Here is a 57671-nt window from a genome sequence, read left to right on the forward strand (position 1 = left end):
GCTGCTGCCGGACCGTCCGGCAGACAGTTCTTCGTGACGGCCAGATCAGCCCGTCCGGTCGCCGAGGAGAAGGCGTCCAGAACGCCCGAACCGAAGGCGTTGTCAGGACCCGCGGCGGCTCGATCCGTGGCATTAGCATTCAGTACTGCGGTCAACGCCGATGGTGTCAGCGCGTTCGGCCCACCGGCCGCGTCCAGCACCAGAGCTGCGACACCTGCCGCGCTCGGGGTTGCCGCCGACGTACCGAAGAACCTGCAGTCGCCTTGAGTCGAGGCTGGGCAGCTGCCCGCGCCGAAGTCTCCGACGCCGCTGACCGACACGCCGTCGCCAGCCGTGTAGGTCGGAGCGATCGCCGTCCGTCCACCACCGCCGGCAACACTCTGGTTCGTGGTGCCCGGAGGAGCGACCGCGGGACACGGGTACGACGTCGAGCAGACCGTCGTGCTGACCAGCGAGACCGGGCCTTGGCCGCTGAAGGTCTCCAGCGGAACCGTGGCAGGGTTCTGGTCCACACCGGCGTTGACGGCGCCGGCCGAGGTCGCCAAGTCGGTGTAGTTGCTGTCAGGGTTGAGTGATCCGGCACTACCGGTTGCGTCGACGGCGCCGGCGCCACGCCAGCGGAGGTCGATCGTAGGCGTGCCCTTGGCGCCGGTCGAGCCCGTCACGTTGACCACCAGCTTGACGGTGGCCGCGGTGGTCGCGCTGGGGTTGGTCCAGGCGGCCTGCTCGATCGTGTCGCCGGTTCCGCCGCCTTGGGCGCCGGTGCTGTTGGCCAGGCAGTTCGTGCCGGCCGCGTTGAGGATGTAGAGGTCGAGGTTTGTGAAGCCACCCGCGCCCGCCGTCGGGAAGATCGCCCGCGGCTCACTCCACTGCAGGGTCGAACGGAGCGTGCCGCCCGCCCCGACGGTGACGTCGAAGGTGGTGTCGGCGCCGTTGAAGGCGACCGTGTTCGTGGGTGCCACACCGCAACCAGTGGGTGCTCCACCGTCGGGACCGTTACCGGTACCAGTGGCGGCGACCCGCGGAGCGTGCGTGCCGTTCAGGTTTCCGGCCGACGAGCTGACCCAGACACCCGAAGCGGCGAGGATCTCGCCGTTCACCGCGGCGATGCCCTTCTGGAAGGCCGGCTCGCTGTCGAACGGGATGTCCTCGGTCAGGATGTCGACGCCGGCGGTGGCCAGGTCGTTCTGGGCCGCCACGTGGTCGGTCACACCGTTGCCGGTGGCATGGAAGAACAGATCGGCGCCGGGCGCCATGTCGTGCACGATCTCCAGCATCGAGGTGCCCTCGTCGCCGGAACCGGTCTCCAGCACGGTGACGCCGGCGGGGAGATCCCCGAGGTCCTCGGCAGCGGCCAGGTTGCTGACGCCGTCCGAGATGACGCCGACGGAGATCCCGCCGCCGTCGAAGCCGATGTTCTGGGCGGCGTCCGCGCGATGCAGCGCGACGCCTTCGCTGAGGAAGCTGCCCGCGTCGGGCGGCAGGCTCTCGGTCGGCCGGATCGCGGCGACCCAACCGAGGGCGGCGACGTCGTCCACCCGGTCGTAGGGCACCAGCGCGCGGAAGACACCGGCGTTGAGGAGCGCCTTGACCCGTTGGGGTTTGACCCACTGGTCGGAGCCGTTGAGAATCCGCGCTCCCAGCCGCTGCAGCTCGGCCCGCTCCTTGCCGGCCACCCGGCCGAGGGCGTGTACTTCGAGATCGAGGTTCGCCGCCGTGTCCACGGCCAGCAGCGGATCGCTGAGCTTGGCGCGCTGGCCCGCGTCGAGCCGGTGAGTCGCTCCGGCGGCCTTGCCGACAGCGGCGATGCGCTGGCTGACGAGTGACGGGATCTTTGACGCGGGAGCGGCCGCAGTACCGGCCGCTGGACCGGCGGCCGCGGTGACGGCCGCGGGTTTGGCCTGCGCGATGCCTGATCCCATGATCATGAAAGCGACGAGCCCGGCCGAGGCCACTGCTCGCCGCGTTCGGGCATGACTGTAGTAACTCATCGGTGGTGCCCCCTGTGTCGATCGCCCCTGTGCTTCCCCAAGCACCTGCTACTCCGGCCCCCCAGGCGCAGAATGATTTCGACGGTGCTCGCACTCGCCCCGGGTGTCAAGATCTGGGGCGACCACAATAGGGACCCAAGGCAACCAATCTGCCCTTTCGGGCATCCTCGCGCGCTGCGATCAGAGTTGCGCGCTGGCGATGACGTGCGCCGGCTGGCTCTGCCACCACGCGGCGCCCGCGCGCACCGCGGCCGGAGTATCCGGATCGGAACGCAGCCGCCGCAGCGGCCCGCGGTTTCCGTTGACCCCGGCGCTGTAGGCCAGGCCGCGGAGGGCCGCCACGCTGGTCTGACTCTTGGTCCGCTGCCAGTCCGCCAGATGTTTACCGAGTGCGCGGTCCCACCAGGAATCCGGTGGCGTCTCGGCGAAGTGGCCGAGCGCGAACGCCGCGACGGAGATCGTCGGCGACGGTATGCCGTCCGCCACGACGATGCGCTCGATCAGCCCGCGTTCAGGTCGTCCGCCCAGCATCCGCAGGGCGGAGAGGAACGCGCCCGCCCGCTCGGGGTCGCCGGTGAGTGTCCGGCCGCGCTTGAGCTCTGCTGACAGGGCCGCGGCGATCCCGGCGCGATAAGGAGTCGCGGCGATCATCGCCGAGACCATCAGGCGAGCGTCGTCCGACGGGTCGAACAGCAGCTCCTCGACCAACTGAGGCAGTACGGGATCGGCGAAGTTCTCCGGGGCGTTGGGGAGGGCGGCCGCGGCGGTGTGCGCGATGCGCTGGGCGATGAGCGAGACGGGTTCTGCTGCGGAGTACCGAGTGCTGGCTGTGTTGCGGGTGGGCCCGCCGATCATTCGCAGCGCTTCGTGGGCCATCGATCCGAGTGGCCCGCCGGGCGCGACGATCTCCCGGAGGAGCCGGATCGCTTGCCGCCGCTGCCCTGGGTCGAGCTGGTTCAGGGTCGCTGCCTCGGTGAGGGCCAGCACCGTTCCGTACAACGCGCGTTCGTCGGTCGGATTCACCAACTGGCGCAGGAGAATCGAGATCGAGTCGCGATGGCTGCTCGTCCCCAGCGCGGCCAGGGTCGAGATCATCACCTGGTTGTCGCGATCGGCCGCGGCGACCGCGCAGGCATCGATCAGGTCGGCCTGCGCGGCCGGATGGGCGAGCAGCCGGTTGACTGCCTCGTAGCGCTGCAGCCACGACCTGCCACACGCGAGCAGCATCTCGGCGAGCAGACGATGCGAGAGCTCCCGCCAGGTCCGTCCCGGCAGGTACGCCGTGGGCCGGGTCGCCAGCAGATCGGTGAGCTCGTCCCAGTCGGATCCGCTCATCAGGCCCGACGTACAGGCTCGATCGAGGTGCGCGTCCAGCCGCCGGTCGAGTGCTCGGTGGTCCAACCGGTGTTCGCGGCTGAGTGCGGGCGGGGCTTCGATCACCGGCTTGTTCGTCCTGAGCGCGTGGTCGAAAACGGCGACCAGGTGGCCGGCCGGCAGTCCGAGCAGGTGTTCGTACCGACGTACCGTCGAGTGCGGGATCGCCGACTGGCCGGCCTCCCAGCGGTAGATGGTCGACGGGTTGACCGACCGTGGATCCGTGCTGCTCGGCCAGGCCTCGGCGAACCTGGTCCGGACCGCGAAGGCCGGCTGCGAGCCCAGCTGCCGATTGACCCGCAATATCCACGCCAGCCGATGACGCAGTGAAAGCCGTTGTGGCAGTGCAGGTGAAACGGTCTGACCGCTCGGCATTGAGGCCCCCCTCGCCAACCAGCTTCAGAACTAGCACGTCCGGTCACTTTCTGCAACAGGTCGTGCCGGTGGGGCGTCAGGTCAGGAGGGTGGCGGTTTGGGTTTGGAGGAAGGGGATGTGGACCTGGTGCGACCAGCGGTTGACTTCGGTGGCGATCGCGCGGGAGGCCTCGGGGTTGCCTTCGTCGCGAGCCAGTACTGCGAGGAGCGTCTGCTGGGCCAGCGCGCCCAGGAGGTGACCGACCTTCTGGCGTAGTTCGGTTGACCGTTCCCATTCCGCGCGGGCGAGGACGAGATCACCAGCCGTGTGGGCGTGGTCGCCGAGGTGACGCAGGGCGAGGGAGATCAGGAGGTCGTCAGCGGAGCGTTCGCCGAGTTCGAGCGCGGTGGTGAAGGCGGTGAAGGCAGCTTCGGGGAGTTCCTGAAGGTTGTCCGCGATGACGCCTTGGTAGAAGGCCGCATAGCCTGATCGGGCCTCGTCGGGTGCTGTCTCGTGGAGTTCGGCGGCACGCTTCGCGTAAGCCTCACCAGCGGTGCGGTCGCTCGTGGAGAGCGCATTGCTGTAGTCCTTCTTGAGGCGGAGGAAGGCAAGGTCCCAGCTCGTCGTCGCGTCCGGAGTTTCAACAAGCGCTTCCTCCAGTACTGCGAGCGCCGGGCCGGCGTTGTCGGTCTGCTGGCTGAAGTCTTGGTCGACGGTGACCTCGGCCAGCGCGGCAGAGAGCGCGAGGCGCTCGGACGGGGTCGAGGCGGTGGCCGCCTGCAGGAGGTCGGTGGCGGTGGTCCAGCGGCCCGCGCGCATCAACGCGGTCACGGCGGCGAGCAGGGGGTCGAGCGCGATCTGTGTCATGGCGGGACAGTATTTCGACATCGAAAGTTTTGACAACAAAGCTTCAGCCGGTGAATCATTCAGCAGGTGAAGGACTCGATCGACGCGCACGTGGAGCTGTGGAGCCGGGAGCTGCCGGAGATGGATCTGCGGGTCGAGGGGATCGCGACCCGGCTGCAGGTCCTCGGGCGCTACCTGGACCGCCAGCGGGACGCAGTACTGGCTCGGCATGGTTTGCAGTGGTGGGGTTTCAAGACGCTGCACATGCTGCGCCGGGGCGGGTCGCCGTACCAGTCGACGCCCGGGCGGCTGGCCACTCAGCTCGGGTTGTCGCCGGCCGCGATGACGAATCGGCTGGACGCGCTGGAGCGGTCGGGTTACGTCGCCCGGCACCATGATCGCGACGACCGGCGCAAGGTGGTCGCGACGCTCACCGACGCGGGGCTGCTGATCTGGCAGCAGGCACTCGGCGACATCACCCAGGTCGAGGTCGACCTGGTGAACCAGCTGCCCGCCGCCGACCAGGACCGCCTGACCGTGCTCCTCCGGACTCTCGTCCACTCCACCGAGCAGCACTGAAAGCAAATTGTTGCTGGATGTAGAGCTGCGGCGCGCAGCTCCGACCTTGCAGTGAAGGCACCCACCAGGGGAGCCCGAGCAGGGAGCGCCGAGCAATGGAAGCGTTGAGCGTGGTTGTCAACAGCAAGCTGGTCGCCGACGACGTGCGGCACTCGGTCGGCGGTGACCACGAGGTACGGCTGATGGCCGCCGAGGCACTGCAACGCCAGCGCCGCGAGCACCGCGTCCGGAACGCCTTCCGGCGGGCCGTCCTCGCGCTGACCCGCCGACGTTCGGCCACGGCCGAATCGGTCGTGGATCGGACCCCGTGCATGGCACAGTCATCGGGTGACTGAACCAACCAACACTGACCGGATCGCCGTCCTGCTGGCGGCGTACGACGAGCAGCTGCGCGGCGGATCCGAGGCGGCCGACGTACCGACGAGCACCGACGGGCCGGTGATCCGGGTCGAGTACCCGAGCCGTGGATTCGTGAGCTACCGCTCTCTCGAGGGCCTCGACGGCACCGAGCTCGACGCGCTGATCGCTCGGCAGCGCGACTACTTCGCCGCGAAGGGGCAGCCGGTCGAGTGGAAGACCCGCGGGCACGACCTGCCGGCCGATCTACCCGAGCGGCTGACCGCGGCCGGGTTCGTGCCGGAGGAACGCGAGACCGTCGTGATCGCCGAGAGCGCCGAGATCGTGGAGCGGCTGGCCGGACGTGACGCTGTGCCGGGTGTGACGATCCGCCGTACCGGGGACAAGGCCGACTTCGAGCGGATCGCGGCGATGGAGTCGGCCGTCTGGGGCAAGGACTGGTCGTGGCTGACCGATGACCTGGTCCGGCGGCAGGCGAATGGGCTGACCGACGTGTTCGTGGCGGAGGCGGACGGCGAGGTGGTCTCGGCGGCCTGGGCGGTCTACAAGCAGGGCACGGACTTCACCGGGCTCTGGGGCGGGTCTACGCTGCTCGAATGGCGAGGCAAAGGCATCTACAAGGCCTTGGTGGCGGTGCGCGCCGCCCGCGCGGTCGAGCTGGGTTACCGGTACCTGCAGGTCGACGCGTCGGACGACAGTTCGCCGATTCTCCAGCGGCTCGGATTCCTGCCCGTCACCACCACCACGCCGTACGTTCACACGCCGGTCGGCTGACCCTGTCGAGAACGGGAGATCGGCTCCGACGTTGCTGCTGAGCGACCCCGGTGTGGGGACGGACGACAAGGAGTGGGACCGATGAAGTACATGCTGCTGATGGAGTCCAACAAGCAGGCCTGGGACGACATGCCCAAGCTGTGGTCGGACGAGGACATCAAGGTGATGGTCGACTTCATGCACGATCTCAACCGGGAGCTGCAGGACTCCGGTGAGTTGGTCGAGGCGCGCGGGCTGACCGGTCCGGACAACATGAAGACGGTTCGCGCGCAGGACGACGGCGAGCCGATCATCACCGACGGGCCGTTCAGTGAGACCAAGGAGGTGCTGGCCGGCTACTGGGTCGTCGACGTCGCCTCCGAGGAGCGCGCGGTCGAGCTCGCGCTGCGCATCTCCCGTACGCCGGGCCCCGGCGGCCGCCCGCTCAACCAGGTCGTCGAGGTCCACCCCGAGGGCGTCGCGCCGGCCTGACCGACCGACCGACCGGCCGACGACAAGGAGTGGGACCGATGAAGTACATGCTGTTGATGCATTCCAACAAGCAGGGCTGGGACGACATGCCCACCACCTGGTCGCAGGAGGACCTCAAGGTGATGGTCAACTTCATGCGCGAGTTCGACCAGGAGCTGAGGGAATCCGGTGAGTTGGTCGAGGAGCGCGGGCTTGCCGGTCCGGACCAGATGAAGACGGTTCGCGCGCAGGACGACGGCGAGCCGATCATCACCGACGGGCCGTTCAGTGAGACCAAGGAGGTGCTGGCCGGCTACTGGGTCGTCGACGTCGCCTCCGAGGAGCGCGCGGTCGAGCTCGCGCTGCGCATCTCCCGTACGCCGGGCCCCGGCGGCCGCCCGCTCAACCAGGTCGTCGAGGTCCACCCCGAGGGCGAGGCGCCGGTTTAGTTCCTGGGTGGGCGGCGCATGGCCCAGTGTTTCGGGCCTTGCGCCGGCAGGTCGAGCTCGGCGAGGACTTCGAAACCGAGCGACTCGTAGAAGGCGACGTTGGCGGGATCCTGCGTCTCCAGGAACGCGGGGGAGTTCTCCTCGTCGGCCGCGGCGATGCCGGGAGCGATCACCGCCCGGCCGAGCCCGCGGCCCTGCCGCTCGGGATCCACGCCGACGACGCTGAGGAACCAGATCGGCTCCGACGGCCGGAACAGCACCATCGCCTGCTCGTACTGCGACGCCAGCTCGGCGCGACTGCCCGCGATCTCCTGGAACTCCGCGGCCAGCGGGGCAAACACACCGGGCGGTGTCCGCGGTGTGGTCCAGCTGGCGACTGCGGTGTGATCGTCGGCGACCCAGACCCGGCCGTGCGCCAGACCGACCTCGCGGAGGAACAACCGGTGGTACTGCGCAAGCCGGTCGAGGTAGCCGTCCGGGTCGAGCCCCAGCCGGGTCAGCGGGTAGTCCTCGAACGCCCGCACCAGCGTGTCCACGGCCGGCTCCAGGTCGCCGGCGTCAGCCAACCGGATCTCCACCACGTCAGCTCGCCTCAGCGCAGCTTCGCGACGATCAGGTCGGCGACGGCTGCCATACCAGCCTCGTTCGGGTGGTACGGGACGCCACGGCCGAGCCGGAAGCCCGTCGTCCAGGGAGTCGCCGATCCCACCGCGTGGTCAAGGCTGGCGGCCGAGGCGGCGATCAGGTCGGCGCCGGTCTTCTCGGCCGCTGTGGCGAAGGCCTTGGCGAGGCCGTCGGCCATCATCACCACGCTCGGCAGCTGCTCCTCGTTCAGCGGTACGTCGAGCCGCGGGCGAGTCGCCGGACCTGCCACGGTCAGGTAGTCGACGAGCATGATTCGGCTGCTGGGAGCGCGATCGCGGACCTCGGTCACGATCTCGGCAAGGGAAGCGGCGACCGCGTCGTACTCGGTCTGGTCCTTGAGGTAGCTCACCCGGGCGCGGATCCGGTTGGCGACGCGCTTGCCGAACAGGGTGGCCGGCTTCGCGAGCGTGTTCATCAGGCTGCCGCGCAGGAACGTGCCGATGTACTCGAGATCGTTGCCCCCGGCAGTGATCGTGACGAGTGCCGTTTCGGGGCCGACGGCATCGATCTGCGGGGGAGCACTGTCCTGACGGTCCCGCAGGATCGTCGCCGTCGTGGCACCCGAGTACGTCACGTCGGTCAGCTCCAGCCCGAGCGCCTCGGCGACCAGATGCGGATAGTTCCGGCCGGACCGACCCGCCGCCTTGTCCACGATCGGCTTGATTCCAGGCCCAGCAGCAAACGAACTGCCCAACGCGACATAGCGACTACCAGGGTTGATCACGCCCTGACGATACCTGCCCGGGACCGCGCCGATCGGCGAGAATTTTCTGGGCGGCATACTCAGCCGGGTGAGTGATGTGTTTGGAAGTGGTGGGATTCGGGAGCGGGTGCTGGCGGGGTGGGCCGCGGCGCCGGTTCGGTTCAGGGAGGATGCCAACGCCGAGGAGGATCTGGCGTTGGGCGGGTACCTGGATCGGGTTGTGGTCGAGCTGGCTCAGAACGCGGCCGACGCCGCGGTCCGGGCGGGAGTGCCGGGGCGGGTGCAGTTCTCGCTCCGGAGCGGGACGCTGGTCGTCTCGAACACCGGTGCGCCGCTGACGGCCGAGGGTGTCGAGTCGCTCGCGACCCTGCGCGCGTCAGCGAAGCGGGACGACGCGGAGAGCGCTGTCGGGCGGTTCGGTGTCGGCTTCTCGGCCGTGCTCGCCGTGACCGACGAGCCGGTGATCCTGTCGCGGACCGGTGGCGTGCGCTTCTCCCGTCAGGACAGCGCGGCCGCCGTTGCCGATCTGCAGTCCGCGGGGCTGGAGACCGAGGTCCGCCGACGTGACGGTCAGGTCCCGGTACTGCGCCTACCGTTCGAGGCCGAGGGCGAGCCGCCGGAAGGCTACGACACCGCGGTGATCCTGCCGCTCCGCGACGAGGCGGCGGCCGAGCTGGTACGCCGGTTGCTCGACGAAGCCGGCGATGCGTTGCTGCTCGCGTTGCCGGGCCTGGAGCGGATCGAGATCGACGTCGACGGGTCGGTGCGCGTTCTCGCCGACGCCGAGTCACGGTGGTACGTGCAGCGCGCGGCCGGCGTGGTCGACGAGAGCGACAGGGAGCGACTCCTCGCCGACCGGCCCACCGAGGAACGCTCGCGGCCATATTGGTCGATCCTCTGGGCGCTCCCGCGTACTGCGGCCGCTGGGCCATCGGGCGGTGCCGAGGCGCTCTCGCCAAGCGGCGAGCTGCCCGGCGTCGTCCATGCGCCGACTCCCACCGATGAACCACTCTCCCTACCAGCGTTGCTGCTGGCAACCTTCCCGCTCGACCCGTCGCGGCGCCACGTCGCCACCGGACCATTGACCGATCACCTCGTCCAGGAAGCAGCGACGGCGTACGCGGAATTGCTCCGCAGCCGTGCCGAGGATGGTGCCGACGTCCTGTCGCTGGTCCCGACCGGCCTCGCTGCCGGCGCGCTGGATCGTGCCCTCCGCGAAGCGATCCTCGCCACACTGCCCAGTACGCCGATCGTGCGCGCGGTCGAGGACGGCTCACTGCTGCCGCCTCGTGAAGCCGTCGTCGTCGAGGGTTCGGACGACGCGTTCAACCGCGTCCTCGCCCCGATCGTTCCCGGCCTGATCGGATCGCCGCGCCATCACCGGACCGCACTCGATGCCCTCGGCATCCGTCGGCTGGAGCTCGCCGACATCATCGACCAACTCGGTTCGGTGGCTGCGGCGGAATCACCAGCTTGGTGGCGTGAGGTCTACGGAGCCCTCTCCGAGATGGTCACCGACGCCTTGCTCCGCGAGTCCCTCGGCACCCTTCCCGTCCCGTTGGCCGACGGGCGATTGGTCCGCGGAGTACGCGGCCTGTTGCTTCCGGGCGACGAGGTGCCGGCCGACGTACTGGCCAGCTTCGGCGAGTACGGCGTACGGGTCGTGCACCCGGAGGCGGTTCATCCTTCACTGGAGCGGCTGGGCGCGACTCCGATGTCTCCGCGCGCATTGCTGGAGGACAGTGCTGTGCGGGTGGCGGTCGAACACTCCGCCGACGCCGATGACCCCGACGTCATCGCCGACGCGGTGCTCAGCGTGGTCGCGGCGGACGTCTCCCAGGCGGAAGGCCTGTGGTGGTTGTCCGACCTCGTACTCCGAGACGCCGACGGCGAACTCGTCCCGGCCAACGCACTCGTGATTCCCGGTTCGGACGCTGCCGCCGTACTCGACCCCGAAGAGGTCGCACCGATCGACACCGCGATCGTGGAACGTCACGGACTCGCGGCCGTCGAGGCGATCGGCGTACTCAGCTCACTGGGCACGATCTCCGCCGCCGATGTCGCCCTCGACGAGTTGCCCGAGTCGCTGGCCGATCTGGACGGAATCACCGACTGGGCGTACGACGTGGCGCCGGACGGCTCGCGTTTCGGGGCGACTGTCGGCGAGCTGACCGCGGTCCGCGATCTCGACTGGGTGATGGACGGTTCGTGGCCGCGGGTGCTCGAACTCTTCGGGACCTCGCCCGAGTTGCGCCGGGCGCTGGTCGAGCCGGTCCGGGTGGTCGGGCCTGACGATCGTCCGCATGGTGCTCTGTCGTACGCGGCCTGGTGGATCCGGGATCGCGTTGTTCTCGAGGACGGCGAGCCGCTGGCTGGCCGGGCCGATCCCGCCGCGGATCCGGTGCTGGCGAGCTTCCTCGACAGTGCGCCCGAATGGACGGCCCGGCTCGACCCGGAGGTGCGGACAGCGGTTGGTCTGGTCCGGGTGGTGAGCGATCTGGATGCCGCCGGTGTCGAGCTGCTGCTGGACCGGCTCGCGGACCCCGACCGGGAGGTCGAGGAGAGCGCGATCCTGCGGCTCTGGAGTCAGCTCGGGACGCACTCGGCCTATCCGGGGGAGACGCCGGACGAGGTTCGGGTGCTGGACGGAAGCGGTCTCACCCGGGTGGTGAGCGCGGGGGAGGCAGTGGTCGCCGATGCGCCGATGTGGTTGCAGCGCAGCGATCTCGGCGGTTTCGTGGTCGCCTCCGGCGCCGCTGCCGACGGGTTGAGCGACCTGCTCGACGTGCCGATGGCGGAAGAAGTTGCCGCAGGCAAGATTGATGGCGAGGGGACCGCGGCCGACGTACCGGAGCTGGTGCGGGAGCTGGTCCCCGAGGCGCCGGACACCTGGTGGGAACACGAGGAGCTGCTGGTCGACGGCGTCGAGGTCTCCTGGTGGGTCGACGAGGAGCGCCGGCCGCACGCCGCGACCTTCGACGGCCTGGCGAAAGCACTCGCCTGGGCGGCCGGCCGCTGGGACCAGCGCCACGTCATCCGTGCTGTCCTCAGCGAACCCGACCGCTCCAGCGAACTCCGCCTCGACGCCACCTTCGACTAGCGCTTTTTGCGGATGAGGGTGTCCAGCGCGGGGTTGTCGATGCCGGCGCCGAGCAGTCGGGCCGAGTCGGCTGCTGTCGCGTCGCCCAGGCGGGCGTGGTGCAGTTTGGCTCGCACCAGAAGCTCTCGCATCTCGCAGCGGGCGGCCAGTTCGGCCAGTTGGTTCACCAGCGGGCGGGCGCGTTCCTCGTCGTCGCGCGCCAAGGCCGCAGTACTGGCTGCGTCGAGCACATGTGCGTGCACCCATTGGTAGCGGTCCGGTTCGCGACTTGCCCGGCTGACCGCCTGCGCGAGCCACTCGGTTGCTCCGGTGTGATCGCCGCGCCCGGCGCTGAGTAGGCCGAGCCCGCGACCCGCCATCCCTTCCCAGCAAGGATCGTTGAGCTGGCAGCCGAGCACCCAGGCTTGCTCGAAGCCATCCGCGGCGGCGTCCACATGCCCGGCGTACAGCTCGAGCTCGGCATTGAGTGCCTGCGGCCATGGCATGAAAGCGATCCATCGCTCCTGCCTGACGAGTTCGAGCGACTCACGGAGGGCCGCGGCTGCCTGGCTGTACTCCTCTCGCAGGAGATGCGCGCGACCCGTGAGCGACAGCGACCATGCTTGCTGACGGCGATCCCCGCAGCGCGCGGCCGACTCCGCCGACTCGCCCAGCTGTTCGAAGGCCGCGGGGTAGTCACCTTGATCCGACGAGTTCATCCCCAGTACGCCGAGGATCGCCGCGTGCTCCTCGTCGGTCTCGGCCAGTTCCTGGGCTTTCGTCAGCCAGTTGCCGGCGGTCTGGCGGCGACCGGCCTGCACTTCCACGAAGCCGAGCTCGCGATGAGCAAGTACTGACGTACTCCGGTCACCGGCCTGCTCGGCGACCAGGATCGCCTCGTGCAGGACGATCGCGCCCTCCTCGTCCCGGCCCCGGACAGCGTGGACGAGAGCGCCGCCGAGAGCTGCGAGCGCGCGACCTCGTAGTACCGGGTCTTTGCAGTGTTCCGCCTCGGACACTGCTCGCCGGAGACACTGCAGACCCGCGTCAACCGCGCCGGCCACGATCGCCGCGCGACCGGCTTCCAGTTGACTCGCTGCCGCGGCGTGGCCGCCCAGAGCTGGGCCCGCGATCGAACCGGGGCCGACCTCTGATGCGTCCAGCAGAGCGGCTGATGCCTCGACGCCGAGCTCGCGGCGCAGTAGGTCCGTGCAGGCTGCGACCTGCCGGAGTGCGGCCGGGCGGTTTCCCGAGATCGCGAGGCAGCGGACGAGTAGCTCGTGGTTGCCCTGCTCCAGCGGGTTCATCGCGACAGCCTTCGAGGCATAGGCAACGGCGTCCGCTGAGCGGCCTCGTGCCACCAGCGATACGGCTGTCTCCCGCATGCGGCCCTCGATCGCGGCGGAGAGCCGGTACCGCTCCACCAGCAACCACGACTCGAACTCGGGGCAGGACGGAAGCTCGATGCCTTCGAGCAGCTCGCCGCTGAGGTCCAGCAGCGCGTCTGGCGCTGCCGATTGCCCCATGACGACTTGAGCGTCCACAAACGTTCCCGGATCGAGTGTCATGACCACGGGATCGCCAGCGAAGTCCACGCCGGGCAGCGCCCGCCGCAACTCAGCCAGCGACCAGCGCAGTGCGCCTAGCGGGTCGTCGGCGTCCGCAAACAACATCTCCGCCAACCGTTTGCGGGTAGGCGGGCGATCCGCCAGCAACACGTAAGCAAACAAAGCCCAAGCCTTACGCCCCCGAGGCGCCCGAGCTCCGCCCCCGTGCTCAACCGACGGCGCCAACACCCGGATCGCCCCCATGGCCGTCACCCCCTCCCGCCAGTGTGAACCCACGCACGTCCTCCCGCGAGCCTCCACCCCGGCCCCGGCAGCACCGGCCGGCCCTCATGCCGCCCGGCCCCACGGCACCAGCCAATGCTTCAGCGTCTGATGCCTACTGCTTCGAGGTACTCGGCCGGGGCGGCCACGGTGCCGTCGTCGGCTTGGTTGTGGGTGCGGGGGACCTCCGCGAGGTCGGCTGCGAAGGAGGTGAGGTCGTCGCCGGAGAGGGTCCCCGCGAGACGAGTGATCGGGCCGTAGTACTGCTGGAACCACTCGGAGAAGTGCTCCGCGGACAGGTACCGGAACACGTAGTGGCGCTTGGTCAGGCTCACCCACTCGACCCTGTCCCCGAACAGCCCGGACAGGTGCTCCTCATCGCCCCACAGGGTGGCCGGCTGTACTCCGGCCGGCGGGGGAGCCCACTTGCCGACCGTCCGGAACAGGTCGCCGATCATGCCGCTCGGCGTCCAGCTGGCCAGCGCGATCTTGCCGCCGGGCTTCGTCACCCGCACGAGCTCGTCCGCGGCGCGTTGATGGTTCGGTGCGAACATCACGCCGACCGTGCTCGTCACCAGATCGAACCCGGCGTCCGGCACCGGCAGCTTCTCCGCGTCGCCCTCCAAGAAGGTGACCGGCAGATGCTCGGCAGCCGCCCGCTCCCGCCCCTGCTCCAGCAGGTTGACCGCGTAGTCGACCCCGGTCGCATCAGCGAACCGCCGCGCCGCCGCCATCGCCACATTCCCTTGTCCACATGCCACATCCAGGACACTCTGACCTGCCCGCACATCGGCCGCCTCGACGAGCAGCTCGGCGATGATCTGCAACGTGTTGCCGACCCGCGGATAGTCCCCGGTCTCCCAGCCGGCCCGCTGCTTGGCCTTGATCGCGTCGAAGTCGATCGCCGCACCCGTCGTTTCCGTACTCATGTGTTTCCCCCTCGAACGAACCCGCGCCCCCCAGCAACGCCACCACCGTGGTGTCACCCCGATCAGACCGCGTCCACGTGTGACAAGACGTGTGACGACCTGTGCTCAACCACTGAATCCAGCACAACGCTTTCGTTGTCAGAGGTTGGTATATCCACGGAGCAGCGCATTCAGCGCACTCGCTTAGGTTTCAGTGCAAAGTCTTTACAACGTTGTCATCGCTACTTATAGTCCGAGAAACGTTTCCATGAGTGACGTACCCGCCCGGTCAGGACTCGGATCGAAGGGAAACCATCGTGAACGATGCGCCGCGCCCCCAGTTCGAAGACGTCGCCGACGTCGTCCGCCACCAGTTGAACAGCCCCCTGACCCGACGCCTCGTGGTGGGCGGAGGCGCGGCCACGCTGGCCGGCTTCCTGGCCGCGTGTTCCGGTAACGGCGGCTCGTACTCCGACAAGCCCGCGAACAACAAACCCGCCGCCACCAAGTCGATCCAGATCGGCAAGGCGAACATCCCGACGCCGCGCGACCAGACGGTGATCGTCGGCCAGGTCGAGTACACGGTGTTCGACAGCTTCAACGGGATGATCCCGAACGGCTCGCCCGGCGGTGCCGGCGTGGAGCTGGCCACCGAGCCGTTGTTCTTCCTGAGTTTCGCCACCGGCAAGCTGACGCCGTGGCTGGCGACGGAGTACAGCTACAACAGCGACCACACCGAGCTGACCCTGAAGTTCGATCCGAAGGCCCACTGGAACGACGGCAAGCCGCTGGGCGCGAAGGACTTCCGGTTCACCGTGATGATGCTGAAGGACCGGCCCGACCTGTTCGGCGGTGGCGGTGAGCTGAAGGAGTTCGTGCAGAGCGTCGAGGTCCCCGACGACCACACCGCGGTGGTCAAGCTGCTCAAGCCGACGCCGCGGCTGCACTACAACTTCATCGCGGCGATCTCCGGCGCGCCGATCAACGTGATGCCCGAACACGTCTGGAAGGCGCAGGACCCGACGAAGTACAAGGACAACCCGCCGGTCCGGTCCGGCCCGTACAAGCTGAAGCAGGCGATCCGGAACCAGAAGATGTTCGTCTGGGAGAAGGACCCGAACTACTGGAACAAGGACAAGCTCGACGTCAAACCGCAGTACGTGATCTTCCAGAGCATGTCGAAGCAGGGTGACCAGGCGTCGCTGGCGTTCGAGCGGGCCGAGTTCGACGTCGGCTCGATCGACGCGCAGCACGCCAAGCAGCTGAGCAACGCCGGCTACCCGAACCTGCAGACCACCCAGTTCCACGACCCGAACCCGCGCGTCATGTGGCTGAACTGCGACCCGGCCCGCGGCGTGATGGCCGAGCCCAAGATGCACTGGGCGATCAACTACTGCCTGGACCGGGAGAAGATCGGCAAGTCGGTCTGGCAGGTCGAGGTACCGCCCGCGATCTACCCGTGGGCCGACTACCCGACCAACGACAAGTGGAAGAACGACGAGCTCGCGAACAAGTACAAGTTCGAGTACAGCCTGGAGAAGGCGACCGCGCTGCTGGACGAGATCTGCCCGAAGAACTCCGCCGGCAAGCGGATGTACAAGGGCAAGGAGGTCAACCTCGAGATCATCACCCCGGCGCAGAAGGACAAGGACGAGTACGCCATCGCGAACGTGCTGGTGACCGACCTGGCCAAGGTCGGCGTACCGGCCACCTTGCGGAGCCTGTCCGGCAGCGTGCACAGCGAGAAGTTCGAGCGCGGTGAGTACGACATCGACTCCAGCTGGGCCGGGTTCGCGATCGACCCGGAGCAGCTGTACACGGACTGGGAGAGCAGCCGGGCGCGGCCTATCGGCAAGAACGCCGCGGGCAAGAACAAGATGCGCTTCCGGGATCCGAAGTTCGACGAGATCTCGCAGAAGCTGGCCGGGATGGACCCGAACAGTGAGGAAGCCAAACCGCTGCTCGACCAGGCGCTGGAGATCTACTTCCAGAAGCTCCCGCTGCTGCCGGTGATCCAGACCGGCTACCCGCAGTTCTTCAACACCGCCTTCTGGACCGGCTGGCCGACCGATGACGACCTGTACGAGGTGCCGCTGAACTGGTGGCCGCACTTCACCTTCGTGCTCGCCAGGATCAAGGCCACCGGGCAGAAAGGGCCGGCGTGACCGCTGAGGCGCCGCCGGTAGTTGCCGTGGACAAGGAACAGGTGTCCGCACCCCGACCCGGGGTGCGCGCCTGGCTGTCCCGGCATCCGCTCGCGGCGTACGCGATCCGCCGGCTCGGGCTGTACGTGGTGGAGCTGTGGGGCGCGCTCACCATCGCGTTCTTCTTCTTCCGGCTGATGCCCGGCGACCCGATCAACACGCTGATCCAGAGCCTGCAGCAGAACTACATCTACAACCAGCAGGCCAGTGCCGAGATCATCGCCCGGTACCAGCACGAGTTCGGGCTCGAGGGCAACCTGTTCTCGCAGTACCTGAAGTACATGGAGAAGCTGGTCCTGCACGGCGATCTCGGGCCATCGCTGATCAACTATCCGACGCCGGCGCAGGACGTGATCCTGCGGGCGTTGCCGTGGACGATCGGTCTGCTCGGCATCTCGGCGGTGCTCTCCTGGGTGATCGGCATCGCGGTCGGCGCGATCGCCGGCTGGCGGCGCGGCAAGCGGGGTTCGGCGATCATCACCAACCTGTCGATCGCGCTGGCCCACGTTCCGTTCTTCTTCGTCGCGCTGATCCTGGTCTACGTCTTCGCCTACACGCTCGGGGTGCTGCCCGCGCGGGCGGCGTACGACTCGAACATCAGTCCAGGGTTCAACCTGGACTTCATCGGCAGCGTGCTGAAGTACGGCCTGCTGCCCGGCCTGTCGATCGTCGGGATCGGCGCGATGGGCTGGATCCTGTCGACGCGGATGCTGATGGTGCCGGTGCTCGGCGAGGACTACCTCGTGTACGCCGAGGCGAAGGGGCTCAAGCCGTGGCGGATCCTGACCCGCTACGCGTTGCGCAACTGCTACCTGCCCCAGGTCACCGCGTTCGGGATCTCGCTCGGCTTCATCTTCAACGGCAACGTGCTGGTCGAGCAGCTGTTCAACTATCCCGGCCTCGGCACCACCCTGGTGACCGCGATCCAGCAACTCGACTTCAACACCATCCTCGGCGTCACCAACATGGCGATCTTCTCCGTCCTGACCGCGGTCCTGCTGCTGGACCTCCTGCTGCCGTTGCTTGACCCTCGGGTCAAGTACTGGAAGTAGGTCCGATGAGAATCCTCCACGCGGTACTGCGAACCGTCCGCAACAGCCGCCGTCTCGCGACCGGTCTGCTGATCATCGCCGTGATGGTTCTGCTGGCCTTGCTCAGCCCGTTGATCGTGAACGGAATCGGCGGGGGAACGGACCCGATCGAGGTGGCGGCGTACGAGAAGTGGCTGGTGCCGTCGGGTGACCACGTGCTTGGCACTGACCAGTTCGGCCGGGACGTGCTGGCGATGGTGCTGACCGCGCTGTCGGTGTCGCTGCAGATCGGCGCGATCGCCGGGATCATCTCGACCGTGGTCGGGGTGATCGTCGCGTTCGTCGCCGGCTACAAGGGCGGCTGGATCGACAACGTGCTCTCCACGTTCACCGGCATCCTGCTGGTGATCCCGACGTTCCCGTTGCTGATCGCGCTGTCGGCGTACGCGAAGAACGTGAGTCTGTTCCAGGTGGGGGTGATGATCTCGATCTTCTCCTGGCCGTTCGCGGCCAAGACGATCCGTTCCCAGGTGCTCAGCCTGCGGTCCCGCCCGTACGTCGACCTGGCCCGGGTCAGCAAGGCGCGGGACCTGGAGATCATCACCACCGAGCTGCTGCCGAACCTGCTCCCGTTCATCGGGGTCGGCTTCGCCTCGTCGGCGCTCGGCGCGATCTTCGGGCTGGTCGGCCTGGAGGTGATCGGGCTCGGGCCCGGCGGCGTGATCGACCTGGGCCAGATCATCTTCAACGCGATCAACACCGGCGCGCTGACACTGGGCGCCTGGCCGATGTTCGTCGTACCGATCGTCTTGCTGACGCTGCTGTTCGCGGCGCTGAACATGATCAACATCGGCCTCGAAGAGGTCTACAACCCACGGTTGAGAGGAGTGGCCGGTGAGTGACGAGACCGTACTGGACGTGTCCGGCCTGGAGGTCGTCTACTCGACCAGCCGTGGCGACGTGAAAGCTGTCGAACGGCTGGACCTGTCGGTCCGGCGCGGCGAGATCCTCGGCATCGCGGGGGAGTCGGGCAGCGGCAAGTCCACTCTCGCGGTGGCGTTGCTGCGGTTGCTCAAGCCGCCAGGCAAGGTGACGGCGGGCTCGGCGATCTTCCACCGCAAGGGCGGTTCACCGGTCGACCTGCTGAAGGTCCAGGGCGAGGAGCTCCGCGTACTGCGCTGGAGCGCGCTCTCCTATCTCCCACAGGGCTCGATGAACTCGCTCAATCCGGTGATGCGCGTCGAGGACCAGTTCAAGGACGTCATCCTGGAGCACGCACCGGAACGCAAGGAAGCTCTCTCCGAGCTGGTCATCCGGCTCCTCGACCAGGTCGGCCTGGAACCGCGGGTGGCCCGGATGTACCCGCACGAACTGTCCGGCGGGATGAAACAGCGCGTGCTGATGGCGATCTGCGTCGCCCTCGAACCCGACCTGGTCATCGCCGACGAACCGACCACCGCGCTGGACGTGACGATCCAGCGAGTGATCCTGCAGAGCCTGGCCGACCTGCGGCGCGACTTCGGCGTCACTCTCATGGTGATCTCGCACGACATGGGTGTGCACGCCCAGCTGGTCGACCGGGTCGCGGTGATGTATGAGGGCCGGCTGGTCGAGGTCGGCGACGTACACCAGGTCTTCAAGGATCCGCGGCACGACTACACCCGCCAGTTGATCGACTCGATCCCACGACTCGGAAGGAGGGCGTCATGACGGATGGCAAGGTGATCGAACTGCGCGGCGTCCAGCAGCGCTTCCACGCCCGCGGCACGGCCGACGGCTACCTGACCGCCGTCGCCGACGCCACCTTCCGGCTGGACGCGGAGCCGCCGCAGGTGGTCAGCCTGGTCGGCCAGAGCGGCAGCGGCAAGAGCACGATCGCGCGCAACGTGCTCGGCCTGCAGAAGCCGACCGCCGGCACGATCACGTACGGCGGCAAGGACATCTTCAAGCTCAACCGCGCCGAGTACGACGAGTACCGCCGCAACGTGCAGCCGGTCTTCCAGGACCCGTACTCGATCTTCAACCCGTTCTACCGCGTCGACCGGGTGCTGTGGAAGGCGGTCAAGAAGTTCTCTCTGGCCACCACCCGGGAGGCCGGCCAGAGCCTGATCGAGGAGTCGCTGCAAGCGGTCAGCCTCGACCCCGGCCGGGTCCTCGGCCGGTACCCGCACCAGTTGTCCGGTGGCCAGCGGCAACGGATCATGCTGGCCCGGATCCACATGCTCCGCCCGGCTTTCGTGATCGCCGACGAACCCGTCTCCATGCTCGACGCGCAGATCCGGAAGCTGTTCCTGGACATCCTGCTGGACTTCCAGCGCGAGCACGGCATGACGACGTTGTTCATCACCCATGACCTGTCCACCGTCTACTACCTCGGTGGACAGGTCATGGTGATCACCCAGGGCGAGATCGTCGAACGCGGGCCGGTGACCGAGGTGATGCACACCCCGAGCCACCCCTACACCCGCCTGTTGCTCGACTCCATCCCGCAACCGGACCCGGACGCCCGCTGGACCAACCGCATCACCATCCACGAATCCGGCGCCACCCCACCCACCGACACCGCGGAAGAAGCCACCCCGATCATCTAGTGCGGCGGAGGGAGCCGAAACCGGCCAGCGCGGTGAGTACGCCGAGCAGGCCGAGGGCGGTGATCAGGACGAAGGCGGTGTGGAAGCCGGCCAGCCCGGAGCCGGTCACCAGTACGGTCGCGACGACGGCGACTCCGGCGGCGCCGCCGATCTCGCGCATGGTCTCCACCAGGCCGGAGGCCAGACCAGCGGCCGACTCGGGCACGCCGGATAGCGCGCCGATCTGCAAGGCGGGCCCGCAGAGCCCGAAGCCGACTCCGGCGAGCAGGAAGGCCGGCAGCAGATCGGTGACGTAGTCGGCCTCCGCGGGCACCCGCGCCAGCCAGACTGCCCCGACGGAGACCAGCGACAGTCCGATGACCAGCACCCAGCGGATCCCGACCAGCGGAATGAGCCGGGCTCCGTTCATCGCCACGACGACAACGGTGACCGTCGTGGCAAGCCAGGACAGTCCGGTCCGCGTCGGCGAGAAGCCCAGAACCTGCTGCATCAACAGGGAACCGATAAAGATGTAGGACAGCAGAGTGGCGAACGCGAGGAAGGCGGTGAGGTTGGCGGCGACCAGCGTCCGGTTCCTCAGTGTCGACGGCGGGATGAGCGGGGCGGCAGAGCGTGCCTCGATCAGAACAAAAGCCCCAAGGAGTACGGCGGACACCGCGAACAAACCCAGAGCCGTGCCGGTCAGCCAGCCGTGGCCGGCAGCATGCTGTAGTGCGTAGACGAACGCCAGGAGACCGGCCGTGACGGTGGTGGCACCGGCGGTGTCGAGCCGGGTGGTGCGGTCGACCGCACGATCCCTGGGCAGGAACGCGGTGGCGAGCACGATGACCACCACGCCGATCGGGACGTTGATGAAGAAGGCCCATCGCCAGCCCGGGCCGGCCGTGAGCAGCCCGCTGGCGACCACACCGATCGAGCCGGCCGCGCCACCGACGGCTCCGAACAGCCCCAGGGCGCGGTTGCGCTCCGCGCCTTCGGTGAAGGTGACGGCCAGCAAGGACAGCGCCGCCGGTGCGACGAGCGCGGCTCCGAAACCCTGAAGCCCGCGGGCCGCGATCAGCAGGCCCGCCTCCGAGGTGGCGCCGGCCAGGAGTGAGGCTAGCGAAAAGATGACGAACCCGGCGAGGAACACCCGTCGGCGTCCCAGGTAGTCGGTCATCCTGCCGCCGAAGAGCAGGAAGCCGCCGAGCAGCAGGCCGTACGCGACGACCACCCACTGCACCGTCGCGTGGCTGACCCCCAGCTCGTGCTGGATCGAGGGCACCGCCACGTTCACGATGGCAGTGTCGAGGCCCACCACCCCCTGCGCGGTACAGGCCAGTGCGAGCACCAGCCCGCGCCGAGCAGGTCGCGCGGGCGTTCTCTGGTCGACTGCTCCGGGCTCGAGGTCACAGCGTGACATGAGTCGTTACCTCCGTTTGGTCGGTTGTGCCCGACCGACGAAGACGACGACGCCAGATCGACATCCGCCAGAAAAAACTTCAGAGCTCGTCGAGCCGCCCGGCCAGGTACCGGCGTTCCGCGTCAGTCGGAGCCAGCTCGAGCGCCTCCGCGTACGCCGCCTTCGCATCGCCCACCCGGCCGGCTCGCCTGAGCAGGTCGGCCTTGGTCGCGGGCAGCAGGTAATAGCCGGCGAGTCGGCCCGACGCTGTCAGCTCATCGACCAATGCCAGGCCGGCCGGGATACCTTCCGACATCGCGATCGCCACGGCGCGGTTCAGCTCCACCACCGGTGACGGCGCCAGCCACGCCAGCTCGGCGTACAGGCCGGCGATCTGGCGCCAGTCGGTGCGTTCGCTGTCCAGGGCGGTGGCGTGGCAGGCGGCGATCGCGGCCTGCACCTGGTACGGGCCGGGCCGCCGCATGGCCATCGCCTGACCCAGTACGGCGACACCTTCGTCGATCAGGCCGCGATCCCACTTCGACCGGTCCTGGTGCTCCAGCGTGACCAAGGTGCCTTCCTCGATCCGCGAGGTACGCCGAGCCTCGTGCAGCAGCATCAGCGCGAGCAGGCCCGCAGGTTCGGGCTCCTGTGGCATCAGCCGGACCAGGACGCGGGCGAGGTGGATCGCCTCGGCGGTCAGCGCCCGGCGTCCTTCCTGTTCGTCGTAGCCCTCGTTGAAGATCAGATAGAGCACCCCGAGTACGGCGGCCAGCCGTTGCGGCAGCCGGTCGGCGGGCGGGACGCGGTACGGGATGCCTGCCTCGGTGATCTTGCGCTTCGCGCGGACCAGGCGTTGCGCCATCGTGGTCTCGGCGGTCAGGAAGGCCTTGGCGATCTCGGCCGTGCTGAGGCCGGCGAGCGTCCGCAGGGTCAGCGCGACCCTGGCCTCGAACGGCAGCGCCGGATGGCAACAGGTGAAGATCAGCCGCAACCTGTCGTCGGGAATCTCGTCCATGGCCGGGTCGTCCTGCTCCCGCGCCAGTACTGCGAGCTGCCGCAGCTTGGCGCGACCGACCGCGTCCCGGCGCAACCGGTCGGTCGCGCGGTGCCGCGCGGTGGTGGTCAGCCAGGCACCGGGTCGACTCGGAATGCCGTCGCGCGGCCAGGTCGCGAGCGCCGCCTCGAATGCCTCCTGAGTGCAGTCCTCGGCGAGATCCCAGTCCTGGGTCTGCCCGACCAGGGTCGCGAAGACCTGCCCCCACTCCTCCCGGTACGCCGCGCCGACGGCCTCCCGGACGGCGTCGTGGGTTGCGGTCACTCCCAGACCGGGCGGATCTCGATGCACCCGCGCGCCGCGTAGGGGTGGCCGGCGGCGATCTCGATCGCCTGGTCGAGATCGGTGGCCTCGATCACCGACACCCCGCCGATGAAGTCCTTGGTCTCGGCGAACGGCCCGTCGGTGGCCAGCGTCTCGCCGTCACGGACGCGCACCGTGGTGGCGTCGGCGACCGGCCGCAGCCGGGCCCCGAAGAGTTCGCCGCGGCGCTCGTCCAGCGCGGCCTTCCAGGCCCGGTGCACGGGATCGGCGGCCATTTCCTCCTGGCTGGGCGACCCGTTCTCGTCGTCACAGATCAGCAACACGTATCTCATAACCGCGAGTCTGCCACCCGGTGGTGCCCGGGCCGAGCGTGGTATCGATTCCATAACCGTTCGCGGCGAGAGGTTGCCGACGGCATCGGAGAGGTTGCCGGATGCAAGCGGATTCGGGGCGGGACGGCGATTCCTCGGGGTGCTCGGTGGATTGTTTCGGGGGTTTGGAAGGTTTGGAAAAACTTGCAGGTGTGCTCATCTTGACGCGTGGGGTGAGGGCTCGGTTACGGTTTGTGATGTAGCGGTCGACACGGTGGGACACAGGGCGAACTGGGCGCCAGGCAGTCTGTGATCCGGCCGGAGCCCTGGGGGGCAGTCGGCCGATCGGATCCAGCGGAGCTGGGTCAGCCAATCCATCGAACAGGTGCCGTGTGCACCTGTGCCCGAAACCCGAGCCCGTCCACCCGCCGGCCGAACACCCCTGCCCGGACACCCGTGCCCGGCAGGGCCGCGACGACCGCCCGTGCCTCGGGCGCAACAACGTGAACCGCGAACGAATGGTGGTGGGTAGTGTGACTTTGACCGAGCCGGCCTCGCAGGATGTCAACGCCGACGAACAACGGCCTCAGTTGAGCCTGGGAACCGCGGCCGCACGCAACCTGGCGACGACGACCAAGTCCGAGCCGCAGATGCAGGGCATCACCTCGCGCTGGCTGCTGAAGCTGCTGCCCTGGGTGGAGGCCAAGGGTGGCGCCTACCGGGTGAACCGGCGGCTCAGCTACGCCGTCGGCGACGGGCGGGTCACCTTCACCACCACGGGTTCCGAAGTACGGGTGATTCCGCAGGAGCTGTGCGAGCTGGCGCTGCTGCGCAGCTACGACGACGTCGAGGTGCTGACCGCACTGGCCGACCGGTTCGTCCAGCAGGAGTTCCGGCCCGGTGACGTGATCGTCGAGCGCGGCCGCCCGGCCGACCAGATCTGCCTGATCGCGCACGGCAAGGTGGACAAGATCGGCGTCGGCAAGTACGGCGACGAGACGGTGCTGGAGACCCTGATCGACGGCGACCACTTCACCTACCGGGCGATCCTGGAGTCCGACGACTTCTGGGAGTTCACCGTCAAGGCGATCACGCCGTGCACGCTGCTCACCCTGTCGCAGGAGTCGTTCGAGGAGCTGGTCGGCCGGTCCGACAGCCTGCGCCAGCACATCGAGCAGTTCCGCCGCAGCCCCGAGCGCGCCGAGAACGAGTTCGGCGAGGCGGCCATCGAGATGGCGGCCGGTCACCAGGGCGAGGCCGAGCTGCCCGGCACGTACGTCGACTACGAGACGACCCCGCGCGAGTACGAGCTGAGCGTCGCCCAGACCGTCCTGCGGGTTCACACCCGGGTAGCAGATCTCTACAACCACCCGATGGACCAGACCGAGCAGCAGTTGCGGCTGACCATCGAGGCGCTGCGCGAGCGGCAAGAGCACGAGATGGTCAACAACCGCGACTTCGGCCTGCTGCACAACGCCGATCTGAGCATGCGGATCCCGACCCGCAGCGGCCCGCCGACGCCGGGCGACCTGGACGAGCTGCTCAGCCTGGTCTGGAAGGAGCCGGCCTTCTTCCTGGCCCATCCGCGCTCGATCGCCGCGTTCGGCCGGGAGTGCACGAAGGCCGGTGTCTACCCCGACAGCATCGACGTCGGCGGTCACCGGCTGCCCGCCTGGCGCGGCGTACCGATCTTCCCGTGCAACAAGCTCGGGATCAGCGACACCCGGACCAGCTCGATCATGCTGATGCGCACGGGGGAGGACAGCCAGGGCGTGATCGGTCTGCACCAGACCGGCCTGCCCGACGAGTACGAGCCCGGGCTGTCCGTGCGCTTCATGAACATCAGCGAGAAGGCGATCATCAACTACCTGGTCAGCGCCTACTACTCGACCGCGGTCCTGGTCCCGGACGCTCTCGCCATTCTCGAAGGCGTAGAGATCGGCCGGGAAGGCTAGACCATGGCGCAGCCCTACCAGCTGCCCGACTTCTACGTGCCCTACCCGGCCAGGATCAACCCGAACCTGGAAGGGGCCCGGGCGCACAGCAAGGCCTGGGCCTACCAGTTCGACATGATCGACGTTCCCCAGCAGGGCAAGGCGATCTGGGACGAGCACGACTTCGACTCGCACGACTACGCGTTGCTGTGTGCCTACACCCATCCCGACGCGACCGGTCCGGCGCTGGACCTGGTGACGGACTGGTACGTCTGGGTGTTCTACTTCGACGACCACTTCCTCGAGCTCTACAAGAAGACCCGGGACCTGGCCGGCGCGAAGGCCTACCTCGACCGCTTGCCGGCCTTCATGCCGGTCGAAGGCCCCATCACCGCGACGCCAGAGAATCCGGTCGAGCGCGGCCTGGTCGACCTCTGGAACCGAACGATTCCGTCGATGTCACCCGGCTGGCGCAAACGCTTCGTCGGTACGACGGAAGCGCTGCTGGCCGAGTCGCTGTGGGAACTCACCAACATCAGCGCCGGTCGGATCGCGAACCCGATCGAGTACGTCGAGATGCGCCGCAAGGTCGGTGGCGCGCCCTGGTCGGCGAACCTGGTCGAGTACGCCGTGAATGCGGAGGTCCCGGTCGAGATCGCCGGGACCCGGGCGATGCAAGTGCTCAGCGACACGTTCTCCGACGCGGTCCATCTGCGCAACGACCTGTTCTCCTACCAGCGCGAGGTGGAGACCGAGGGCGAGGTGAACAACGGCGTCCTGGTGGTGGAGCGCTTTCTCGGGTGCAGCCCGCAGGAGGCCGCCGAGCTGGTGAACGACATCCTCACCTCGCGGCTGCACCAGTTCGAGAACACCGCGGTCACCGAGATTCCGCCGTTGCTGGCGGAGAACGTGGTCGGCCCGCAAGGCCAACTCGACGTCCTCAACTACGTGAAAGGCCTGCAGGACTGGCAGTCCGGCGGTCACGAGTGGCATCTGCGGTCCAGTCGCTACATGAACAACGGCGGCAAGGCCGCGCTGGGTGGACCGACCGGGTTGGGGACAGCCGCCTCGCGCATCCTGTCGTCGCTGGTCGCCACCGCGCCGTACCGGATCAGGAGCCACAGTTTTGTCCCGCACCGGGCGGTGGGGGAGACGCCGCGACCGGACTTCTACTTGCCTTACGCACCTAAACGCAGCCCGCATCTCGACGCAGCACGCGAGCACGTGCGGGAGTGGTGCGCGGAGATGGGCATGCTCGACGGCGTGGTCTGGGATGCCGACTACCTGGAAGCCAACGATCTTCCCTTGTGTGCGGCCGGAATTCACCCCGACGCATCGCCGGAGGGGTTGAACCTGTCGTCGGACTGGCTGGCCTGGGGTACCTACGCCGACGACTACTACCCGATCGTCTTCGGACGGACCCGGGACATGACCGGGGCCAAGGCGACGACGAAGAGGTTGTCGGACTTGATGCCGATCGAAGGACCGGCGGCCACGCTGCCGGTCACCTCGTTGGAGCGCTCGCTGGCCGACCTGTGGGTCAGGACGGCCGGGCCGATGAGTATCGAGCACCGGCGGGACTTCAAGCACGCGGTCGACACGATGACGGAGAGCTGGCTGTGGGAGCTGGCCAACCAGTTCCAGAACCGGATCCCCGACCCGGTCGACTACCTCGAGATGCGCCGGCGGACGTTCGGCTCAGATCTCACCATGAGTCTGTGCCGGATCGGGCACGGTCGCACGGTGCCGCCGGAGATCTACCGGTCCCGGCCGATCCGGGCGATGGAGAACGCCGCCGCCGACTACGCCTGCCTGCTGAACGACGTCTTCTCGTACCAGAAGGAGATCCAGTTCGAGGGCGAGTTCCACAACATGATCCTGGTCGTGCAGAACTTCCTCGGCTGCGACCGCGACCGGGCACTCGGCCTCGTGAATGACCTGATGACGGCGCGGATGCAGCAGTTCGAGCACCTGGTGGCGGTGGATCTACCGGCCCTGTTCACCGACTTCGGTCTGGACGACGAGGTCCGGCGCACCCTCACCGGGTACGCCGAGGAACTGCAGAACTGGATGTCCGGAATCTTGGTCTGGCACGCCGGCGTCGATCGGTACAAGGAAGCCGCGTTGCTGAGCCGGGCAGGCGAACCGGCCAGGCCGCTGCGAGTTCTGGGTGGTGCCACCGGTCTGGGCACCTCCGCGGCTCGTCTCCCCAGACCACGGCAGCTCGTTGGCGCACAACGATTGGACGGTGCATTGTGACGGCGATCGATCAGGAAAAGCCGCAGCTGAGTCTCGGGACCGAGGCCGCCAGGCAGTTGGCGACCACCACCAAGTCGGTCCCGCAGATGCAGGGCATCTCGCCTCGGTGGCTGCTCAGGATGCTGCCATGGGTCGAGACCCAGGGCGGCGCGTACCGGGTCAACCGCCGGACCACCTTCGCGGTCGGCGACGGCCGGCTGAGCTTCTCGGCGACAGGTGCCGACGTCCGGGTGATCCCGGCCGAGCTGACCGAGCTGCCGCCGTTGCGGGACTTCGCCGACGACGACGTACTGACTGCGATGGCGGATCGGTTCTACCAGCAGGAGTACCAGCCGGGTGACGTGATCGCGGAGTTCGGCAGCCGGGTCGACGACGTCGTACTGATTGCCCACGGCAAGGTGAGCAAGATCGGCACCGGTCCGTACGGCGACGACACCGACCTCGGGACAGTTGCCGATGGCGACTATCTCGGCGAGGGACTGCTCACCGAGCCACCGGAGAATCTCTGGGAGTTCACCGCCAAGGCGCTGACCCAGTGCACGGTGCTGAAGCTGCATCGCAACGACTTCAACAACCTGGCGGAGCAGTCCGAGGCGCTGCGGAATCACCTCGACGAGTTCCGGCAGCGGCCACGGCCGCCGCAGAACAAGAACGGGGAGGCGGCCATCGAGGTCGCTTCCGGTCACGCCGGTGAGGACGAGCTGCCCGGGACGTACGTGGACTACGACCCGGCACCGCGCGAGTACGAGTTGAGCGTGGCGCAGACGATCCTGCGGGTCCAGACCAGGGTCGCCGATCTCTACAACCAGCCGATGAACCAGACCGAGCAGCAGTTGCGGCTGACCATCGAGGCGTTGCGGGAGCGGCAGGAGTCCGAGCTGATCAACAACCGCGACTTCGGGCTGCTGCACAACGCGGACTTCAGCCAATGCATCTACACCCGGACCGGTCCGCCGACCCCGGACGACTTCGACGAGTTGCTGACCCGGCGCCGCAAACCACGGCTCCTGCTCGCGCATCCGCGCGCCATCGCGGCGTTCGGCCGGGAATGCACCCGCCGGCACGTGATGCCCGAGACGGTCGAGGTCGAGGGCCGCCGGGTGAACGCGTGGCGCGGCGTACCGCTGCTGCCCTGCAACAAGATCCCGATCACCGACACCAACACCACCTCGGTGCTGGTACTGCGGACCGGGCTCGAGGACGAAGGCGTCATCGGCCTGCGGCAGACCGGCCTGCCGGACGAGGTCGAGCCCGGTCTGAACGCCCGGTTCATGGGCATCAACGATCGCGCTGTCACCTCTTATCTGGTGAGCACCTACTACTCGGTGGCCGTGCTCGTCCCGGACGCGCTCGGCGTTCTGGAAAACGTCGAACTCGGTGGATGAGGAGCAATGTCATGTCCACTCTCCAAGAGGCGAGTCAAGCCGCCGGTGCCGGCCGGTCTGCTCAGCAACTCCTGGCCTGGAGTCGCGACCAGGTCGAACCCGCACTCCGTGCGGCCGTCGCCGGTATGCCGCTGGCCACTCAGCGGATCACCAACTACCACTTCGGCTGGGAGGACGAGGAGGGAGCTCCAACCCGTGCCGACGGCGGCAAGGCCCTCCGCCCGGCGCTGGTTCTGCTGGCTGCGGAGGCCGTTGGCGGTACTGCGGAAGCTGCGGTTCCCGCCGCTGTAGCGGTGGAGCTGGTGCACAACTTCTCCCTGCTGCACGACGACGTGATGGATTGCGACCTGACCCGTAGGCACCGGGCGACCGCGTGGTCGGTGTTCGGTCTAGGGCCGGCGATCCTGGCCGGCGACGCGTTGCTCAGCCTGGCGTTCGACGTACTGGTTGACAGTGGCAACGAACGGGCGGGGGACGCGGCCCGGATGCTCGGTTCGGCGGTGCAGGAACTGGTGGACGGGCAGTTGTCGGACTCGTCGTTCGAGACCCGCGACGATGTGGTCCTGTCGGAGTGCGTCCGGATGGCTCAGCTCAAGACGGGCGCGTTGCTCGGGTGCTCGACGGCACTCGGCGCGCTCTTCGGCGGCGGCCGGGCCGAGCAGATCGACCACCTCCGGCTGTACGGCGAGGACCTCGGGCTCGCCTACCAGTACGTCGACGACCTGTTGGGGATCTGGGGAGACCCGAAGGTCACCGGCAAGCCCGTGCACTCGGACCTGCGCCGGCGCAAGAAGTCGCTGCCCGCGATCGCTGCGCTCATGTCCGGTACGGAGGCCGGTCGCGAGCTGGCAACCATGTACCGCCGCAAGGACGAGCTGTCGGATGCCGAACTGACGCAGGCGGCGGACCTGATCGAGACGACCGGAGCGAGGGAGCAGAGCCAGCTGCAGGCGGACGCTCTGCTGTCCGCGGCCTTGGGGGAACTGGCCTCGGCCCGCGCGGTCCAGCCGGCCGCGGGCGAGCTGGAACGACTGGCCAGGTTGGCCACGCGCCGCGATCACTGAAGGGGGAATCGATGACGACACGCACCATCCTGCTGGCTTCGCCGCGCTCGTTCTGCGCCGGGGTCGAGCGGGCCATCGAAGTGGTCGAGCAGCTGCTCGAGCGGCGCGGCCGTCCGATCTACGTGCGCAAGCAGATCGTGCACAACACTCACGTCGTCGCGGAGCTGGACAGCCGCGGTGCCGTCTTCGTCGACGAGCTGGACGCCGTACCGGAGGGAGCGACGGTCGTCTTCTCAGCCCATGGCGTCTCGCCGGCGGTCCGGGAGGAGGCGGACCGACGTGGCCTGGACGTGATCGACGCGACCTGCCCGCTCGTCACGAAGGTCCACGCCGAGGCACGCCGGTACGCCGCCCGCGGCGACACGGTGGTCCTGATCGGGCACGCGGGACATGAAGAGGTCGAGGGAACGATGGGGGAGGCGCTGAACCGGACGGTGCTGGTGGAGACCGTCGAGGACGTCGCCCGGCTGGAGGTCGAGGATCCGTCCCGGGTCTCCTACCTCACCCAGACCACCTTGGCGGTGGACGAGACGACCGCCATTCTCGATGCCTTGCGCAACAAGTTCCCGGGGTTGCGCGGACCGGAGGCGGCCGACATCTGTTACGCGACCACGAACCGCCAGGAGGCGCTGGCGGCGATCGCGGACGAGTCGGATCTGGTCCTGGTGGTCGGTTCCACCAACTCCTCCAACTCACGCCGGCTGGTCGAGCTGGCAGTTAAGCGCGGTACCCCGGCCCACCTGATTGACGACGCCTCGGACATCGACGCCCACTGGCTCGACGGCGTCCAGGTGATCGGCCTGACCGCAGGCGCGTCGGCGCCACCGCGACTGGTCGACGAAGTGATCGCCTGGTTGCGCGAGTTCGGGCCGCTCGAGGTGGTCGAACGCGAGCTGACCCGAGAGACAATCCATTTCACCCTCCCGTCCACCGTGCGACAGCCATGACGGCCGCCAACCCGGCTCCGTCGCGCTCCGCTCTCCCGATCCAGCTCGGCATGCCTGCTGCGCCCGCACCGCGACGCAGGTCGCGCTCCCTGACGGTCGGTAGCGTGCCGGTCGGCGGCGGAGCCGCAGTGTCTGTGCAGTCGATGACGACGACGCCTACTGCTGACGTGGAGGCGACTCTGCGGCAGATTGCTGAGTTGACTGCCGCGGGGTGTCAGATCGTGCGGGTGGCGGTGCCGTCGCAGGACGATGCGGATGCGCTGCCGGCGATCGCGTCGAAGTCGGGGATCCCGGTGATCGCCGACATCCACTTCCAGCCGAAGTACGTGTTCGCCGCGATCGAGGCGGGCTGCGCGGCGGTCCGGGTGAACCCGGGCAACATCCGCAAGTTCGACGACCAGGTCAAGGAGATCGCGCGGACGGCCGGCGACGCGGGGGTGCCGATCCGGATCGGGGTGAACGCGGGCTCACTCGACCAGCGGCTGTTGGCGAAGTACGGCAGAGCGACGCCCGCGGCGCTGGTGGAGTCGGCGCTGTGGGAGTGCTCGCTGTTCGAGGAGCACGGGTTCACCGAGCTGAAGATCTCGGTGAAACACCACGACCCGCTGGTGATGATGGCCGCCTACCGCGAACTAGCGAAGCGGTGCGACTATCCGTTGCATCTCGGCGTGACCGAGGCCGGCCCGTTGATGCAGGGCACGATCAAGTCGGCTGTCGCGTTCGGCGTGCTGCTGGCCGAGGGGATCGGCGACACCATCCGCGTCTCGCTGTCGGCGCCTCCGGTCGAGGAGGTCAAGGTCGGGATCGGAATCCTGGAGTCGCTCGGGTTGCGGCCGCGCCGGCTGGAGATCGTCTCCTGCCCGTCGTGCGGCCGGGCACAGGTGGACGTCTACAAGCTCGCCGAGCAGGTGACCGCCGCGTTCGAGGGATTCCCGGTGCCGTTGCGGGTGGCGGTGATGGGGTGCGTGGTCAACGGTCCCGGCGAGGCCCGCGAGGCCGATCTCGGGGTGTCGTCGGGTAACGGCAAGGGCCAGATCTTCGTGAAGGGCGAGATCGTCCGGACCGTACCGGAGAGCCAGATCGTCGAGGCGCTGCTCGAAGAGGCGATGAGCCACGAGTGGCCGGGGGCAAGTGAGGGGGATGTATGAGTCTGGTTGTCAGTGGGCTGTTCTGGGTCATCGGGGTGATGGTGGTGACCGCGGTGCTGGCGTTCGTCCTGCGCCGGGCGCGGCAGCGAGTCGGCCGGGAGGCGAACAACGAGGTCGCCGGCCAGGTGTTCACGGTGGTCGGTGGTGTGAACGTGGTGATCGCCGCCTTCGTGCTGATCTCGCTGTTCGACGCGATGGACAAGGCACAGGACACGTCGTACGACGAGGCGAACGCGCTGGTCGCGGTGCAGTGGGCGAGCGAGTCGCTGGCCGAGCCGGAGCGGTCCAAGGTGCAGCAGCTCACCAGGTCCTACGCGACCGTCGTGTCCGAGCAGGAGTGGCCGGACCTGCAGGCGGGCCGGCCGGTCCATCCCGAGGGGTGGGAGTTGCTGACCAATCTGCAGTCGACGATCGAGCACGCGAAGACGACGACAGAGCGCCAGGAGAACAGCCGGGTCGACGCGGCCGCGCAGATCTGGAACGTCTACCAGGCCAGGCAGGTCCGGCTGAACTCGAGCGGTAGCGGGGTCAGCGGCGTCGTCTGGTTCGCGATCCTGGTCGGCAGTGTGATGTCGGTGGCGCTGATGTTCCTGTTCGGCGGGCCGGGCGTCTACTCGTACTCGATCATCGTGTCGATGCTGTCGGGGGCGATCGGCCTGCTGCTGTTCGCGATCTACCAGCTGCAGAACCCGTTCAGCGGCGGCGCGAGCGTCGGACCGGACGCGTTCGTGTCCGCCTTGGCCAGACTCGGCAGCGGCGGTTGACGGTGAACCGCTCAAAAACCCATCCAGTACTGCGTTCCTCGGCCGCCTTCGTCTTGGCCGGCGTCAGCCCCGTGCTGGCTGCCGACCCGTCGGAGGCAGCCACCGACTGTTCGATGCTGCAGTTCCAAACAGCGGGGCATCACTCGCTGTCGCGGTTGGCGCGAATCGACTTGCCGTCGGGCCGGAGTACTGACCTCGGGCGGCTCGACTACCAGATCAACGCGGCCGGGTACTCGAAGGATCAGGACCTCGTCTACGGGATCGCCTCCCGCGACAAGTCCGGGTGGTTGCGGCGCCGGCCGGTCCTGGTGACCGTCGACCGCCGCGGCGCTGTCAACGAGCTCGGTCCGGTGAGGGTCGGTGTCGGTGGGGTCGCCGACCCGACGGCCGGGACAGTGGCGGGGTCGCGGTTGTACCTGCGCGACAACCATCGGCTGTACACGATGGACATCGACCCGCGCAGTACGTCGTACAAGCGGGTGGTGAAGGTGGTCCGGTTGTCGCCGGTGCTGCTGACGTTGTCGGTGGACGACTTCGCGATGGATCCGCGCAGCGGGTTGCTCTACGGCATCTCCACTCTTGGCCACAAGGCGCGGATCGTCAGCCTCGATCCGCACCGAGGCACGGTGAAGATGGTCGCCGAGGTCCGGGGCGCGCCGGGCCATGACACGTACAGCTCGGTGGTGATGTCGGGCAGCAGCCTGTACGCCGTTCGCACGGGAGGCTCCCGCAGTCGCCTCTACCGGATCCGCCTGGACGGTTCGTCGACCGAGCTGGCGACCCTGCCCGCGCTCACCTCCTCCGACGCCGCCGGCTGCCTCCACCAGGCACCGCCGCCCCAACCACCTCCGCCACCCCCACCTCCTCCGCCGCCACCTCCACCACCGACGCAGCCGCCTCCGCCACCGACGCAGCCACCTCCGCCACCGCCGTCGACGCCGCGGCCCACGCCGACTCCGGCGACCCCCGCACCGACTCTCAGACCGCCGAGGCGAACCCCCGCCGTCACACCCAAACCCACGCCGACGCCCACCCCGACGAGACGTCCTTCGGCGCGCCCGACCCCCACACCCACCCGCGCGGTCGAACTCCCGCCACCGCCACCACCCCCAACTCCCACGCCGACTCCTAAACCCCCTGCGTCGACACCTGCCGAGATCACCATCGCCCGGCAGACGGCAACCAGCCCGGAACCTCCTGACCACACGGTCCAGGTCCTCCGTCGCTGGTCCCTCGCCACCCTCCTGATGGTTCTCGCCGGAGGTGCCGCGATGGCAGCCCAACGCCGAATGCGCCGATGAAGCTGGTGGGCAGAGACCAGGAGCTGCGCGTACTGCGAAACGCGGTGCGCGCCGCTCCGGGCGTGGTGCTCGTGGTCGGGGAGGCCGGGGTAGGGAAGACCCGGCTGGTCACTGAGGTCCAGACGGCCCACTCGGCGCGGTGGCTGACAGGCCAGTGCCGCCCGGTCGAAGACCAGTTGCCGCTGTCCCCGGTGATCGAAGCCCTGCCCGAGCCCGTACTCCGAGCCGGCACCCGCCACGCGGTCTTCGCCTCAGTGCTCGATCAACTCGCCAACGCCGGACCGGCCGTCCTCTTGATCGAGGACCTCCACTGGGCCGATCCGGGGACCCTGCAACTGTTGCGATTCGTCGCCGGCCGTCTTCCGCGTGACCTGGTGCTGATCGGTACCTATCGCGAGGAGGACACCCAGCACGCGGGGGAGATCACCGCTTTGGCCGGCTGCGTCCCGGCCGGGACGAGAGCTACCGAGGTCCGGCTGCGGCCGCTCAAGCGAACCGGCGTACAGGATCTGGCGGCTGGGTTCCTTGGGGTGAAATCGTTGCCGCCTTCGCTGACCGGCGCTTTGATCGAGCGCACCGGCGGGCTCCCGTTCGTCATCGAGGAGCTTCTCCGTGGGGTGTCGATTGGGAAAGGCGCGATCGATACCCCGGCCATCGTGCGGGCGCTGGCCGACAAGCCGGCGCCGGTGGCCGTCCGGGCGTCGCTCACGATCCGGCTTCAGCAGGTCCCGGACTACTGCCGCGCGATGATTCGTGCTGCCGCCGTACTCGACGCGCCCGCTTCGGAGGCGCTGCTCGGCGCTGTCGCAGACGTGTCAGGCAGTCAGCGGCTGACCGCGCTGGACACCGGCATCGCGCGTGGTCTGCTCGGTGAACCGAAGCCGGGACTGTACGACCTGCGGCACACCTTGGCCCGCAGGGCGATCTACGAGACGATCCCGCCGGACGAAGTACGACGGTTGCATCGGCGGGCGGCGACTGCGCTGGCAGCCGTCGAACCTCCCGATCATGCGCAGATCGCGGAGCATTCGCGGCTGGGCGGATCGTTGCCTGACTGGATGATCCATGCCGAACTCGCGGCGGACCAGGCGCAGGCGCGTGGCGACCACGAGGCGGCCGTCGGGCAGTTGACCGAGATGTTGCAGATCGAGGCGCTGCCCTGGAGTGATCGGGCCCGGCTGGCTTTCAAGCTCGGCCAGGCCACCTCGCCTGGCGGGCACTGGCAAGATGCGGTCGCGACGATGGAGGCCGTGCTGGTGGAGTCGACGGTTGCGAGCCCGGTGCGCGGGCGGCTGCGACTGGCACTCGGGTTGCTGCTCCAGGAGCGGGCCGGGCAGATCAGTGCGGGCCGCCGCGAACTGCTAGCTGCGATCGGCGAGCTGGGCGAGGATCCGGAGTCGGCCGCTTGGGCATTGTCGGCTCTCGCTGTGCCGACTGCGGGGGTGGAGCCGATCGCCGAGCAGCGCGACTGGCTGGAACGCGCCCTGCTGCTGGTCGGCGACGGCACGGAAGGGGAGGCGCAGGCCGCAGTACGGCGGAATCAAGCGCGTTTCCGGCTGGCCTTGGGGGAGGTGGACGAGGCTGACGGGGTCGAGGTCGCGAGCGGGCTGGCGTGGTTGGGGCACGACCGGCGTAGTACGGCGTTGCTGGACCGCGCTGCGGAGACCGTGAATCCCTTCACCAGAACGGAGATCGTGGCAACGCGAGCCCGGCTGGACCTTGCCGCCGGCAACTGGGAGGGGCTCGCCGATCGGATCGCGCGAGCCCGCCAGGAAGCCGCCGCGCTCCCACTGCTGCGCGCCGAACTCGACCTGGTCGACGGCCGGCTGCGCCTGGCGCAGGGAGATGTTGCTGGCGGCAAAGAACTTCTCGAGTCGGTGCTCGCGGCAACCGAGCACGGGCCCTGGCCGGTCCGAGCGACGGCCACAGCCGCTCTCGCCCGGTACGCCGAACTGCCGGCTGCGTCGATCCAAGACTGCCTTGCGATGGTGATTCGCAAGGATGGGTGGGCGTGGGCCGGTGAGCTGATCGCGGTGGTTGTCGGGCAACGTGATGCTGCAGCGGATCGGTTGGCCGCTGAGTTTGCTGCGGCTGTGGCGAAGCGGGACGCGCCGGCCGCGGCGGCAGCGGTGTCTATGGTGCGGGCTGTGGTGGAGGATTCGGTGGAGTTGTTCGGCCTTGCGGCTGAGCAGTATCGGGTGATCGGCCGACGCTACGACGAGACCATCGCTCTGGAGGGCCGCGGCCTGCGTTTGCTCGCGGACGGTCTTCCCGACGAGTTCCTGTCGGTGGCCAACACCTACGAGGCGATGGGTGCGCGGGGCGACGCTCGCCGCTGCCGGGAGGCACTGCGGGCAGCCGGGATCGCCGTCTCGCCGAAACGCGGTCGGCGCGGCTACGGGAACGCGCTGTCGCCGCGCGAGTTGGAGGTGGCTCGGCTGGCGGCCGAAGGGCTGACCAACAGCCGGATCGCGGCGACGCTGACCTTGTCGGTCAGCACGGTGGAGGATCACTTGTCGCACGCGATGCGCAAGCTGAAGGTGCGATCGCGTCACGACCTGGCACCGCTGGTCAAGTCCTGATCCCGGCAGGGACGCCGGGACCAGGACGCGATTGTCAGGCGGTGATGATGGCCGGGTCGCTGACGCCGGCTTCGCCTGTCTCGACGTGGCCGGCGAAGCGCCGGGCGAAGGCGCTGTCGGTGTCGGCGACCACCGTGACGTCGTACCACTGCTTACTGTGATGCACGTTCAGCATGTACTGCGCACTCCGGCCCTTGAGCACCCTGAGCCGCTTGGGCCGGCCGTCGTAGGCGTTCGTCAGGGTGAAGACGACGTCCTTCGTGCTGTTGTTGGTCAGCGTGAAGTCGAGGTCGTGGGTGCTGCTGTTGTGCCGGGCGGTGACCTCGAGGCCGGTGCCGGGCTTGCCCTTGAAGCCGCGCACGAAGCCGTTCGGGCCGTGCACGGTCAGGTCGGTCACGCCACCGGAGTACGCCGTGTTCCAGGTGTCCGCGATCGTCTTGCCGGCCTCGGTCGTGTAGGTCCACGGGCCATCGGTGCGGTTCGCCGAGGTGACCAGGAAGGCCGCGCCCGCTTGGTTGCCAGAGGCAAACGTCAGCTGGTACTTGCCGGCTTGCGTGGCGCCGTCGACGTACGGTGCGTAGGGCAACGGCCGGGTCCGCCGGGATCCGCTCTCCTGGACCGGCATGGCACCGACCGCGGGCGGCGTCGGCCGGTAGTCCGGGTGCCGCTCGTGGTCCGGCGGCTGGTACGCCGAGGTGTCCGGCAACTGGCCCGGTTGGGCGCCGTCGACGCTGAAGTCGAAGGCAGAGGTGAGGTCACCACAGATGGCCCGGCGCCACGGCGAGATGTTGGGCTCGTGGACGCCGAACCTGCGCTCCATGAACTGGATGATCGACGTGTGGTCGAACACCTCGGAGCAGTTGTAGCCGCCCGTGCTCCAGGGCGACACCACGATCATCGGCACGCGCGGGCCGAGACCGTACGGGCCGGCATTGTAGCGCGTGCCCCCGGCGTACAGGTCGGGGGCGACGTCGACGGTGGACAACCCCTGTGATGCCGAGGCGGGTGGGAGCGGCGGCACGACGTGGTCGAAGAAGCCGTCGTTCTCGTCGTAGGTGATGAACAGCGCGGTCTTGCTCCAGACCTCGGGGTCGGAGGTCAGCGCGTCGAGGACCTGGGAGATGTACCAGGCGCCGTAGTTCGACGGGAAGTTGGAGTGCTCGGTGAAGGCCTCCGGGGCGGCGATCCAGGAGATCTGGGGGAGGTTGCCGCCCTGGACGTCCGCGCGGAGATGGTCGAAGAAGCCCTCGCCGGCCTTCGCGTTCGTCCCGGTCCGGGCCTTGTCGTAGAGCGGGTTGCCGGGGGAGGCGTTGCGGTAGTTGTTGAAGTACAGCAACGAGTTGTCACCGTAGTTGCCGCGGTACGCGTCCTCGATCCAGCCCCAGTGGCCGGCAGCGTTCAGGCCGTCGCCGATGTCCTGGTAGATCTTCCAGGAGACACCGGCCTTCTCCAGCCGCTCCGGGTACGTCGTCCAGCCGTAGCCGAGCTCGTCGTTGCCGAGCACCGGGCCGCCGCCGGTTCCGTCGTTGCCGGTGTAGCCGGTCCACATGTAGTAGCGGTTCGGGTCCGTCGCGCCGATGAACGAGCAGTGGTAGGCGTCGCAGACAGTGAACTTGTCGGCGAGGGCATAGTGGAAGGGGATGTCCTCGCGGGTCAGGTACGCCATCGTGGGTGGTGTCTTGGCCGGCACCCAGCGGTCGTACCTGCCGCCGTTGATGGCTGCCTGACCGTCGGGCCAGCTGTGTGCGAGTCCCTGGAGGAACTGCATGCCGAGATCGTCGGCGTCCGGATGGAACGGCAGGATGTCCTTCGTCCCGTCCGACTGGTGGAAGACCGACTTGCCGCTCGGCAGCGTCACCGGCCGCGGATCACCGAAGCCGCGGACTCCCCGCAGGGCGCCGAAGTAGTGGTCGAAGGAACGGTTCTCCTGCATGAGCACGACGATGTGCTCGACATCCTCGATGCTGCCGCTGCGGCGGCTGGCCGGGATCGCGGCGGCCTGCTCGATCGTGCTCGACATCGCCGCGAGGGCGGCACTGCCCCCGGCGAGCTGCAGGAACCGGCGGCGGTTGAGTTCTGGCATGGGCGGATTCTCCTCGTCGGGCGGAACGGGAACGAGAACAACAGGTGGCAGAACTGTGAAGAAACTTGCGCGTAAATTGTCGGTTTCAAACCGTAACGGACGGAGTTAACGTTTGAACAGGGTCTGGTACGTCGCCTACGGCTCGAACCTGGCGAGCGACCGCTTCCGCTGCTACCTCGCCGGTGGCCGCCCCGCCGGCGGTATGCGCGACTACAGCGGCTGCCGCGATCCTGACGAGCCGGTGGGTGTCGCCAGCCTGGAGATCGACGGCGGACTCGTCTTCTCCGGCGAGTCAAAGGTCTGGACCGGCGGCAGCGCCTTCTACGACCCGTACGCCGCTACGCGGGTGGCCGCCCGCGCGTACCTGATCACCGCCGGCCAGTTCGCCGACGTGGTCGCCCAGGAGATGCGCCGCCCGCCCGGCGGGGAGTTTGCTCTTGAGGTCAGCGCTGCCGCGGGCACCGTCGAGACAGCCCATGTCCTGGGCCCCGGCCGCTACGAAACCATCACCCGCGTCGCAACGCGCGACGGCGTACCGATGCTGACCATGACCAACGGCGAGGCGGCGTCCCTCCCTCCAGCAGCCCCCAGCGCGGCGTACCTCCGCTGGATCGCAGCCGGCCTTCGCGAGGCGCATGACTGGAGCGGTGCGCGGATTGCCGAGTACCTGAGTGCTGCCCGGGGCGTGAAAGGCGCTTGGTCCCGGCGTGAGTTGGTTGCTGTGGTGGGCGCGTAGTCAGCCCTGCTGGTTATATGAAATCCATATGATATGGTTTCGGTATAACCAAGTGAGAGGTGAGGACGATGCGAATCACGGTGTTCGGAGCGACCGGGCGGATCGGGGCGGCTGCGGTCGAGCAGGCGTTGGAGGCGGGCCACAAGGTGGTGGCGGTGGTGCGCGCCTCGGCGCAGTACGAGGTGCGGCATCCGGCGCTCGAGGTGGTGAAGGTGGCGGGGCTGACCCACGCGTCCGAGCTGGTCCAGGCGGTCGATGGGGCGGAGGCGGTGCTGTCGGGCGTCGGCCCGCGCGGACGCAAGGACGGGCCGGTCACATCCACGTCGACCCGCTCGATCATCCAGGCGATGAAGGAAACCGGAGTACGCCGGTACGTCGGTGTCAGCGCCGCTCCTGTCGGACCGGTGCCGCCGGGCGACAGTCTGGTCAACCGCGTGCTCATCCACCCGTTCTTCGGGTGGTTCCTGAAGGAGACGTACGCGGATCTCGCGTTGATGGAGGGCGACCTCGCCCGCTCCGGCCTCGACTGGACCGTCGTCCGCCCGCCCAAGCTGGTCAGCAAGCCCGTCACCGGCGTCTACCGCACGGCCCTCGACGCCAACCTGCCCCGCGGCATGGCGATCTCCCGCGAAGACACCGCGCACCTCATGCTCGCCACCCTGGCCGACCCGACCACGGCCGGCCACACGATCGGGATCGCGTACTGATGAGACTCGTACGGTTCGCCAACGTCTGGCTGGCCGGCCTGTTCGCCGGGTTCGTGCTGACGGTGCTGGTGCTCGAGCAGTCGTTGCGGCGCTTCGACGCGCAGATCTACACCCAGGTGCGGCAAGTGGAACTCGTCCGGCTGGACACCCTGGCCAGCGTGACGTTGCTTCCGGCAATCATCACGACGGCGATCCTGGTACTCCGGGCCAGGCGCGGGCCGGCCGTCGCGGCTCTGGTGCTCCTGATCGGCGTGTTCGTCCTGACCCTCGCGGTGAACCTGCCGATCAACGCGGACCAGACGCACTGGGTGGTCGAGAACCCGCCCGCAGACTGGGCCGACGTACGGGATCGGTGGCAGGTGTCGCACCTGGTCCGGACGGTTGCGGCGATGACCGCGTTCGGACTGCTGGCCGGAATGCGCCGGCAGCCTGCTGAGTAAGGTGTTGTTCGGCGTACGTACAACACGAGGAGCGCATCATATGAGTTCGGTAGCTTCTGAGGACGCGCGGCGGCGACGGCGGCGGCTGGCGACCGAGATCAAGGACTCGCTGCGCGTGCTGAGCAACCAGCTCTCCCTGCTCAACCACCAGGTCGGCGCCCAACTCGCCCTCAAGGACGTCGACCTGGACTGCCTGGACCTGATCACCCGGGACGGTCCGCTGACGCCGAGCACGCTGGCCCGCCGGACCGGTCTGCACCCGGCTACCATGACCGGCATCCTCGACCGGCTCCAGCGCGGCGGCTGGATCACCCGCGAACGCGACCCCGAGGGCGCCGACCGCCGCGCGGTCATGATCCGGGCGGTTCGCGACCGGAGCGCCGAGGTCTTCCACGCCTATGGCGGCATGAACACCAGCATGGACGCCGTCCTGGCCGAGTACTCGGCTGCCGAGCTGGAACTGCTGGTCGATTTCCTGCAGCGCACCACCGCGGCCGGCCAGACCGCGACGAGCGAACTCGCCGAGGCCTGACCGGCGTAAGTGAGCTACCGGGCGATGGCCACGCAGGTGGTGGTGGCCTTCTTGGTCGGGTCGGACTCCGAGGTGGCGGTCAGAGTCACCTGAGCCAGGCGGCTGGCGTTGTCACTCGGCTTGGCCTGAACGGGGACCTTGATGGTGGTGCCGGTCTTGGCCGTGGCCAGCGCATTGGGCAGGGCGATGGCCCAGCCCTTGCCGGTGACCTTGGCGGACAAGCGGTAGACATCGCTGTTGAGGTACTGCGCGACGTCCTCAGGGTGCTCGCCTTGCGGGGGCGCCGCCTTGCCCGTGTTGGTCAGGGGGAAGGCACAGGTCGTGGCGCCGTCAGCGCCGGTGAGGCCGACGGTCGGCAGCAACCGGACTCCGCGCTGCTGCGGTCCAGCACCGTCGAGCGAGCGGATCGCCACCGTGTACGAGAGCTCGCCTGCGCTGTTGCGGTGCACGTTGGTGATGTAGAAGTGCAGCCGGTTGGCCTCGTCGACGTACTCGTACTCGCTGCCCGAGTTGGTCCCCGCGTGGAACAACGCGTCGGACAGCTGGCGGTAGTCGCCGATCGTGATCGGGACCTTGGTGCCGTCGGGCAGCACGTAGTCGGTCATGTTGATGTCCTGCGGGTTCGCGTCGATCACCCACTCGAAGGGTGCCGCGTCCTGGTTCTTCGTCTTCGCCAGCAGGACGCCGGAGTCGGGCGTGAACGAGTCGGTGCCGACCCGGTCGACGACTTCGACGGTGTAGTTGTTGTAACCGCCGCCGTCGCACAGCGGGTTGGTCGCGACGTTGCACGCGGGGGAGAGGTCGCCGGTGCCGAGCATGATGTTGACGCCCGACAGTCCGGTGGCGCCCGGCTGGATCGCCCGGGCGGTGACGTCGGCGACGACCACGCCGGACTGGGGGAGTGCTTCGCGCGACAGCCGCAGTACGTTCTGCTCGTCGACCATCTTGAGCTTGATCTTGTTGCGCAGCATGTGTTGCGCGCCCATCGAGGCGCCACCCGTCGCCGGGATCATCCCCCGGCTGTGCGGACCGCCGGGCCCGTTGAAGGTGCCGCGGCTGAGCATCTCCCAGATGCCGCTGTACGCGCGCCGTGGCGGTACGCCGTACGGGTTGTTGTAGTTGTCGCCGATGCCGAGCACGTGGCTCAGTTCGTGGGCGAAGACCGACATGCCGGAGCTCTCGGCCTGCGTGGTCGAGCCGCCGCCGGCGTTCGGCCACAGGGTCGAGCCGGAGGCCCAGGAGGTCCACGGGACGTAGCGGGTCAGCGACCAGTTCGGCAGCGCCGGGTCGGGCGGGCCGAAGGCGTCGGTTACGTCCTCCTTGGTCGGGAACTTCATCGGCCCGAACTCCTGCCAGGTCGACGACTCGTCCTGCCCGGCGCTCATGTAGAAGATGAAGTCGAACCCGGCCGGTACTTCGGCGCCGACGTCGGCGACCCACGCCGCGCGGGCGTCGGTCCGGAGGTTCTTGGTGCAGGTGTCACCGGCGGGGCAGGCCGTGCCGCCCTGGAACTCCATCGCGTACTCGTGCGACTTCCCCGGCATCTGATACGCGCCGAACGAGGTCAGCTCCACGCCGTACCGGCCGCCGGAGTCCTCCATCCAGTACTCGTGGATGGTGTGGCCGCGGTTCAGCGCGTTGGGCTTGTTGAGGAAGTCGCGGTAGAAGTCCGCTACCTGCTCGCGCGGTACGCCGCTCGCCTCAGCGCTCGGGTTGCCGAACACCGACGAGCCCTTCGGCTGGGTCACCACGAACGGCTGGTTCGGATAGTCGACGAGCACCAGCGCGCCCTTGAACGTCCGGACCGATCCCTTCTTGCTCGGATCGGCCCAGTTGGTCCCGGGCGGCTTCTTGTAGTCGGCCCACGTCATGTGGTCCGGGTTGACCCAGTTCTGCGGGTCGAGCGGAGCGCCGAAGCCGGGCTGCGCGATGCCCTTGGCCGCCGGCTTCTGCTCCTGCCACGGCTGCTGCTGCGGCCAATGGTCGAACTGCCACGGATGAACTGGATCAGCTTGCGCCGCCGCCGGTACTCCGGACGCGGCAGCGGGGCGGGCCTCGGCGCCTGGCACGGCAAGGGCGAGACCGGGAAGCGAAACGGCGGCCAGCAGAGCGGTCGCACGCAGAACAGAACGGAACTTTCGTTGCTCAGACACGGGCGGAGTCCGATCGACGAAGGAAACATGCGGTCCTTCATCCTGCCTCATGCCACCCCGGGAGGCGAGGACACGCTCACTGTATACAGTATGTGAAGAAGGCGGTAGGGTGCCCGACATGTACTCAGTCACGAATCCTGCGACGGGTGAACTGGTCGAAGAGGTGCCGAACTCGACTGCTGAGGAGGTGGAGGCGGCGATTGCGCGGGTCCACGGCGGATATCAGGCGTGGCGGCGGCGGAGTGTGGAGGAGCGGGCCGCGATCGTGCGGCGGGCGGGGGAGTTGTTTGCTGAGCGGGCCGACGAGTTGGCCGCGATCATGACGTTGGAGATGGGGAAGCGGATCAACGAGGGCCGGGGCGAGGTCGGCATCGTGGTCGACATCTTCGAGTACTACGCCGAGAACGGGCCGGCGCTGCTGGCCGATGAGCCGATGACGCTCAAGGGCGGCCGGGCGGTCATCACCAAGAATCCGATCGGTCCGCTGCTCGGGATCATGCCGTGGAACTTCCCCTGCTACCAGGTCGCCCGGTTCGTCGCCCCGAACCTCGTCCTGGGCAACACGATCCTGCTCAAGCACGCGTCGATCTGCCCACGCTCGGCCGCGGCGATCGAGTCCGTACTGCGCGACGCCGGCGTACCGGATGACGTCTACGTCAACACCTTCGCCTCCTCGCGGCAGATTCCGGCGATCCTCGCCGATCCCCGCATTCAGGGCGTCTCGTTGACCGGCAGTGAGCAGGCCGGCATCTCCGTCGCCGCCGAGGCCGGCCGGAACCTCAAGAAGACCGTGCTCGAGCTCGGTGGCTCCGATCCGCTGATCGTGCTCGACAGCGACGATCTGGACGAGACGGTGAAGGCGACGGCGACCGCCCGGATGCGCAACTGCGGCCAGTCCTGCAACGCGCCGAAACGGATGATCGTCATCGCCGACCTGTACGACGAGTTCGTCGACAAGCTGACCAAACGCGTCGCCGACTTCTACGTCCCCGGCGACCCGGCCGACCCGGAAACCAAGCTGCCCCCGCTGGCCTCGATCGCCGCGGCCGACGAGGTCGCCGAGCAGGTCGAACGCGCGGTCCGGCAAGGTGCCACCCTGCGCACCGGCGGACGCCGGATCGAGCCCGGCGCCTACCTCGAAGCGACGGTGCTGACCGACGTGACACCGCAGATGGACGCGTACTACGAGGAGATCTTCGGGCCGGTCGTGTTGGTCTTCAAGGCCGCGACCGAGGAGGAGGCGATCGCGATCGCGAACGACTCGCCCTTCGGTCTTGGTGCCAGCGTCTTCGGGACCGACCCGGCCCGCAATCGCCGGGTCGCCGGCCAGATCGAGGCCGGAATGGTCTACCTGAACAGCGCCGGCGGCTCGCAGGCCGACCTGCCGTTCGGCGGGATCAAGCGCTCCGGGATGGGCCGCGAACTCGGGCCGGCCGGGATCGAGGAGTTCATGAACAAGAAGTCCATCCGGCTCTGAACCGGATGGACTTCCGCGGTGACCGGGCTGCCGTAGTACAGGCTCTGCGGTCAGCCGATGGCGCTCAGGAGGGTCTTGTTGAAGGCCGGCAGGTCATCGGGGTTGCGGCTGGTGATCAGGTTGCCGTCGGTGGCGACGGTCTCGTCGATCCAGTTGGCGCCGGCGTTGCGGAGGTCGGTCTGGAGGCTCGGCCAGGACGTCACGGTCTTGCCCCGGACGACGTCCGCTTCGATCAGCGTCCACGGCGCGTGACAGATGGCGGCCACCGGCTTGCCGGAGTCGACGAACGCCTTGACGAAGCTCACTGCGGTTTCGTCCGTCCGCAGCGCGTCCGGGTTGGCCACGCCGCCGGGCAGCACCAAGGCGGCGAAGTCGTCGACCGAGACGTCCCCGACAGCCTGATCGACCGGCTTCTTCTCAGCGGCCGTGAGGTGGTCGAAGGTCTGCACCTCGCCGGTCTCCGGGCTCAACAGCACCGGCTGGTGACCGGCCTCCGAGACGGCCTTCCAGGGTTCGGTCAACTCCACCCGCTCGATGCCTTCGGCAGCGACCAGGAATGCGATCTTCTTCTTGTCTGCCATAGGGCGCCGGTACCCGGTCGGGCGCGGCGTACACGACCTGGCTGGATAAAGTTGCGGCCGTGAACACTGTGAGGGCGTCGCACATCGTCTGGGACTGGAACGGCACCCTGCTGCACGACAACGCGGTGGTGCTTGCCGCAGTCAACGAAGTTTGCGCGGCGTTCGGCCGTGCGCCCTTGCAGTGGGAGGAATGGCAGGAGTTCTACTCACGACCGGTACGCGCCTGTTACGAACGCTTGCTGGACCGAACCCTCGACGATGAGGCCTGGGCACGCGTCGACCGCCTCTACCACGACCGGTACGACGTACTGCTGCACACCAGCGTCTTGGCCCCCGGCGTACCAGAGCAACTGGTCACCTGGCGGGAAACCGGCCGAACTCAATCCCTGCTCTCGATGTGGTTCCACTCCCAACTAGTCCCAACCGTCGCCGGCCACGGCCTCACCGACCTCTTCAACCGAGTCGACGGCCTACCAGGAGACCTAGGCGGCGAGTCCAAAACAGACCACCTCATCCGCCACCTAGAAGCCCAAAACCTAAACCCCGCCTCCGTAGTCGTCATCGGAGACGTAGTAGACGACGCCCAAGCCGCAGCCGCAGTAGGCGCCCCCTGCATCCTCGTAGCCACCGGCGCCATGACCCGCCCAGCCCTAGAATCCACCGGCGCCCCCGTAGCCAACACCATCCCCGAAGCCATGCAGCACGTAGTACCCGCCTGAGCGAGCACCTCAGACAATTCAGTACTTCCGGCCGGGCGCTCGCCTCGCTCGCCGCCCCGGAACCCACCGGATCAGCCCGCCGGCTGCGGCGTGACCTGCGCTGTGACCGCATGCTCGAAGGCGATGTGCTCCGACACCGGCTCGCTGACAACTCGTGCGCGTTGATCTGAATTCCGCGCTGAACTCCAGCTTGAGGGCTGTCCGCGTGCAGTTCGCCAGCAACTCATCGAACGACTCCGGCACGGCACGCCTCCAGAATGATCTCGACCATACGAGCCGGCAGTTTCACGACAGACTCAGAATCCATCAGCATGATCGACGACCGTTCGCCCGGTGTCTTCTGTTCTTTCGTCCCTGAACACAGCCCAGCAGCTCGGTATCTCCAGCCAAGCGCTTCGCAGTACCGTCGCAACCGTCCGCAAGTCTGGTGCGGCTGTCCTGCCCAAGCCGTAGGACGACGTTCTGCCGCGAGGACACCTGCTTGGGCGCGGCTCGGCGACTATATTTTCTGTTTTGTTTTTGTTCTTCTGTTCGGTTTTGTTGGCTCTTTCCTAGGAACCCGGGAACGCGAACGGGCCGCGAGCGGATTGCTCGCGGCCCGTGTGGGGAGGGGATGGGTCAGCTGTTGATGTCGTCGTCTTGGCCGTCGAGGGCGTCGAGGCGGTCCTTGGCCTGGTCTACGCCCTGGTCGATCTTGTCGCCGTGCTGGCCGCCGGTCTTCTCGTCCACCATGCCGCCGGCCTTGTCCAGGCCCTCGCTGACCTTGTCGCCGTGCTGGTCGACCGCGTCGGTCGCCTTGTCCTTGAAGCTGTCGAAGGCACCCATGTCGCTCTTCCTTTCGTCGGAGTCGAACATCCGGCGGCTCCTCGCCCCCTCCGCAGGGCGGGGCCGGACGCTCAGTACTCCGGCCATGTGCCCCTGCATCCGGTTGCCAAACGCAACGGGACCGGCCGGTCACCCGGTGACACGGCAACTCGGACACGGAGGGTGAAAAGTTACCGAATCTCACCCTGAGTTGTATATATCTGACTCTCCGCGAGGTATAAGGGGCAGATGGGTCGAACCGCCCCTTGGACCTAGGAGGAGTAATGGCTGCATTGCAAGGAGAAGTGTCATGGTTCTGTTGCGGAAACGCATGGGGACCGTGTGGATCGGTCGGTCACGGTGCTTGCGGGACCTGCAACTCGGGTAGCTACCAGCACGCGTGGACCAACACCTCGGACGCCTGCTACTCGATCACGCGTCCCGACCGCTGTGGGATCAGCGGCGTCTCCCGGCGTACCTGCGGGTTCCGGCACGCGACGACCAACCTGTGCAACGGCAAGCGGGTCGTCACCAGCATCGCCGATTGCGGGCCGCAGACCGACCTGTTCTGTGGTGAGCGGGCCTGCTGCGGCGGCACCTGCGCGTCCAACCGGGTCATCGATCTGACCCCGGCTGCCTTCAGTGCGATCGCGAGCCTGAGCGCGGGACTCATTCCGTGCCAGGTGGACGCGGGCTGAGGGGGACTGACCGATGAAGAACACCATGGACCGCCGCACCCTGCTCACCAGTGCGGTACTGGGCACCACAGCGACCCTCGTCGGCGCGACCGCGATGGGCTCACTTGCTCCCGAGACGGCCTTCGCTGCCCGCTCGCAGAACCCGGAACCGGGCAGCCCCGACCCGAACTTCGCCGAGGGCCGGGTCACCGCCCGCGACGGCAGCATGCTCGTGGTTTCCGGTTCCGACGGCCGGTTCCACCGGCTCCGCCTGACCGGCGGGACCAGCGTCTGGAAACTCCGGCCGACCACGCTCGACCAGGTCAAGGTCGGTGACGGCCTGTACGCGCGCGGCGTCCTGCTGCCCGACGGCACGCTGGCGGCCGAGGCGGTCTGGGTGAACATCGTCAACCTGATCGTGCACGTCACCGCGATCGGCCGGAACGTGCTGCACCTGGATCATCACGGCTCCAAGATCGTCGGTCACGTCGTACCGGGTACGAGCGCCGCGGTCTACAACGGCAAGCCGGCGGTGGCCGACATGTCGATGGTGAAGGTCGGCAAGCACGCCCAGGTGATCGGTGCCTGGCGACCGGACACCAACGAGATCGACGTCGCCACCATCTACGCGTCGGCCTAGGGAGGTCCCCGATGATGGCACAAGTGGCGGCCCTGCAGGCGCTGGTGATCAGCGCGCTGCTGGTCTGGTCGTCGTACGGGAAACTGGTGGGGCCGATGGTCGGGGCGAGAGCCCGGCGTACGGCGCTCAAGAAGTTCGTCGGCGAGGAGAAGGCCGAGCCGGCGTTTCGTGCGGTGGGTGCGGTCGAGCTCTTGCTCGGCGCGCTGTTGTTGCTGCCACCGCTGTGGGCAGTGGAGGGTCCGGCCGCAATCGCTTTGGCCGTGGGCTTTCTGGGCTTTCTGACCTACTCGCGGGTGGCCGCTCCGGACTCGTCGTGTGGTTGCGCGGGATCGGCGACCGCGCCCGTGACGTGGCGGTCATTCGGCAGAGCTGGGTTGCTGCTGGTGGCCGCAGTACTGGCGTCGACGGCTGACGTCGGTTGGTGGTCGTCGCCGGGAGTCGCTGCCGTTGCGGTCGTGCTCGTCGAGGTGATGCTGTTCGTTGCCTTGTCGCCCGAGCTGGACCGCCATTGGTTGCTGCCACTGCGCCGGCTGAAGGTCAGACTGACTCACCCGTTGGCGGCCACCGCGTCGTACGACGTACCGCTGGCCACGACGCAGCATCAGTTGTTGCGCAGTGGGGCCTACCGTGCGGTGAACTCGCTGCTGCGATCCGACATCCGCGACCAGTGGGAGGAAGGGGACTGGCGTTTCGTCAGCTACACGGCGTCGTACGGCGAACGTCCGGCGACGGCGGTCTTCGCAGTACCGCGGCTGCGCTATGCGCCGGAGGAGATCCGGGTCGCGATCGTCGACGACGAGAACGGCGAGACGCTCTACCGGCCTTCGCTGCTGCCGGTGCTGGCCTGACCAAGCTGTCCTGCTGATCTCACCCGGAGATCAGCAGGACGGTCGTCAGACGCTGCGCAGGACCGAGACCACGATGCCGAGGATGACGGCGTTGTCGCCGTCGATCACCTCGTAGGCGTCGTTGCGCGGTTCGAGGTACACGTGGCCGTTGCGCCGGCGGTAGACCTTGACGGTGGCTTCCTCGTCGATCATCGCGGCGACGATCTGACCCGAGTGCGCCTCGGTCTGCTGCCGGATGACGACCATGTCGCCGTCGCAGATCGCCGCGTCGACCATCGAGTCGCCGCGCACCCGCAGCGCGAAGATGGTGCCCCGGCCGGTCAGCTCGCGCGGCAACGTGAGGGTGTCGTCGAGGTGCTCGATCGCGGAGATCGGCGTACCGGCGGCGATGTCACCGACCACCGGCACCGACACCGAGTCGTCGGCAACCGCCTGCGGCCGGCTGTCCTGCAGGAACATCCGCACATCGATCGGCCGCGACATCGCCTGACTCCGGCTGAGAAACCCCTTCTCCTCCAGCGCGGCCAGATGCTTCGACACCGAAGACGACGACCGCAACCCCACCGCCTCACCGATCTGCCGCGTACTGGGCGAGTACCCGTGCTTGACCACCCAGTCCCGAATAGCCACCAAAATCCTCTGCTGCCGCTCCGGCAGGTTCGCTGCGTCCAGTTGGTCGAACGGGTCGAGGGAGTCGTAGGTCACCCGCGGATTCTGTCACAGCCGGACGTGCCGACGGGTCTACATCACAGCGGGGAAGTGATCTCGGTGACGGACAGCCGGAGCCCGCGGTGAACATGATGATCTGACAGACGACAGGTCAAAGGAGATCTGGATGACAGTCGGCGGCAGTTCCGTGGAGCGGCAGGTTGCTACTTCTGTTCTGGTGATTGGGACTGGGGGAGCGGGGTTGCGGGCTTCGATCGAGTTGGCGGAGCGGGGGGTGGAAGTACTTGCTGTTGGCAAGCGTCCTCGGGCGGACGCGCATACCTCGCTGGCGGCGGGTGGGATCAATGCGGCGCTGGCGACGATGGATCCGGAGGACAGTTGGCAGCAGCATGCGGCCGACACTCTGAAGGAGAGTTATCTGCTGGCGAATCCGGTCACGGTGCAGATTGTCGCCGAGGGTGCGGCGCGGGGCATTGACGACCTGGAGCGGTACGGGATGCCGTTTGCTCGGGAGAGCGACGGGCGGATCTCGCAGCGGTTCTTCGGTGCGCACACCTACCGGCGGACGGCCTTTGCCGGTGACTACACCGGGCTGGAGATCCAGCGCACGCTGATCAATCGCGCCCTGCAACTGAAGGTGCCGATCCTCGACACCGTCTACATCAGCCGCATCCTGGTCAAGGACAACGTCGTCTTCGGTGCCTACGGTTTCGACCTGAACGACGGCACGCGGTACGTGATCCACGCGGACGCCGTCATCCTGGCGGCCGGCGGGCACACCCGGATCTGGCGGCGGACGTCGTCGCGCCGGGACGAGAACACCGGCGACTCCTTCCGGCTCGCGGTCGAGGCCGGTGGGCGGATCCGCGATCCCGAGCTCGTCCAGTTCCACCCGTCGGGCCTGATCGAGCCGGAGAACGCGGCCGGCACGCTGGTGTCGGAGGCGGCTCGTGGCGAGGGCGGGCAACTCCGCAACAACTTGGGTGAGCGGTTCATGGTCCGCTACGACCCGGAGCGGATGGAGTTGTCGACGCGCGACCGAGTCGCGCTGGCGGCGTACACGGAGATCAGGGAAGGCCGCGGTACGCCGAAAGGCGGCGTTTGGCTCGACGTCTCGCACCTGCCGCGCGAGACGATCATGCGGCGGCTCCCACGGGTCTACCAGACCCTGCTCGAGCTCCAGATGCTCGACATCACCCAGCAGCCGATCGAGATCGCACCGACCGCGCACTACTCGATGGGCGGCGTCTGGGTGCGGCCCGACGATCACGGGACCGGCGTCGACGGCCTGTACGCGATCGGTGAAGCGGCCAGTGGGCTGCATGGCGCCAACCGGCTCGGTGGGAACTCGCTGATCGAGCTGCTGGTGTTCGGCCGGATCGTGGGGGAGGAGGCCGCGAAGTACTCGAAGGAACGCGAGTCGCAGCTACGGTCGGCCGACGTACTGGGTGAGGCCCGGGCGGAGGTCGACGGGCTGCTCGCGAGCGACGGGCCGGAGAATGTGCGTGCCCTGCAACGGGTCCTGCGCGACACGATGACCACGTACGCCGGTGTCGTCCGCGACGAAGAAGGCCTGCTGACGGGGTTGTCGGAGCTTGCCGCGCTGGAGGAGCGCATGCAGCACGTCGGCGTGCATCCGGACATCGCGGGCTTCCAGGATCTGGCGCACGCGTTCGACCTGAAGTCCTCGGCGCTGGCGGCCCGCGCGACGCTCGACGCGGCCCTGGTACGCCGGGAGACGCGCGGCTGCCACAACCGGTCCGACTATCCCGAGCTGGACGAGTCGCTCCAGGTCAACCTAGTCTGGTCCGGGCCGGGACAGGTCGAGCAGGAGGAGATCCCGCCGGTTCCCGCGGACTTGGCCGGCCTGATGCGGGAAGTGTCCAGCGCGGGCAAGCTGGTCGAGTAAACGACGTTAGTCGGCCGGGCGGGAGATGCCGAGACCGCTGCGGGCATCGCGACCGTACTTCGCGATCTCCGCAGCGAGGTCGAGTCGGGAGACTCCCACCTTGGCCCGGTCCTCGTCGGTGAGCAGCGCGGCCGGGATGATCCAGACGATCTCGAACTCCAGGCCGTCGGGGTCCCGGCCGTAGAGCGACTTGGTGGTGCCGTGGTCGGAGGCACCGACAAGCGCGCCGGCGTCGCTGAGTCCCTTGGCGAGGTCCTCGAGATCGCCGAGGGTGTCGACCTCCCAGGCCAGATGGTAGAGGCCGACGGTCGTCCGGCCGGCCCCCGACGGTCCGGCCTCGCCGCCGAGCTGGAACAGGCCGAGGTCGTGGTCGTTGGTCGATCCGGGCGCGCGCAGGAACGCGGCGCCCTGGAAGGAGTCGCCACCCTCGATGTAGCTGAACCCGAGTACGTCACGGTAGAACGCGACACTCGTGGTGATATCGCGTACGTACAAGACAGCATGGTTCAGCCGGAAGATCGCCATGCCACCCATGATAGTTGAGTACTCAACTTTGGGAAGGGCAGCCTCAGTGGCGCTTGGTGGCCTTCGCCCCGCGCACCCGCTCGGCCTCGGCCTGTACGTCGGCCTGGATGGCGCGCTCACGCTGCAGCCACTCGGGGTTCTCCGCGCGCAGTTCCTCGATCTGCTCGGTGGTCAGCGGCTCGGTGACGCCACCCCGGGCGAGACCGGAGATGGAGATGGCCAGCCGGGCGGCGACGACCGGGCGGGGATGCGGGCCGGTACGGCGCAGTTCGCGCAGCCACTCCGGCGGGTCGGCCTGCAACGCGTTGAGCTCGTCGCGGGACACCACACCCTGCTGGAACTCCTCGGGGGTGGCCTCCAGGTACACGCCCAGCTTCTTGGCCGCCGTCGCGGGCTTCATCGTCTGGGCTGTTTTCTGCGAACTCATGTCCCCAGGGTATCGAGGATGCGACCCCATCCCGACCACGCTGCCCGACCATGCCGGATAGCCTGACCGGGTGACTGCACCCTCTTTCCGGCTCGCGTACGTTCCCGGCGTCACACCGACCAAGTGGGTGCGGATCTGGAACGAGCGGCTGCCCAGGGTCGCGCTCGAGCTGATCGGCGTACCGGCTGCCGAGGCGGCTGACCGGGTCCGGGCCGGCGAGGCGGATGCCGCGTTGCTCCGGTTGCCGATCGACCGGACCGGGCTGAACGCGATCCCGCTGTACACCGAGACGACGGTGGTCGTCGTACCGAAGGACCATCTGGTCACGGCCGCCGAAGAGGTGACCGCCGCCGATCTCGCCGACGATGTCGTACTGCGCCCGCTGGACGACACGCTCGAGTGGGAACAGATGCCGGGCCACCCTTTTGCCGAGCGGCCGGAGACCACCGCGCAGGCCGTCGAACTGGTCGCGGCGGGAGTCGGGCTGCTCGTGGTGCCGCAGTCGCTGGCGCGGCTGCATCACCGCAAGGACCTCACCTACCGGCCGATCACGGACGCGCCCGAGTCGCGGGTCGTGCTGAGCTGGCCGGAGGGCGAGAACAGCGACCTGATGGAGCAGTTCATCGGCATCGTCCGCGGGCGGACGGTGAACAGTTCGCGGGAGCGGCCGGCCGAGCCGCCGCGCAAGAAGACAGAGAAGAAGAAGGCCGAGGCGAAGAAGCGGGCCGCCGCGCAGCCCGCGCGGGGCAAGGGACGCGGCCGGCCGAAGCGCTGAAGTTGACTGATTCCAGAACTAATCTTGACTCGTTCCAGAAAAGGGGCCAGACTGCAGAGCGTGACCACGGCGGCGGACTTCGAGCAGCGGTTGCGCTCGGCCTCGTTGCGGGTGACCCGGCCGCGACTGGCTGTGCTGGCCGCGGTTGACGAGCACGCCCACGCCGACACGGACTCGATCATCCAGACCGTGCGGACGGAACTCGACGTCTCCCACCAGGCCGTGTACGACGTCCTGCGCGCCCTGACCACGGCGGGTCTGCTCCGGCGGATCCAGCCGACCGGGTCGGTGGCCCGCTACGAGTCGCGGGTCGGTGACAACCACCATCACGTCGTCTGCCGGTCCTGCGGAGCCATCGAGGACGTCGACTGCGCGCACGGCTCCGCTCCTTGCCTGACGGCATCGGACGATCACGGCTACGTGATCGACGAGGCCGAGGTCGTCTACTGGGGTCTGTGCCCCACCTGCTCCACCACGTCCAGAAATCCTTGATCCGGAAGGTTTGCCGTGTCTGAAGGTCCGAACGCCGAAGTCGGCGAGATGAACGATGAGAGCGGCGCCCAGTGCCCCGTCGCGCATGGGCAGCTCAAGCACCCGACCGAGGGTGGCACCAACAGTGAGTGGTGGCCGAACCAGCTCAACCTGAAGATCCTGCGCAAGCACCCGGCCGAGGCGAACCCGATGGGCGGCGAGTTCGACTACGCCGCCGCCTTCGCCACCGTCGACCTCGACGAGCTGGCCCGCGACATCGACGAGGTGCTGACCACGTCGCAGGACTGGTGGCCGGCCGACTTCGGCCACTACGGCCCGTTCATGATCCGGATGGCCTGGCACAGCGCCGGCACCTACCGGATCCACGACGGCCGCGGTGGCGCGGGCGCCGGCATGCAGCGGTTCGCGCCGCTGAACAGCTGGCCGGACAACGGCAACCTGGACAAGGCCCGCCGGCTGCTCTGGCCGGTGAAGAAGAAGTGGGGCGCCAAGGTCTCCTGGGCCGACCTGATGATCTTCACCGGCAACCGCGCGCTGGAGACGATGGGCTTCAAGACCTTCGGCTTCGGCGGCGGCCGCGCGGACGTCTGGGAGCCGGACGAGGACGTCTACTGGGGTCCCGAGACCACCTGGCTGGGCGACGAGCGCTACACCGGTGACCGCGACCTGGAGCGTCCGCTGGCAGCGGTCCAGATGGGCCTCATCTACGTGAACCCGGAAGGCCCGAACGGCAACCCGGACCCGCTCGGCTCGGCCCGCGACATCCGCGAGACGTTCGGCCGGATGGGCATGAACGACGAGGAGACCGTCGCGCTGATCGCCGGCGGCCACACCTTCGGCAAGACGCACGGCGCGGCCGACCCGGAGAAGTACGTCGGGGTCGAGCCCGAGGGCGCTCCGCTGGAGGACCAGGGCCTGGGCTGGAAGCAGGGCTTCGGCACCGGCAAGGGCCGCGACACGATCACCAGTGGCCTGGAGGTCACCTGGACCTCGACGCCGACCCAGTGGAGCAACGGGTACTTCGAGAACCTGTTCGGCTACGAGTGGGAGCTGTCCAAGAGCCCGGCCGGCGGGCACCAGTGGGTCGCCAAGGACGGCGCCGGGGCGAACACGATCCCGGACCCGGAGGACGGCACGCTGAACCGGCCGCCGACGATGCTGACCGCCGACCTGGCGCTGCGCTTCGACCCGATCTACGAGCAGATCTCGCGCCGCTTCCTGGAGAACCCGGACCAGTTCGCGGACGCGTTTTCCCGCGCCTGGTTCAAGCTGACGCACCGCGACATGGGCCCGATCCAGCGCTACCTCGGCCCGCTGGTGCCGCAGGAAGAGTTGGTCTGGCAGGACCCGGTTCCGGCCGTCGACCACGAGCTGATCGGCGCCGACGACATCGCCGCACTCAAGGCGCAGATCCTCGGCACCGGCCTCTCGGTCGCGCAGCTGGTCAGCACCTCCTGGGCGTCGGCAGCGTCGTTCCGCGGCAGTGACAAGCGCGGTGGCGCGAACGGTGCCCGCATCCGCCTCGAGCCGCAGCGCGGCTGGGAGGTCAACGAGCCCGAAGCGCTCGCCCAGGTCCTGCGGACGCTGGAAGGTGTCCAGGAGACCTTCAACGCGAGCGGCAAGAAGGTCTCGCTGGCCGACCTGATCGTCCTCGGTGGCGTCGCCGCCGTCGAGACGGCCGCCAAGGCCGCCGGGTACGACGTGGAGGTGCCCTTCACGCCGGGCCGCACCGACGCGTCGCAGGAGCAGACCGACGTCGACTCCTTCGCCGCGATGGAGCCGACCGCGGACGGCTTCCGCAACTACCTCGGCAAGGGCAACCGGCTGCCGGCGGAGTACCTGCTGATCGACCGGGCGAACCTGCTCACCCTGACTGCCCCCGAGATGACCGTCCTGGTCGGTGGCCTGCGCGTCCTGGGTGCCACTCACGGGCAGTCGCAGTACGGCGTACTGACCGAGCGGCCGGGTCTGCTGACCAACGACTTCTTCGTCAACCTGCTCGAGCTGGGCACGACGTGGAAGCCGTCGGCGGCCGACGACGGGACGTACGAGGCGATCGGCGCCGACGGTGCGGTCAAGTGGACCGGCACCCGGGCGGACCTGGTCTTCGGCTCGAACTCCGAGCTGCGGGCGCTGGCGGAGGTCTACGCCAGTGACGACGCGCAGGAGAAGTTCGTCCGCGACTTCGTTGCCGCGTTCGACAAGGTGATGAACCTGGACCGCTTCGACATCCGCTGATCCAGTGTCACAGGACAGCCCGGGCCAGTTGGCCCGGGCTGTTCGTGTGAGTTGGGACCCCGACTCGACGGTAGGGGTTTCCGCCTGGGAATGTGTGCGGTGACAGGTTTTCCGACGACAGGAGTACTGCCCGGTGTTCAGCCGTATCGCCATCGTCAACCGGGGAGAGGCCGCCATGCGGCTGATCAACGCGGTCCGCGAGCTCAACGCCGAGACCGGGAGCCGGGTCGAGACGGTGGCTTTGTACACCGACGCCGAGCGCTCCGCGACCTTCGTCCGGGCGGCCGATCTGAGCTACCCGCTGGGACCGGCGGCCAGCCGGCCGTATCTGGACCACGCCAAGCTGGAGCGGGCGCTCACCGAGACCGGTGCGGATGCCGCCTGGGTCGGCTGGGGCTTCGTGGCCGAGGACCCCGGGTTCGCGGAGCTGTGCGCGCGGATCGGTGTCACCTTCATCGGCCCGAGCGCGGAGGCGATGCGCAAGCTCGGTGACAAGATCGGCTCGAAGCTGATCGCCGAGGAGGTCGGCGTACCGGTCGCGCCGTGGAGCCGAGGTGCGGTCGACTCGCTGGACGCGGCGATCGCGTCGGCGGCCGAGGTCGGCTACCCGTTGATGCTGAAGGCAACGGCCGGTGGTGGTGGCCGCGGTATCCGGGTGATCCGGGACGAGGACGAGCTGCGTGAGGCCTACCAGCGGACCAGCGACGAGGCGGCTCGCGCCTTCGGTAGCGGTGTGGTGTTCCTGGAGCGTCTGGTCACCGGCGCGCGGCACGTCGAAGTACAGGTCATCGCGGACGGGCAGGGGACCGCTTGGGCGCTGGGCGTCCGCGACTGTTCGGTGCAGCGGCGCAACCAGAAGGTGATCGAGGAGTCGGCGTCGCCGGTCCTCTCACCGGATCAGAACGCCGAGCTGAAGGAGTCGGCCGAGCGGTTGGCGCTCGCGGTCGGCTACCGCGGCGCGGGCACGGTCGAGTTCCTGTACCACCCGGGCGACAAGCTGTTCGCCTTCCTGGAGGTCAACACCCGGCTGCAGGTCGAGCACCCGATCACCGAGCTGACCACCGAGTTCGACCTGGTCAAGGCCCAGCTGCACGTCGCCGGGGGCGGCCGGCTGGAGGGGCCGCAGCCCGTCGAGCACGGTCACGCCGTCGAGGCCCGGCTGAACGCCGAGGACCCGGATCGCGACTTCGCGCCGTCGCCCGGCCGGATCGCCCGGCTGCGACTGCCGTCCGGCCCGGGAATCCGGGTCGACACCGGGGTCAGCGAGGGTGACGAGATCCCGGCCGACTTCGACTCGATGATCGCCAAGATCATTGCCTACGGCCGGACCCGCGACGAGGCGCTCGGCCGGCTGCGTCGCGCGGTCGCCGACACGACCGTCGTCCTGGAGGGTGGCGCGACCAACAAGAGCTTCGTGCTCGACCTGCTGGACCAGCCCGAGGTGATCGACGGCAGCGCGGACACCGGCTGGATCGATCGCGTCCGGGCCGAGGGCCGGCTGGTTTCGAGCCGGCACTCCGGCGTCGCCCTGATCGCCGCGGCGATCGAGGCGTACGAGGAGGCCGAGCGGGTCGAGCGGCAGCGGCTGCTGGAGACCGCTCGCGGCGGCCGGCCGCAGATCCAGCACGAGGTCGGCCGCGCGATCGCGCTGAAGCTGCGCGGCGCGGCGTACAAGGT

51 protein-coding genes (2 of these 51 cut by a window edge) are annotated in these 57671 nt (G+C 68.3%); 34 read left to right on the top strand and 17 right to left on the bottom strand.

From position 1 onward, the window contains the following. The 3 genes from AB0F51_RS17150 to AB0F51_RS17160 all read right to left on the bottom strand — a co-directional run. Positions 1–1991, bottom strand: partial view of a hypothetical protein gene (locus AB0F51_RS17150; protein ID WP_360280740.1) — the 5' portion only. It extends 1492 nt beyond the left edge of the window; only the first 1991 of its 3483 coding nucleotides appear in the window; its start codon is at positions 1989–1991; its stop codon lies off the left edge, out of view. Between the two features lie 180 nt (positions 1992–2171). After that, positions 2172–3740: a hypothetical protein gene (locus tag AB0F51_RS17155; RefSeq protein WP_360280743.1), complete on the bottom strand. Its 1569-nt coding sequence runs from the start codon at positions 3738–3740 to the stop codon at positions 2172–2174. Positions 3741–3816: 76 nt separating this feature from the next. Next, positions 3817–4587, bottom strand: a complete 771-nt coding sequence (locus AB0F51_RS17160; protein ID WP_360280746.1) for a hypothetical protein — start codon at positions 4585–4587, stop codon at positions 3817–3819. A gap of 66 nt (positions 4588–4653) precedes the next feature. Here AB0F51_RS17160 and AB0F51_RS17165 point away from each other — a divergent pair, with 66 nt between their 5' ends. The 5 genes from AB0F51_RS17165 (at position 4654) to AB0F51_RS17185 (ending at position 7175) form a co-directional block, all read left to right on the top strand. Beyond that, positions 4654–5145 (top strand): MarR family transcriptional regulator, encoded by a 492-nt coding sequence (locus tag AB0F51_RS17165; RefSeq protein ID WP_360280749.1) that lies wholly within the window; start codon positions 4654–4656, stop codon positions 5143–5145. 95 nt (positions 5146–5240) lie between these two features. Continuing rightward, a complete protein-coding gene (locus tag AB0F51_RS17170; protein WP_360280752.1) occupies positions 5241–5480 on the top strand; it encodes a hypothetical protein in 240 nt (79 codons plus the stop codon). Beyond that, the gene (locus AB0F51_RS17175; RefSeq protein ID WP_360280755.1) at positions 5473–6276 is read left to right on the top strand and encodes a GNAT family N-acetyltransferase; all 804 of its coding nucleotides are present in this window, start codon (positions 5473–5475) and stop codon (positions 6274–6276) included. The genes AB0F51_RS17170 and AB0F51_RS17175 overlap by 8 nt, the downstream gene beginning before the upstream one ends. 81 nt (positions 6277–6357) lie before the next feature. After that, on the top strand, positions 6358–6747 hold the full coding sequence (locus AB0F51_RS17180; RefSeq protein WP_360280758.1) for a YciI family protein: 390 nt from the start codon (positions 6358–6360) through the stop codon (positions 6745–6747). Between the two features lie 38 nt (positions 6748–6785). Then, positions 6786–7175 carry a YciI family protein gene (locus AB0F51_RS17185; protein ID WP_360280760.1) on the top strand — a complete coding sequence of 130 codons (390 nt, stop codon included), beginning with the start codon at positions 6786–6788 and terminating at the stop codon, positions 7173–7175. Here the strand turns inward: AB0F51_RS17185 and AB0F51_RS17190 are convergent. Both AB0F51_RS17190 and AB0F51_RS17195 read right to left on the bottom strand, forming a co-directional pair. Continuing rightward, positions 7172–7756 carry a GNAT family N-acetyltransferase gene (locus AB0F51_RS17190; RefSeq protein ID WP_360280763.1) on the bottom strand — a complete coding sequence of 195 codons (585 nt, stop codon included), beginning with the start codon at positions 7754–7756 and terminating at the stop codon, positions 7172–7174. The genes AB0F51_RS17185 and AB0F51_RS17190 overlap by 4 nt on opposite strands. Before the next feature lie 11 nt (positions 7757–7767). Beyond that, positions 7768–8544: an SGNH/GDSL hydrolase family protein gene (locus tag AB0F51_RS17195; protein WP_360280766.1), complete on the bottom strand. Its 777-nt coding sequence runs from the start codon at positions 8542–8544 to the stop codon at positions 7768–7770. Positions 8545–8611: 67 nt separating this feature from the next. Here AB0F51_RS17195 and AB0F51_RS17200 point away from each other — a divergent pair, with 67 nt between their 5' ends. Next, complete coding sequence (locus tag AB0F51_RS17200) at positions 8612–11623, top strand: hypothetical protein (protein ID WP_360280769.1); 3012 nt, start codon at positions 8612–8614, stop codon at positions 11621–11623. On the opposite strand, the gene AB0F51_RS17205 is transcribed toward AB0F51_RS17200, so the two are convergent. Then, entirely contained in the window at positions 11620–13275 is a 1656-nt protein-coding gene (locus tag AB0F51_RS17205; protein ID WP_360280772.1) for a BTAD domain-containing putative transcriptional regulator, read from the bottom strand. The genes AB0F51_RS17200 and AB0F51_RS17205 overlap by 4 nt on opposite strands. Before the next feature lie 257 nt (positions 13276–13532). Next, entirely contained in the window at positions 13533–14360 is an 828-nt protein-coding gene (locus tag AB0F51_RS17210) for a class I SAM-dependent methyltransferase (protein ID WP_360280775.1), read from the bottom strand. 296 nt (positions 14361–14656) lie between these two features. On the opposite strand from AB0F51_RS17210, the gene AB0F51_RS17215 reads away from it, so the two are divergent. From AB0F51_RS17215 to AB0F51_RS17235, 5 genes are read left to right on the top strand one after another with little or no spacing between them, the layout of a single operon-like run. Beyond that, positions 14657–16504 (top strand): ABC transporter substrate-binding protein, encoded by a 1848-nt coding sequence (locus tag AB0F51_RS17215; protein ID WP_360280778.1) that lies wholly within the window; start codon positions 14657–14659, stop codon positions 16502–16504. Further along, positions 16501–17595, top strand: coding sequence for an ABC transporter permease (locus AB0F51_RS17220; RefSeq protein ID WP_360280781.1), 1095 nt, complete (start codon positions 16501–16503; stop codon positions 17593–17595). Before AB0F51_RS17215 ends, AB0F51_RS17220 begins: the two co-directional genes overlap by 4 nt. 5 nt (positions 17596–17600) lie before the next feature. Further along, the gene (locus tag AB0F51_RS17225; RefSeq protein WP_360280784.1) at positions 17601–18476 is read left to right on the top strand and encodes an ABC transporter permease; all 876 of its coding nucleotides are present in this window, start codon (positions 17601–17603) and stop codon (positions 18474–18476) included. After that, on the top strand, positions 18469–19284 hold the full coding sequence (locus AB0F51_RS17230) for an ABC transporter ATP-binding protein (RefSeq protein ID WP_360280787.1): 816 nt from the start codon (positions 18469–18471) through the stop codon (positions 19282–19284). Before AB0F51_RS17225 ends, AB0F51_RS17230 begins: the two co-directional genes overlap by 8 nt. Further along, on the top strand, positions 19281–20165 hold the full coding sequence (locus tag AB0F51_RS17235) for an ATP-binding cassette domain-containing protein (protein WP_360280790.1): 885 nt from the start codon (positions 19281–19283) through the stop codon (positions 20163–20165). Before AB0F51_RS17230 ends, AB0F51_RS17235 begins: the two co-directional genes overlap by 4 nt. On the opposite strand, the gene AB0F51_RS17240 is transcribed toward AB0F51_RS17235, so the two are convergent. The 3 genes from AB0F51_RS17240 to AB0F51_RS17250 form a co-directional block, all read right to left on the bottom strand. Then, positions 20158–21567 carry an MFS transporter gene (locus tag AB0F51_RS17240; protein WP_360280793.1) on the bottom strand — a complete coding sequence of 470 codons (1410 nt, stop codon included), beginning with the start codon at positions 21565–21567 and terminating at the stop codon, positions 20158–20160. The two genes, AB0F51_RS17235 and AB0F51_RS17240, sit on opposite strands and share 8 nt — an antisense overlap. Positions 21568–21646: 79 nt before the next feature. Continuing rightward, positions 21647–22867 carry a sigma-70 family RNA polymerase sigma factor gene (locus AB0F51_RS17245; RefSeq protein WP_360280796.1) on the bottom strand — a complete coding sequence of 407 codons (1221 nt, stop codon included), beginning with the start codon at positions 22865–22867 and terminating at the stop codon, positions 21647–21649. Next, positions 22864–23199 (bottom strand): YciI family protein, encoded by a 336-nt coding sequence (locus tag AB0F51_RS17250; RefSeq protein WP_360280799.1) that lies wholly within the window; start codon positions 23197–23199, stop codon positions 22864–22866. The genes AB0F51_RS17245 and AB0F51_RS17250 overlap by 4 nt, the downstream gene beginning before the upstream one ends. 512 nt (positions 23200–23711) lie before the next feature. Between AB0F51_RS17250 and AB0F51_RS17255 the strand changes: the two genes are divergently transcribed. Genes AB0F51_RS17255 through AB0F51_RS17295 form a run of 9 tightly spaced genes read left to right on the top strand, consistent with a single transcriptional unit; the run spans position 23712 to position 36562 of the window. Further along, on the top strand, positions 23712–25133 hold the full coding sequence (locus AB0F51_RS17255; protein ID WP_360280802.1) for a family 2B encapsulin nanocompartment shell protein: 1422 nt from the start codon (positions 23712–23714) through the stop codon (positions 25131–25133). A 3-nt stretch (positions 25134–25136) separates the two neighbouring features. Continuing rightward, positions 25137–27371 (top strand): germacradienol/geosmin synthase, encoded by a 2235-nt coding sequence (locus tag AB0F51_RS17260; protein ID WP_360280805.1) that lies wholly within the window; start codon positions 25137–25139, stop codon positions 27369–27371. Further along, positions 27368–28756, top strand: a complete 1389-nt coding sequence (locus AB0F51_RS17265) for a family 2B encapsulin nanocompartment shell protein (RefSeq protein ID WP_360280808.1) — start codon at positions 27368–27370, stop codon at positions 28754–28756. The genes AB0F51_RS17260 and AB0F51_RS17265 overlap by 4 nt, the downstream gene beginning before the upstream one ends. A gap of 11 nt (positions 28757–28767) precedes the next feature. Beyond that, positions 28768–29820, top strand: coding sequence for a family 2 encapsulin nanocompartment cargo protein polyprenyl transferase (locus AB0F51_RS17270; RefSeq protein ID WP_360280811.1), 1053 nt, complete (start codon positions 28768–28770; stop codon positions 29818–29820). Between the two features lie 11 nt (positions 29821–29831). Further along, positions 29832–30767 (top strand): 4-hydroxy-3-methylbut-2-enyl diphosphate reductase, encoded by a 936-nt coding sequence (gene ispH / locus AB0F51_RS17275; protein ID WP_360280814.1) that lies wholly within the window; start codon positions 29832–29834, stop codon positions 30765–30767. A 50-nt stretch (positions 30768–30817) separates the two neighbouring features. Continuing rightward, the gene (gene ispG, locus AB0F51_RS17280; RefSeq protein WP_360281558.1) at positions 30818–31915 is read left to right on the top strand and encodes a flavodoxin-dependent (E)-4-hydroxy-3-methylbut-2-enyl-diphosphate synthase; all 1098 of its coding nucleotides are present in this window, start codon (positions 30818–30820) and stop codon (positions 31913–31915) included. After that, on the top strand, positions 31912–32679 hold the full coding sequence (locus tag AB0F51_RS17285) for a hypothetical protein (protein ID WP_360280817.1): 768 nt from the start codon (positions 31912–31914) through the stop codon (positions 32677–32679). The genes ispG and AB0F51_RS17285 overlap by 4 nt, the downstream gene beginning before the upstream one ends. Before the next feature lie 2 nt (positions 32680–32681). Then, positions 32682–33980, top strand: a complete 1299-nt coding sequence (locus tag AB0F51_RS17290; protein ID WP_360280820.1) for a hypothetical protein — start codon at positions 32682–32684, stop codon at positions 33978–33980. After that, entirely contained in the window at positions 33977–36562 is a 2586-nt protein-coding gene (locus AB0F51_RS17295; protein ID WP_360280823.1) for an AAA family ATPase, read from the top strand. The genes AB0F51_RS17290 and AB0F51_RS17295 overlap by 4 nt, the downstream gene beginning before the upstream one ends. A gap of 34 nt (positions 36563–36596) precedes the next feature. On the opposite strand, the gene AB0F51_RS17300 is transcribed toward AB0F51_RS17295, so the two are convergent. Then, a complete protein-coding gene (locus tag AB0F51_RS17300) occupies positions 36597–38645 on the bottom strand; it encodes a phosphocholine-specific phospholipase C (RefSeq protein WP_360280826.1) in 2049 nt (682 codons plus the stop codon). Between the two features lie 112 nt (positions 38646–38757). On the opposite strand from AB0F51_RS17300, the gene AB0F51_RS17305 reads away from it, so the two are divergent. The 4 genes from AB0F51_RS17305 to AB0F51_RS17320 all read left to right on the top strand — a co-directional run bounded on the left by AB0F51_RS17305 (position 38758) and on the right by AB0F51_RS17320 (position 41060). Beyond that, positions 38758–39381, top strand: a complete 624-nt coding sequence (locus tag AB0F51_RS17305; RefSeq protein ID WP_360280829.1) for a histone deacetylase — start codon at positions 38758–38760, stop codon at positions 39379–39381. Between the two features lie 68 nt (positions 39382–39449). Further along, positions 39450–40088 carry an NAD(P)H-binding protein gene (locus tag AB0F51_RS17310; RefSeq protein WP_360280832.1) on the top strand — a complete coding sequence of 213 codons (639 nt, stop codon included), beginning with the start codon at positions 39450–39452 and terminating at the stop codon, positions 40086–40088. Next, positions 40088–40528 (top strand): DUF1772 domain-containing protein, encoded by a 441-nt coding sequence (locus AB0F51_RS17315; RefSeq protein WP_360280834.1) that lies wholly within the window; start codon positions 40088–40090, stop codon positions 40526–40528. Before AB0F51_RS17310 ends, AB0F51_RS17315 begins: the two co-directional genes overlap by 1 nt. 40 nt (positions 40529–40568) lie before the next feature. Beyond that, positions 40569–41060: a MarR family transcriptional regulator gene (locus tag AB0F51_RS17320; RefSeq protein WP_360280837.1), complete on the top strand. Its 492-nt coding sequence runs from the start codon at positions 40569–40571 to the stop codon at positions 41058–41060. Between the two features lie 14 nt (positions 41061–41074). Here AB0F51_RS17320 and AB0F51_RS17325 read toward each other — a convergent pair whose 3' ends face one another. After that, on the bottom strand, positions 41075–43213 hold the full coding sequence (locus tag AB0F51_RS17325) for a M6 family metalloprotease domain-containing protein (protein ID WP_360280840.1): 2139 nt from the start codon (positions 43211–43213) through the stop codon (positions 41075–41077). 118 nt (positions 43214–43331) lie between these two features. On the opposite strand from AB0F51_RS17325, the gene AB0F51_RS17330 reads away from it, so the two are divergent. Further along, the gene (locus AB0F51_RS17330; RefSeq protein ID WP_360280843.1) at positions 43332–44690 is read left to right on the top strand and encodes an NAD-dependent succinate-semialdehyde dehydrogenase; all 1359 of its coding nucleotides are present in this window, start codon (positions 43332–43334) and stop codon (positions 44688–44690) included. 50 nt (positions 44691–44740) lie between these two features. On the opposite strand, the gene AB0F51_RS17335 is transcribed toward AB0F51_RS17330, so the two are convergent. Next, positions 44741–45271, bottom strand: coding sequence for a type 1 glutamine amidotransferase domain-containing protein (locus AB0F51_RS17335; protein WP_360280846.1), 531 nt, complete (start codon positions 45269–45271; stop codon positions 44741–44743). 59 nt (positions 45272–45330) lie between these two features. Between AB0F51_RS17335 and AB0F51_RS17340 the strand changes: the two genes are divergently transcribed. Further along, a complete protein-coding gene (locus AB0F51_RS17340; RefSeq protein ID WP_360280849.1) occupies positions 45331–45990 on the top strand; it encodes an HAD hydrolase-like protein in 660 nt (219 codons plus the stop codon). A 618-nt stretch (positions 45991–46608) separates the two neighbouring features. Here the strand turns inward: AB0F51_RS17340 and AB0F51_RS17345 are convergent. After that, positions 46609–46815: an antitoxin gene (locus AB0F51_RS17345; protein WP_360281560.1), complete on the bottom strand. Its 207-nt coding sequence runs from the start codon at positions 46813–46815 to the stop codon at positions 46609–46611. Between the two features lie 263 nt (positions 46816–47078). Here AB0F51_RS17345 and AB0F51_RS17350 point away from each other — a divergent pair, with 263 nt between their 5' ends. From AB0F51_RS17350 to AB0F51_RS17360, 3 genes are read left to right on the top strand one after another with little or no spacing between them, the layout of a single operon-like run. Next, entirely contained in the window at positions 47079–47492 is a 414-nt protein-coding gene (locus AB0F51_RS17350) for a hypothetical protein (protein WP_360280852.1), read from the top strand. Positions 47493–47505: 13 nt separating this feature from the next. Next, the gene (locus tag AB0F51_RS17355; RefSeq protein WP_360280855.1) at positions 47506–48111 is read left to right on the top strand and encodes a cell wall protein; all 606 of its coding nucleotides are present in this window, start codon (positions 47506–47508) and stop codon (positions 48109–48111) included. 11 nt (positions 48112–48122) lie between these two features. Further along, positions 48123–48959, top strand: coding sequence for a MauE/DoxX family redox-associated membrane protein (locus AB0F51_RS17360; RefSeq protein ID WP_360280858.1), 837 nt, complete (start codon positions 48123–48125; stop codon positions 48957–48959). 45 nt (positions 48960–49004) lie between these two features. Here the strand turns inward: AB0F51_RS17360 and lexA are convergent, their stop codons facing one another. Beyond that, positions 49005–49664, bottom strand: coding sequence for a transcriptional repressor LexA (gene lexA / locus AB0F51_RS17365; RefSeq protein WP_360280861.1), 660 nt, complete (start codon positions 49662–49664; stop codon positions 49005–49007). Positions 49665–49794: 130 nt separating this feature from the next. Here lexA and AB0F51_RS17370 point away from each other — a divergent pair, with 130 nt between their 5' ends. Next, on the top strand, positions 49795–51537 hold the full coding sequence (locus AB0F51_RS17370; protein ID WP_360280864.1) for an FAD-dependent oxidoreductase: 1743 nt from the start codon (positions 49795–49797) through the stop codon (positions 51535–51537). A 6-nt stretch (positions 51538–51543) separates the two neighbouring features. Here AB0F51_RS17370 and AB0F51_RS17375 read toward each other — a convergent pair whose 3' ends face one another. Both AB0F51_RS17375 and AB0F51_RS17380 read right to left on the bottom strand, forming a co-directional pair. Beyond that, positions 51544–52062 carry a VOC family protein gene (locus tag AB0F51_RS17375; RefSeq protein WP_360280866.1) on the bottom strand — a complete coding sequence of 173 codons (519 nt, stop codon included), beginning with the start codon at positions 52060–52062 and terminating at the stop codon, positions 51544–51546. Between the two features lie 43 nt (positions 52063–52105). Continuing rightward, complete coding sequence (locus AB0F51_RS17380) at positions 52106–52489, bottom strand: DUF5997 family protein (protein WP_360280869.1); 384 nt, start codon at positions 52487–52489, stop codon at positions 52106–52108. 70 nt (positions 52490–52559) lie between these two features. Here AB0F51_RS17380 and AB0F51_RS17385 point away from each other — a divergent pair, with 70 nt between their 5' ends. The 4 genes from AB0F51_RS17385 to AB0F51_RS17400 all read left to right on the top strand — a co-directional run. Next, on the top strand, positions 52560–53264 hold the full coding sequence (locus AB0F51_RS17385) for a LysR family substrate-binding domain-containing protein (RefSeq protein WP_360280872.1): 705 nt from the start codon (positions 52560–52562) through the stop codon (positions 53262–53264). A gap of 60 nt (positions 53265–53324) precedes the next feature. Next, positions 53325–53756, top strand: coding sequence for a Fur family transcriptional regulator (locus tag AB0F51_RS17390; protein WP_360280875.1), 432 nt, complete (start codon positions 53325–53327; stop codon positions 53754–53756). A gap of 48 nt (positions 53757–53804) precedes the next feature. Further along, positions 53805–55994 carry a catalase/peroxidase HPI gene (gene katG / locus AB0F51_RS17395; protein ID WP_360281562.1) on the top strand — a complete coding sequence of 730 codons (2190 nt, stop codon included), beginning with the start codon at positions 53805–53807 and terminating at the stop codon, positions 55992–55994. Between the two features lie 133 nt (positions 55995–56127). After that, a protein-coding gene (locus tag AB0F51_RS17400; RefSeq protein ID WP_360280877.1) for a carboxyl transferase domain-containing protein crosses the window boundary here: on the top strand, positions 56128–57671 show its beginning. Its footprint extends 3952 nt past the window's final position; the window shows 1544 of its 5496 coding nt (coding positions 1–1544); the start codon lies at positions 56128–56130; its stop codon lies off the right edge, out of view.

Source organism: Kribbella sp. NPDC023855, assembly GCF_040639475.1.
Taxonomy (GTDB): domain Bacteria; phylum Actinomycetota; class Actinomycetes; order Propionibacteriales; family Kribbellaceae; genus Kribbella.

Excerpts from the sequence above, each read along its gene's own strand:
- AB0F51_RS17155 (WP_360280743.1), bottom strand. The coding sequence starts at position 3,740 with ATGCCGAGCGGTCAGACCGTTTCACCTGCACTGCCACAACGGCTTTCA.
- AB0F51_RS17160 (WP_360280746.1), bottom strand. The coding sequence starts at position 4,587 with ATGACACAGATCGCGCTCGACCCCCTGCTCGCCGCCGTGACCGCGTTG.
- AB0F51_RS17170 (WP_360280752.1), top strand. The coding sequence starts at position 5,241 with ATGGAAGCGTTGAGCGTGGTTGTCAACAGCAAGCTGGTCGCCGACGAC.
- AB0F51_RS17180 (WP_360280758.1), top strand. The coding sequence starts at position 6,358 with ATGAAGTACATGCTGCTGATGGAGTCCAACAAGCAGGCCTGGGACGAC.
- AB0F51_RS17185 (WP_360280760.1), top strand. The coding sequence starts at position 6,786 with ATGAAGTACATGCTGTTGATGCATTCCAACAAGCAGGGCTGGGACGAC.
- AB0F51_RS17205 (WP_360280772.1), bottom strand. The coding sequence starts at position 13,275 with ATGTTGTTTGCGGACGCCGACGACCCGCTAGGCGCACTGCGCTGGTCG.
- AB0F51_RS17210 (WP_360280775.1), bottom strand. The coding sequence starts at position 14,360 with ATGAGTACGGAAACGACGGGTGCGGCGATCGACTTCGACGCGATCAAG.
- AB0F51_RS17225 (WP_360280784.1), top strand. The coding sequence starts at position 17,601 with ATGAGAATCCTCCACGCGGTACTGCGAACCGTCCGCAACAGCCGCCGT.
- AB0F51_RS17235 (WP_360280790.1), top strand. The coding sequence starts at position 19,281 with ATGACGGATGGCAAGGTGATCGAACTGCGCGGCGTCCAGCAGCGCTTC.
- AB0F51_RS17240 (WP_360280793.1), bottom strand. The coding sequence starts at position 21,567 with ATGTCACGCTGTGACCTCGAGCCCGGAGCAGTCGACCAGAGAACGCCC.
- AB0F51_RS17250 (WP_360280799.1), bottom strand. The coding sequence starts at position 23,199 with ATGAGATACGTGTTGCTGATCTGTGACGACGAGAACGGGTCGCCCAGC.
- AB0F51_RS17260 (WP_360280805.1), top strand. The coding sequence starts at position 25,137 with ATGGCGCAGCCCTACCAGCTGCCCGACTTCTACGTGCCCTACCCGGCC.
- AB0F51_RS17270 (WP_360280811.1), top strand. The coding sequence starts at position 28,768 with ATGTCCACTCTCCAAGAGGCGAGTCAAGCCGCCGGTGCCGGCCGGTCT.
- ispH (WP_360280814.1), top strand. The coding sequence starts at position 29,832 with ATGACGACACGCACCATCCTGCTGGCTTCGCCGCGCTCGTTCTGCGCC.
- ispG (WP_360281558.1), top strand. The coding sequence starts at position 30,818 with ATGCCTGCTGCGCCCGCACCGCGACGCAGGTCGCGCTCCCTGACGGTC.
- AB0F51_RS17285 (WP_360280817.1), top strand. The coding sequence starts at position 31,912 with ATGAGTCTGGTTGTCAGTGGGCTGTTCTGGGTCATCGGGGTGATGGTG.
- AB0F51_RS17295 (WP_360280823.1), top strand. The coding sequence starts at position 33,977 with ATGAAGCTGGTGGGCAGAGACCAGGAGCTGCGCGTACTGCGAAACGCG.
- AB0F51_RS17300 (WP_360280826.1), bottom strand. The coding sequence starts at position 38,645 with ATGCCAGAACTCAACCGCCGCCGGTTCCTGCAGCTCGCCGGGGGCAGT.
- AB0F51_RS17310 (WP_360280832.1), top strand. The coding sequence starts at position 39,450 with ATGCGAATCACGGTGTTCGGAGCGACCGGGCGGATCGGGGCGGCTGCG.
- AB0F51_RS17315 (WP_360280834.1), top strand. The coding sequence starts at position 40,088 with ATGAGACTCGTACGGTTCGCCAACGTCTGGCTGGCCGGCCTGTTCGCC.
- AB0F51_RS17320 (WP_360280837.1), top strand. The coding sequence starts at position 40,569 with ATGAGTTCGGTAGCTTCTGAGGACGCGCGGCGGCGACGGCGGCGGCTG.
- AB0F51_RS17330 (WP_360280843.1), top strand. The coding sequence starts at position 43,332 with ATGTACTCAGTCACGAATCCTGCGACGGGTGAACTGGTCGAAGAGGTG.
- AB0F51_RS17335 (WP_360280846.1), bottom strand. The coding sequence starts at position 45,271 with ATGGCAGACAAGAAGAAGATCGCATTCCTGGTCGCTGCCGAAGGCATC.
- AB0F51_RS17345 (WP_360281560.1), bottom strand. The coding sequence starts at position 46,815 with ATGGGTGCCTTCGACAGCTTCAAGGACAAGGCGACCGACGCGGTCGAC.
- AB0F51_RS17350 (WP_360280852.1), top strand. The coding sequence starts at position 47,079 with ATGGCTGCATTGCAAGGAGAAGTGTCATGGTTCTGTTGCGGAAACGCA.
- AB0F51_RS17355 (WP_360280855.1), top strand. The coding sequence starts at position 47,506 with ATGAAGAACACCATGGACCGCCGCACCCTGCTCACCAGTGCGGTACTG.
- AB0F51_RS17360 (WP_360280858.1), top strand. The coding sequence starts at position 48,123 with ATGATGGCACAAGTGGCGGCCCTGCAGGCGCTGGTGATCAGCGCGCTG.
- AB0F51_RS17370 (WP_360280864.1), top strand. The coding sequence starts at position 49,795 with ATGACAGTCGGCGGCAGTTCCGTGGAGCGGCAGGTTGCTACTTCTGTT.
- AB0F51_RS17375 (WP_360280866.1), bottom strand. The coding sequence starts at position 52,062 with ATGGCGATCTTCCGGCTGAACCATGCTGTCTTGTACGTACGCGATATC.
- AB0F51_RS17380 (WP_360280869.1), bottom strand. The coding sequence starts at position 52,489 with ATGAGTTCGCAGAAAACAGCCCAGACGATGAAGCCCGCGACGGCGGCC.
- katG (WP_360281562.1), top strand. The coding sequence starts at position 53,805 with ATGAACGATGAGAGCGGCGCCCAGTGCCCCGTCGCGCATGGGCAGCTC.